This is a genomic window from Ruegeria sp. CDSB136, from assembly GCF_059610965.1.
Genome location: NZ_JBXWOP010000008.1, coordinates 56,142 through 112,856, shown reverse-complemented (window position 1 = coordinate 112,856; position 56,715 = coordinate 56,142). Strand labels below are relative to the sequence as shown.

54 protein-coding genes and 1 pseudogene (1 of these 55 cut by a window edge) are annotated in these 56,715 nt (G+C 59.5%); 34 read left to right on the top strand and 21 right to left on the bottom strand.

All coding sequences use genetic code 11. From position 1 onward, the window contains the following. Window positions 1–228 precede the first annotated feature (228 nt). From AC2FIR_RS10570 to AC2FIR_RS10560, 3 genes and pseudogenes are all read left to right on the top strand, one after another. A complete protein-coding gene (locus AC2FIR_RS10570) occupies window positions 229–1,383 on the top strand; it encodes an acyl-CoA dehydrogenase family protein (RefSeq protein ID WP_480492377.1) in 1,155 nt (384 codons plus the stop codon). Between the two features lie 144 nt (window positions 1,384–1,527). Next, window positions 1,528–2,376, top strand: a pseudogene (locus AC2FIR_RS10565) (SDR family NAD(P)-dependent oxidoreductase). Window positions 2,377–2,554: 178 nt separating this feature from the next. Then, the gene (locus AC2FIR_RS10560) at window positions 2,555–2,941 is read left to right on the top strand and encodes an acyl-CoA thioesterase (protein WP_170614046.1); all 387 of its coding nucleotides are present in this window, start codon (window positions 2,555–2,557) and stop codon (window positions 2,939–2,941) included. Window positions 2,942–3,237: 296 nt separating this feature from the next. Here AC2FIR_RS10560 and AC2FIR_RS10555 read toward each other — a convergent pair whose 3' ends face one another. Next, window positions 3,238–4,155, bottom strand: a complete 918-nt coding sequence (locus tag AC2FIR_RS10555; RefSeq protein ID WP_496745360.1) for a LysR family transcriptional regulator — start codon at window positions 4,153–4,155, stop codon at window positions 3,238–3,240. Window positions 4,156–4,258: 103 nt separating this feature from the next. On the opposite strand from AC2FIR_RS10555, the gene AC2FIR_RS10550 reads away from it, so the two are divergent. From AC2FIR_RS10550 to AC2FIR_RS10495, 12 genes are all read left to right on the top strand, one after another. Then, window positions 4,259–5,218 carry a tripartite tricarboxylate transporter substrate binding protein gene (locus AC2FIR_RS10550; RefSeq protein WP_496745358.1) on the top strand — a complete coding sequence of 320 codons (960 nt, stop codon included), beginning with the start codon at window positions 4,259–4,261 and terminating at the stop codon, window positions 5,216–5,218. A gap of 73 nt (window positions 5,219–5,291) precedes the next feature. Then, complete coding sequence (locus AC2FIR_RS10545) at window positions 5,292–5,762, top strand: tripartite tricarboxylate transporter TctB family protein (RefSeq protein ID WP_170619342.1); 471 nt, start codon at window positions 5,292–5,294, stop codon at window positions 5,760–5,762. A 5-nt stretch (window positions 5,763–5,767) separates the two neighbouring features. Further along, entirely contained in the window at window positions 5,768–7,282 is a 1,515-nt protein-coding gene (locus tag AC2FIR_RS10540) for a tripartite tricarboxylate transporter permease (protein ID WP_496745356.1), read from the top strand. Next, on the top strand, window positions 7,242–8,375 hold the full coding sequence (locus AC2FIR_RS10535; RefSeq protein WP_496762309.1) for a lyase family protein: 1,134 nt from the start codon (window positions 7,242–7,244) through the stop codon (window positions 8,373–8,375). Before AC2FIR_RS10540 ends, AC2FIR_RS10535 begins: the two co-directional genes overlap by 41 nt. 92 nt (window positions 8,376–8,467) lie before the next feature. Then, the gene (locus tag AC2FIR_RS10530; RefSeq protein ID WP_170619345.1) at window positions 8,468–8,914 is read left to right on the top strand and encodes a DUF2141 domain-containing protein; all 447 of its coding nucleotides are present in this window, start codon (window positions 8,468–8,470) and stop codon (window positions 8,912–8,914) included. 46 nt (window positions 8,915–8,960) lie between these two features. Next, entirely contained in the window at window positions 8,961–9,509 is a 549-nt protein-coding gene (locus AC2FIR_RS10525) for a TetR/AcrR family transcriptional regulator (protein ID WP_496745352.1), read from the top strand. Next, a complete protein-coding gene (locus AC2FIR_RS10520) occupies window positions 9,506–9,751 on the top strand; it encodes a hypothetical protein (protein WP_170808052.1) in 246 nt (81 codons plus the stop codon). Before AC2FIR_RS10525 ends, AC2FIR_RS10520 begins: the two co-directional genes overlap by 4 nt. Window positions 9,752–9,779: 28 nt before the next feature. Further along, entirely contained in the window at window positions 9,780–10,934 is a 1,155-nt protein-coding gene (locus tag AC2FIR_RS10515; protein ID WP_496745349.1) for an aromatic ring-hydroxylating oxygenase subunit alpha, read from the top strand. Then, window positions 10,931–11,995 carry a 2Fe-2S iron-sulfur cluster-binding protein gene (locus AC2FIR_RS10510; RefSeq protein WP_496762306.1) on the top strand — a complete coding sequence of 355 codons (1,065 nt, stop codon included), beginning with the start codon at window positions 10,931–10,933 and terminating at the stop codon, window positions 11,993–11,995. The genes AC2FIR_RS10515 and AC2FIR_RS10510 overlap by 4 nt, the downstream gene beginning before the upstream one ends. Before the next feature lie 382 nt (window positions 11,996–12,377). Then, window positions 12,378–12,791 (top strand): RidA family protein, encoded by a 414-nt coding sequence (locus AC2FIR_RS10505; protein WP_480492366.1) that lies wholly within the window; start codon window positions 12,378–12,380, stop codon window positions 12,789–12,791. Further along, entirely contained in the window at window positions 12,788–13,588 is an 801-nt protein-coding gene (locus AC2FIR_RS10500; protein WP_496745345.1) for a class I SAM-dependent methyltransferase, read from the top strand. Before AC2FIR_RS10505 ends, AC2FIR_RS10500 begins: the two co-directional genes overlap by 4 nt. A gap of 21 nt (window positions 13,589–13,609) precedes the next feature. Further along, entirely contained in the window at window positions 13,610–14,422 is an 813-nt protein-coding gene (locus AC2FIR_RS10495; RefSeq protein ID WP_496745343.1) for a class I SAM-dependent methyltransferase, read from the top strand. A 50-nt stretch (window positions 14,423–14,472) separates the two neighbouring features. Here AC2FIR_RS10495 and AC2FIR_RS10490 read toward each other — a convergent pair whose 3' ends face one another. Further along, a complete protein-coding gene (locus AC2FIR_RS10490; RefSeq protein WP_496745341.1) occupies window positions 14,473–14,661 on the bottom strand; it encodes a hypothetical protein in 189 nt (62 codons plus the stop codon). A gap of 254 nt (window positions 14,662–14,915) precedes the next feature. On the opposite strand from AC2FIR_RS10490, the gene AC2FIR_RS10485 reads away from it, so the two are divergent. The 11 genes from AC2FIR_RS10485 to AC2FIR_RS10435 all read left to right on the top strand — a co-directional run bounded on the left by AC2FIR_RS10485 (window position 14,916) and on the right by AC2FIR_RS10435 (window position 28,719). Beyond that, complete coding sequence (locus AC2FIR_RS10485) at window positions 14,916–15,785, top strand: LysR family transcriptional regulator (protein WP_480909100.1); 870 nt, start codon at window positions 14,916–14,918, stop codon at window positions 15,783–15,785. A 179-nt stretch (window positions 15,786–15,964) separates the two neighbouring features. Beyond that, a complete protein-coding gene (locus AC2FIR_RS10480; protein WP_480909102.1) occupies window positions 15,965–17,167 on the top strand; it encodes a LacI family DNA-binding transcriptional regulator in 1,203 nt (400 codons plus the stop codon). A 16-nt stretch (window positions 17,168–17,183) separates the two neighbouring features. Beyond that, entirely contained in the window at window positions 17,184–18,545 is a 1,362-nt protein-coding gene (locus tag AC2FIR_RS10475; RefSeq protein WP_496745338.1) for an ABC transporter substrate-binding protein, read from the top strand. Between the two features lie 68 nt (window positions 18,546–18,613). Next, a complete protein-coding gene (locus tag AC2FIR_RS10470; protein ID WP_480913266.1) occupies window positions 18,614–19,849 on the top strand; it encodes a carbohydrate ABC transporter permease in 1,236 nt (411 codons plus the stop codon). Further along, the gene (locus AC2FIR_RS10465) at window positions 19,849–21,057 is read left to right on the top strand and encodes a carbohydrate ABC transporter permease (protein WP_480909106.1); all 1,209 of its coding nucleotides are present in this window, start codon (window positions 19,849–19,851) and stop codon (window positions 21,055–21,057) included. The genes AC2FIR_RS10470 and AC2FIR_RS10465 overlap by 1 nt, the downstream gene beginning before the upstream one ends. A 5-nt stretch (window positions 21,058–21,062) precedes the next feature. Next, window positions 21,063–22,310, top strand: coding sequence for an MGH1-like glycoside hydrolase domain-containing protein (locus AC2FIR_RS10460; RefSeq protein ID WP_496745334.1), 1,248 nt, complete (start codon window positions 21,063–21,065; stop codon window positions 22,308–22,310). Next, window positions 22,310–23,362, top strand: a complete 1,053-nt coding sequence (locus AC2FIR_RS10455; RefSeq protein WP_480492416.1) for an ABC transporter ATP-binding protein — start codon at window positions 22,310–22,312, stop codon at window positions 23,360–23,362. Before AC2FIR_RS10460 ends, AC2FIR_RS10455 begins: the two co-directional genes overlap by 1 nt. A gap of 207 nt (window positions 23,363–23,569) precedes the next feature. Then, on the top strand, window positions 23,570–25,210 hold the full coding sequence (locus tag AC2FIR_RS10450; RefSeq protein ID WP_496745332.1) for a thiamine pyrophosphate-dependent enzyme: 1,641 nt from the start codon (window positions 23,570–23,572) through the stop codon (window positions 25,208–25,210). Then, window positions 25,210–26,400, top strand: a complete 1,191-nt coding sequence (locus AC2FIR_RS10445) for a pyridoxal phosphate-dependent aminotransferase (RefSeq protein WP_496745330.1) — start codon at window positions 25,210–25,212, stop codon at window positions 26,398–26,400. The genes AC2FIR_RS10450 and AC2FIR_RS10445 overlap by 1 nt, the downstream gene beginning before the upstream one ends. Then, window positions 26,400–27,743 carry an MmgE/PrpD family protein gene (locus tag AC2FIR_RS10440; protein WP_496745329.1) on the top strand — a complete coding sequence of 448 codons (1,344 nt, stop codon included), beginning with the start codon at window positions 26,400–26,402 and terminating at the stop codon, window positions 27,741–27,743. Before AC2FIR_RS10445 ends, AC2FIR_RS10440 begins: the two co-directional genes overlap by 1 nt. Window positions 27,744–27,813: 70 nt before the next feature. Beyond that, window positions 27,814–28,719 carry a LysR substrate-binding domain-containing protein gene (locus tag AC2FIR_RS10435; RefSeq protein WP_170678742.1) on the top strand — a complete coding sequence of 302 codons (906 nt, stop codon included), beginning with the start codon at window positions 27,814–27,816 and terminating at the stop codon, window positions 28,717–28,719. Between the two features lie 170 nt (window positions 28,720–28,889). Here AC2FIR_RS10435 and hutC read toward each other — a convergent pair whose 3' ends face one another. After that, entirely contained in the window at window positions 28,890–29,591 is a 702-nt protein-coding gene (hutC, locus tag AC2FIR_RS10430) for a histidine utilization transcriptional repressor HutC (RefSeq protein WP_496745327.1), read from the bottom strand. Window positions 29,592–29,668: 77 nt separating this feature from the next. On the opposite strand from hutC, the gene AC2FIR_RS10425 reads away from it, so the two are divergent. Further along, entirely contained in the window at window positions 29,669–30,208 is a 540-nt protein-coding gene (locus AC2FIR_RS10425) for a HutD/Ves family protein (protein ID WP_496745325.1), read from the top strand. Here AC2FIR_RS10425 and AC2FIR_RS10420 read toward each other — a convergent pair. Beyond that, window positions 30,205–31,569, bottom strand: coding sequence for a formimidoylglutamate deiminase (locus tag AC2FIR_RS10420; RefSeq protein ID WP_496762303.1), 1,365 nt, complete (start codon window positions 31,567–31,569; stop codon window positions 30,205–30,207). The genes AC2FIR_RS10425 and AC2FIR_RS10420 overlap by 4 nt on opposite strands. Before the next feature lie 81 nt (window positions 31,570–31,650). Between AC2FIR_RS10420 and hutI the strand changes: the two genes are divergently transcribed. The 4 genes from hutI to hutU are packed head-to-tail and all read left to right on the top strand — an operon-like array spanning window position 31,651 to window position 36,867. After that, on the top strand, window positions 31,651–32,862 hold the full coding sequence (hutI, locus tag AC2FIR_RS10415) for an imidazolonepropionase (RefSeq protein WP_170614030.1): 1,212 nt from the start codon (window positions 31,651–31,653) through the stop codon (window positions 32,860–32,862). Next, window positions 32,859–34,397 (top strand): histidine ammonia-lyase, encoded by a 1,539-nt coding sequence (gene hutH, locus AC2FIR_RS10410; RefSeq protein WP_170614029.1) that lies wholly within the window; start codon window positions 32,859–32,861, stop codon window positions 34,395–34,397. The genes hutI and hutH overlap by 4 nt, the downstream gene beginning before the upstream one ends. Beyond that, window positions 34,394–35,188: an N-formylglutamate deformylase gene (hutG, locus tag AC2FIR_RS10405; protein WP_496745321.1), complete on the top strand. Its 795-nt coding sequence runs from the start codon at window positions 34,394–34,396 to the stop codon at window positions 35,186–35,188. The genes hutH and hutG overlap by 4 nt, the downstream gene beginning before the upstream one ends. Continuing rightward, on the top strand, window positions 35,185–36,867 hold the full coding sequence (gene hutU, locus AC2FIR_RS10400; RefSeq protein ID WP_496745319.1) for a urocanate hydratase: 1,683 nt from the start codon (window positions 35,185–35,187) through the stop codon (window positions 36,865–36,867). Before hutG ends, hutU begins: the two co-directional genes overlap by 4 nt. 170 nt (window positions 36,868–37,037) lie before the next feature. Here hutU and AC2FIR_RS10395 read toward each other — a convergent pair whose 3' ends face one another. Together AC2FIR_RS10395 and AC2FIR_RS10390 are read right to left on the bottom strand one after the other, a co-directional pair. Beyond that, window positions 37,038–38,078, bottom strand: coding sequence for an aromatic ring-hydroxylating dioxygenase subunit alpha (locus tag AC2FIR_RS10395; protein ID WP_170614026.1), 1,041 nt, complete (start codon window positions 38,076–38,078; stop codon window positions 37,038–37,040). A 110-nt stretch (window positions 38,079–38,188) separates the two neighbouring features. Further along, window positions 38,189–39,130: a LysR substrate-binding domain-containing protein gene (locus tag AC2FIR_RS10390; protein WP_496745317.1), complete on the bottom strand. Its 942-nt coding sequence runs from the start codon at window positions 39,128–39,130 to the stop codon at window positions 38,189–38,191. 400 nt (window positions 39,131–39,530) lie between these two features. On the opposite strand from AC2FIR_RS10390, the gene AC2FIR_RS10385 reads away from it, so the two are divergent. Both AC2FIR_RS10385 and AC2FIR_RS10380 read left to right on the top strand, forming a co-directional pair. After that, entirely contained in the window at window positions 39,531–40,547 is a 1,017-nt protein-coding gene (locus tag AC2FIR_RS10385) for a succinylglutamate desuccinylase/aspartoacylase family protein (protein WP_496745316.1), read from the top strand. Window positions 40,548–40,786: 239 nt separating this feature from the next. Further along, window positions 40,787–42,031 (top strand): molybdopterin molybdotransferase MoeA, encoded by a 1,245-nt coding sequence (locus AC2FIR_RS10380; RefSeq protein WP_496745314.1) that lies wholly within the window; start codon window positions 40,787–40,789, stop codon window positions 42,029–42,031. A gap of 121 nt (window positions 42,032–42,152) precedes the next feature. Here the strand turns inward: AC2FIR_RS10380 and AC2FIR_RS10375 are convergent, their stop codons facing one another. Continuing rightward, window positions 42,153–42,362, bottom strand: coding sequence for a hypothetical protein (locus tag AC2FIR_RS10375; protein WP_170619357.1), 210 nt, complete (start codon window positions 42,360–42,362; stop codon window positions 42,153–42,155). Window positions 42,363–42,473: 111 nt separating this feature from the next. Here AC2FIR_RS10375 and AC2FIR_RS10370 point away from each other — a divergent pair, with 111 nt between their 5' ends. Further along, window positions 42,474–43,658 carry an alpha/beta hydrolase gene (locus AC2FIR_RS10370; protein ID WP_496745312.1) on the top strand — a complete coding sequence of 395 codons (1,185 nt, stop codon included), beginning with the start codon at window positions 42,474–42,476 and terminating at the stop codon, window positions 43,656–43,658. A gap of 117 nt (window positions 43,659–43,775) precedes the next feature. Here AC2FIR_RS10370 and AC2FIR_RS10365 read toward each other — a convergent pair whose 3' ends face one another. The 14 genes from AC2FIR_RS10365 to nosZ all read right to left on the bottom strand — a co-directional run. Then, the gene (locus AC2FIR_RS10365) at window positions 43,776–44,033 is read right to left on the bottom strand and encodes a hypothetical protein (RefSeq protein WP_170614021.1); all 258 of its coding nucleotides are present in this window, start codon (window positions 44,031–44,033) and stop codon (window positions 43,776–43,778) included. A gap of 14 nt (window positions 44,034–44,047) precedes the next feature. Further along, window positions 44,048–44,746 (bottom strand): NapC/NirT family cytochrome c, encoded by a 699-nt coding sequence (locus AC2FIR_RS10360; RefSeq protein ID WP_496745310.1) that lies wholly within the window; start codon window positions 44,744–44,746, stop codon window positions 44,048–44,050. 29 nt (window positions 44,747–44,775) lie between these two features. After that, window positions 44,776–45,213, bottom strand: a complete 438-nt coding sequence (locus tag AC2FIR_RS10355; protein ID WP_170614019.1) for a nitrate reductase cytochrome c-type subunit — start codon at window positions 45,211–45,213, stop codon at window positions 44,776–44,778. Window positions 45,214–45,225: 12 nt separating this feature from the next. Further along, window positions 45,226–46,143 (bottom strand): quinol dehydrogenase ferredoxin subunit NapH, encoded by a 918-nt coding sequence (napH, locus tag AC2FIR_RS10350; protein WP_496745309.1) that lies wholly within the window; start codon window positions 46,141–46,143, stop codon window positions 45,226–45,228. Then, the gene (gene napG, locus AC2FIR_RS10345; RefSeq protein WP_496762300.1) at window positions 46,140–46,958 is read right to left on the bottom strand and encodes a ferredoxin-type protein NapG; all 819 of its coding nucleotides are present in this window, start codon (window positions 46,956–46,958) and stop codon (window positions 46,140–46,142) included. The genes napH and napG overlap by 4 nt, the downstream gene beginning before the upstream one ends. 27 nt (window positions 46,959–46,985) lie before the next feature. Beyond that, window positions 46,986–49,478 carry a nitrate reductase catalytic subunit NapA gene (napA, locus tag AC2FIR_RS10340; RefSeq protein WP_496762296.1) on the bottom strand — a complete coding sequence of 831 codons (2,493 nt, stop codon included), beginning with the start codon at window positions 49,476–49,478 and terminating at the stop codon, window positions 46,986–46,988. Then, the gene (locus tag AC2FIR_RS10335; RefSeq protein WP_170614015.1) at window positions 49,475–49,768 is read right to left on the bottom strand and encodes a chaperone NapD; all 294 of its coding nucleotides are present in this window, start codon (window positions 49,766–49,768) and stop codon (window positions 49,475–49,477) included. Before AC2FIR_RS10335 ends, napA begins: the two co-directional genes overlap by 4 nt. After that, window positions 49,765–50,280, bottom strand: coding sequence for a ferredoxin-type protein NapF (gene napF, locus AC2FIR_RS10330; RefSeq protein WP_496745303.1), 516 nt, complete (start codon window positions 50,278–50,280; stop codon window positions 49,765–49,767). The genes AC2FIR_RS10335 and napF overlap by 4 nt, the downstream gene beginning before the upstream one ends. Before the next feature lie 253 nt (window positions 50,281–50,533). Continuing rightward, window positions 50,534–51,436 (bottom strand): FAD:protein FMN transferase, encoded by a 903-nt coding sequence (locus AC2FIR_RS10325; protein WP_496745301.1) that lies wholly within the window; start codon window positions 51,434–51,436, stop codon window positions 50,534–50,536. Then, window positions 51,433–51,948, bottom strand: a complete 516-nt coding sequence (locus AC2FIR_RS10320; RefSeq protein ID WP_496745299.1) for a nitrous oxide reductase accessory protein NosL — start codon at window positions 51,946–51,948, stop codon at window positions 51,433–51,435. Before AC2FIR_RS10320 ends, AC2FIR_RS10325 begins: the two co-directional genes overlap by 4 nt. Then, entirely contained in the window at window positions 51,945–52,766 is an 822-nt protein-coding gene (locus tag AC2FIR_RS10315; RefSeq protein WP_496745297.1) for an ABC transporter permease, read from the bottom strand. The genes AC2FIR_RS10320 and AC2FIR_RS10315 overlap by 4 nt, the downstream gene beginning before the upstream one ends. After that, on the bottom strand, window positions 52,763–53,656 hold the full coding sequence (locus AC2FIR_RS10310) for an ABC transporter ATP-binding protein (protein WP_496745295.1): 894 nt from the start codon (window positions 53,654–53,656) through the stop codon (window positions 52,763–52,765). Before AC2FIR_RS10310 ends, AC2FIR_RS10315 begins: the two co-directional genes overlap by 4 nt. Next, window positions 53,646–54,902, bottom strand: coding sequence for a nitrous oxide reductase family maturation protein NosD (locus AC2FIR_RS10305; RefSeq protein WP_496745293.1), 1,257 nt, complete (start codon window positions 54,900–54,902; stop codon window positions 53,646–53,648). Before AC2FIR_RS10305 ends, AC2FIR_RS10310 begins: the two co-directional genes overlap by 11 nt. 1 nt (window position 54,903) lies before the next feature. Continuing rightward, window positions 54,904–56,715, bottom strand: the 3' portion of a protein-coding gene (gene nosZ, locus AC2FIR_RS10300; RefSeq protein WP_170614008.1) for a TAT-dependent nitrous-oxide reductase. 96 nt of this gene lie beyond the right edge of the window; only the last 1,812 of its 1,908 coding nucleotides appear in the window; its start codon lies off the right edge, out of view — the gene reads right to left on this strand; it ends in the stop codon at window positions 54,904–54,906.

Sequence of the window (56,715 nt, the reverse complement as noted above, 5' to 3'; positions counted from 1 at the left end):
CACACAAAGACACGAAGAATCCCGACGTACTTGCGAACGTTGAGCAGAGACCGAGATGAACCTTTGCAAGGGCCTTCCCCGGCCATGAGACTTTCAAATCACTGGACACCCGGGAGATCAAGCGGGTCAAAAGATCGGTATGAATGGCTCGACACGGTCAAACTGGGCGCGACCGGTGCATTATCCGAACAGCCGGTTGAGAAAGTACTGAATGGCTAGGAGGCCGAGATGGCGCTGATTTCACCCTTTATGACACCCGAGCGCGAACACTTCCGGGACAATTTCCAGCGATTTGTCGAAAGCGAGATTCACCCCCACATCGAAAAGTGGGAGGCCGACAAAGCCGTTCCCGCCGAACTGGATGAAAAAGTGGCCGAATTCGGTGTGTTCGGCTTTGGGGTGCCCGTAGAATACGGTGGGATGGGAATGGATGATGCCTTTCTGCGTGCCGACTTCAACGAAATGATCTTTGGCTGCGGTGCATCGGGGGTGGCGGCGGCCGTGGGCGGGCGCGCGATTTCAATTGCGCCGATGGCGCGGTTTGCATCAGATGACTTCCGCACCACCGTTCTGCCCGAAATTATCGCGGGCAGGATGTCGTCTTCGCTGGCGATCACTGAGCCCAGTGGCGGATCAGATGTGGCCAACATGCGCACGACCGCCACGCGATCAGGTAACGGGTGGGTTTTGAATGGTGAAAAGTGCTTTATCACCGGCGGCATGGCCTCGAAGTGGTTTGTCGTCGGCGCACGGACGGGCGATGCGGGTCTGGGCGGTATCTCTCTGTTTCTGATCGAAGCCGGCACACCAGGCTTTACCCGCACTAGAGGCGAAGAAAAGATGGGTTGGCATTGTTCCGAACAGGCCTCTTTGTTCTTCAAGGATTGCCACGTTCCCGCCGACGCGCTGATCGGTCCTGAAAACCGGGGCTTCCTTGCGATCATGGAAAACTTCAATCATGAACGGCTTGCTTTGATCGCCGGTTCGCTGGGCATGATGAAGCTGTGTTTCAACGCCTCCCTGGACTGGGCGCGCGAACGTAGGACCTTTGGCAAACGCCTGATCGATCATCAGGTCATCGCCCATAAGTTTGCCGAAATCTCGGCCCGGATAGACATGAATCAGGCCTATCTGGATCAGATTTGCTACACCATCAACGCGGGCCAAATGCCTGCCGCCGAAATCGCAAAGGCGAAGGTACAGGCGACGAAATCGCTGGAATTTGTGGCGTCTGAATCGATGCAGATCTTTGGTGGCGCAGGTTACATGCTCGGCAATCCGGTCGAGCGCGTTTATCGCGAAGTCAAGATCATGGCCATCGGCGGCGGTTCGGAAGAGATCATGCGCGATCTGGCTGTACGCCAAATGGGCCTAACCACATAACCGTCAGCCGGCGCGAAAGTGTATTGCACAGGTTGGATCGGGTGGCACTCAACTGGGCGGGTCGACCGGTACGGCGCTAACCGACGCGATAAACTACCCGCGACCACATCGACAAAAGAAGTGCCGACCCTCAGGATACACGCGATGGTTTTTTTGCGACGAAGCGAAGCAAGGGAGAGGCGGGGTAGCATGGGCAGGACGTATCAGGACAGGTATGGCAATTGGGCGATGGTCACAGGTGCCAGTTCCGGAATTGGCGCCGAATTTGCGAACCAGCTTGCGGCTGCCGGGATGAACCTCATCCTCGTGGCGCGCCGCGCCGACGTGCTGGACGCTATGGCCAGCGATCTCAGCGCTCGCCACGGAGTGGAAGTACGCTGTGTCGCCGCTGATCTCGGAACGTAGGCCGGCATCGACGCGGTGTGTACCATCCCCGAAGAAATCGGTCTGTTGGTTCATTCTGCCGGTGTCGAGGTGAACGGCGCGTTTGAAACGACCGATGCGGATCAGGGAATGGCATTGCTGCGGCTGAATGTTCTGTCGACCTTTCGCCTGACCCACCACTTTTGCCAAGGAATGCTAAAGCGCGGACGGGGCGGGATCGTTCTGGTCTCAAGCCTGTCGGGCCACATGCCGAACCCCTATTTTTCAAACTATGCAGGCAGCAAGGCTTACGTGTTGAACTTCGGCGCATCCCTGCGGGCCGAGCTTCGGCCGAAGGGCATTGACGTTCATGTCCTGTCGCCCGGACCGACCGATACCCCGATGGCTGCCGGTACCGGGTTGGATTGGAGCAAGGTTCCATCAAGCGTTATGAATGCAGACGCAGTTGTCACCGAAGCGCTCGGCAATCTGGGTGGCAAGTTCCTGACGGCTCCGGGGCTGATGAACAAAATGACCATATGGATGGCCAAACACAGCCCGACGGCCATGTTCGGTCGCATAAATGAGAAAGTGCTGAAAAACGCCCTACCGCCGGAAAAGCTCGGGTGAAGAACTGCGGCGATCACAGCTATGGCGACGTAAGGGAACGTCTTATAAGGGAACCCAGGGAACGTCATAACGGCCTGCAACGCGCGACTGAACAGTGCAATCCACCTCTGGCGCTCATGGCAGGACAAGAACTTCCGGACATGATGACCGTGTCCTGAACCGAAGAAGGGCACAAAAGATGAGCAGTGAAACTCCGAGAGGTGAACTGACCTTGCGCACGGCAGCAATGCCGGCGGACGTCAACGTTAACGGCGATATCTTTGGCGGCTGGGTTCTCAGCCAGATGGATATCGCTGGTGGAATTGTTGCAGCTACACGTGCGCAAGGCCGCGTTGCCACAATCGCTGTTGACGCGATGAAGTTCATACGTCCGGTGAAAGTCGGTGACGTGTTATGCATCTACGGAGAGGTGTCGCGTGTGGGCCGAACCTCAATGGCCATATCCATCGAAGCCTGGGTTTTGCGCGGCCTCATCGGCGTCCGTGAAAAGGTGACCGAAGCGATCTTCACCTTTGTTGCGATCGACGAGAATGGAGTTCCGCGTCCGGTTCCAAGCGCTGAATAGGGGCTGTCACTGGCGTTTGCGGTATCCAACTTTGTCGGGAAAGTTAGAATTTGACCGTTTTGGAGCGGTTCTGGAGTGCGCTTCCAAAATTCGAACTGCTAGAAACTGTACTAAGGCTTTCATGCCGGCACAATTCACATGCCAGCCGGTCAGGAGAGTTCCTGCCTGAGTTCGCTAGATCGATAACAACTACTAAAAACGCGAGGATTTCTACCGCGCACCTCGATTGGAGCGCGATTTCCAATCAGGCAAGCCAGTCAGGTCCACATTAGTCGCCTGAACGGTAAGTCGGTGGATCAGGACACCTCGCTGCGCATGGTGTCGCTGGAACGGCATACGCGTTTTACGTGCTCCACCAACTTGTCCTGGAACTGCTTGGCCGCCGATCCCGACTGTTGATACTTCGGAAGCAACATTCCAAATGTCATCCATTTTTCCGGCTCGATCGGGATTGATACCAAGCGATCCCCGAACGACGCCGCCACCATCTCATCGGCGATCGTGATACCTGCACCTTCGGCCACCAAGGCACAAGCAAGTTGGGACGAGGACACTTCATGGGTCACTTCGGGCGCAACACCAGCCGAGTTGAAAGCGTCGTCCAACTGATCCCGAAGCAACAAGCCCTGCATCAGGCGGATGATCGTTTCACTGGCAAGCTGCTCTGCGGTTATCGATGCCTCATTGGCCAACGGATGATCCCGGGGCAGGATTGCCAGGGCTCGCACGCGGACAAGCGGCACCGTTCTGATGTCCGGATGGCTGACCGGCAGGGCTGCTATTCCGATATCGTACTCTCGCCCGGCCAGCCATTTGCTCGCGTCCCGGCGCGCGCGGACGTCCAAGATCACACTCACTTCGGGGTTTTCCCGGGTGAATTGCGCGACAGCGGGTGCCGACAGAAATTGGGCAATCCGAGGCATCGTCACAACCCGAAGGCTTTCGGTGCGACCAGCGCGGATTTCGGCTGCAATGCGAGGAACCTCATCCAGGTTATCCAGAATGCGCCCGGCTTCGCGGTAAAACGCGATCCCCTCGGTGGTTGGGGACAGGCTGCGCCCGCTGCGGTCAAACAGCCTAAGCTTCAGTTCTGCTTCCAAACCGCTGATCAGTCTGCTGATGGCAGGCTGACTTAGATGCATGATGTCCGAGGCCGCCGCAATGGAGCCTTCGGAAAAAGCATGGCGGAAGGCGCGGAGAGCTTTGATGTTCATCGACAGGACTCTTTCATTATTTGCATTATTTAATGCTACATTTGCAAAAATCGCAATCAAATGGCCTGCTAGAAAGGCTGCGTCACTTTTTGGAGGAGCCCACATGAAACGCAGAGCATTCCTTGCTGCCGTCACAGCGGCGACCGCGCTGGTCGCAACGGCAACCGCCAGCTTCGCCGCCGACTGGCCGAAACGCCCGATCAATATCGTGGTACCCTATCAGGCCGGGGGCGGCACCGATGCCTATGCGCGTGCCATTTCCGCCGCTGCAGAAGGCGTATTGGACGTTCCGGTGGTCGTCGTGAACAAACCCGGTTCCGGTGGCCTCAATGGCGCCAACGCCGTGGTCGGGGCCAAGCCTGATGGCTATACGATGATGATGACCTCGGGCGGGTCTTTCCTGCTGTCGACCATGACACGCGACACAGACATTGATGCACTGGATAGCTTTGACTTCGTCGCTCAGGTCGGCCAGCTGCAGACCTCGCTGATGGTACCCACAGACAGCACCTATCAAAGCGTAGAGGACGTTATTGAAGCGGCAAAGGCAAACCCTGGGTCATTGCGTTGGGCCCATTCCGGGCGCGGCGGGTTCCATCACGTGGGCGGTCTCGGGTTCCTGGCCAACAACGGAATCGAGGCGCAGGATGTGCCGTTCAAGGGCGGCGGCCCGACCCGAGCTGCGCTGATTGGCGGACAGGCCGACTTCGGTTTCCTCGGGGTGCAGCAATTGCGCGGTTTTGAAGAGCAGCTTCGCGCACTGGCCGTCAACAGCGCCGAGCGGGACGATATCATGTCCGATGTTCCGTCCTTTGGCGAACTGGGCGTTCCCTTTGCCGCGGTATCGTCGCCGGTGATCGTTTTCGCGCCCAAGGGAACGCCGGCCGAAGTGGTTTCCGCCATGGAAACGGCGCTGGCCGAGATCACGGCAAAGCCGGAATTTGCAGAGCTTCTGGCAAAGCGCGGCACCGGTCCGGTCTTTGCGACAGGCGCGGATGCCAAGGCTACGCTGACCGCGATGAAAGCGGATGCCGTGCCGCTGGTTGCGACTCTGAATAACTGAGGTGGGCAACGGCCGGGGCGGACTCAGCTTCGGCCCGGCCGCTCCACCCGAGATGTTTCTGAAGGAGAACACCATGCGGGACGTGATCGAGGGATTTGTACTCGCGCTGTTGTCATTGGTCGCGATCTGGGGGGCCTGGCAGGTTCCGGCTGCAAGCCCCGGAGACACATGGGCCGGGATCGTGCCCTTTGCCGCATCGGTTGCCTTGCTCGCCCTCTCGGGCCTGGTACTGATGAACGGGCTGCGCCTGGTGCAGGCACGACAGGCCGCTGTTGAAGAAGGCGACACGGGCACGCTGAACATCCTGATCCTGTTTGCCATTGCTCTGATTTATCAGCAGTCATTCCGCTGGTTCGGCTACGTCCTGCCCACAGCCATCACCGCGCCGGTGGTTCTGTATATCTTCGGTGTCCGCAGTCGGATCGGGCTGGCCATATCCGTGATCGTCTGCCCGCTCATCTTCCACATCATCTTTTTCGAGTTGCTCGGCGTCTTCCCGCCTTATGGCGAGGTGTTCGATCTGCTCGACTGGTTCCGAGGGTAGACACAATGGAGATCTTTCCCGCCCTTCTGTCGGTCATCACCGATCCGACACTCCTGTTAGCCATTGTTCTGGCTGCTGCCGTCGGCATGATCGTCGGTGCCACCCCCGGCCTGACCGCCTCGGCGGCCATCGCAATGCTGCTGCCCATTACCTTCTACATGCCGCCTCTGTTTGCATTGGCGTTTCTCTATGTGATTGGCAAATCGGGGCGTTATGGAGGTTCGGTTGCCGCGATTCTGTTCAATACGCCCGGAACGGCGGCAAGTGCAGCGACGCAGATCGACGGCTATCCGCTGGCCCGTGCAGGCAAGGCAGGTAAGGCGATGAAGGTTGCGACGATCTCGTCGGTTATCGGCGATTTCATGGGGGACATCCTGCTTGTGGCGGGTGTCGGTTTCATCGCCGCCATCGCGCTGAAACTCGGCCCGCCCGAAACTTTCGCCATCTACTTCGCGGCCTTCGTGGTGATCGGGTCCGTGATCGGAAAATCCATCACCAAGGGCCTGATCTCGGCCCTGCTCGGCATCCTTGTGGCCATGGTCGGTCTCGACCCGATTTCCAGCGAAGAACGGTACACGTTTGGTTCGTTTGATCTGTCGAATGGTATCGGACTGGTGCCTCTTATGATCGGCGTCTTCGTTCTGGGCGAGGTTTTTGCCCAACTGGAAGAGCGCAAGAAGACCAAAGGTGAAGTCAGTGGAAACAAAAGCGACCCTACCGGGCACAGCCTGACCTTTGAAGAATATAAACCCTGTATCCCGCACGCCATTCGGGGCGGATTCATCGGCGCGGGGATCGGGGTTCTTCCCGGGCTCGGCTCGGCCATAGCGGCCTTCATTTCTTACGGCGAAGGCAAGCGCCGCGCCAGGAACCCCGAGCAATGGGGCAAGGGTGCGCTGGAAGGCGTCGCCGCGCCCGAGGCCGCCAACAACGCGGTGTCCGGGCCGTCGATGGCGCCGCTGCTGACGCTTGGCATCCCGGGTTCGACCATCGGGGCCATCCTGCTGGGCGTTTTCCTGATCCACGGCGTTCAGGTCGGACCCACCCTGTTTCTCACGGACAAGGAACTGGTCTATCAGCTTTTTGCCTGCGGGATGCTGGGAATCTTTGCCTACGGGATCATCGGCTACTTTGGGGCCACGCAAGTTGCGCGCCTGATCCTGAAGGTTCCGGTCAACGTGCTCTATCCGCTGATCTTTCTGACCGCTTTTGTCGCCGCCTATTCCGCCCGAGGTTCGATGTTCGACGTGACTGTCATGACTGTGGCCGGGTTTGTGGGCTGGCTGATGCGCAAATTCGACTTCAACGTGGCGGCCTTCGTCATCTCTTTCGTCCTGGCGAAGGGGGCCGAGGAAACCTTCCGCCAGGCGCTGCTGATGTCCGATGGCGGCGCGCTCATCTTTGTCGAACGCCCCATCGCCGCCGGATTCCTGCTGCTCGGCCTTTTGGCTATGGGGTTCCGCATTCGGTCAATCATGAATGAACGGCGTATCGCCGACGGTGGACTGGGCGATGCTTGATTACCGGATCTACCGCAACTGCTTTTCCTCCGCTGAAATGCGCAGGATCTGGTCCGAGCCCGCCACCATCGCTGCGTGGTTGAAGGTCGAACAGATCCTTTCGCGCTGTCAGGCCGATCTGAACCTGATCCCGACCGAGGCGGCCTTGGCGATCGAAGCCGTGGGTATCTCTGATCTGGATACCGAAGCACTGGCTGCGGAAATGGATCTGGTCGGGCGCCCCATCGTGGGGCTGGTGAAACAGATTCGGTCATTGGTGCGCGCGCATGCAGATCACGTTCACCACAGGGCGACCACACAGGACATTATGGACACCGCCATGGTCATGCAGATGAAGCTTGGCCTTGCAGAAATCGAGATTGGCATCAACCGGCTGCTCAAACTGCTGGACGGACATATCCGCGACCACCCTTCGACCTGGCTGATGGGGCGCACCAACGGTCAGCATGCGGTTCCCATGAAGCTGGCCACCAAACTGGCGGTGTGGCGGTCAGAACTGGCGCGCCGCAACAAGGCGATGGAACAGGCTTCGGGTCGTGGCCTCAATGTGCAAATCGGCGGCCCGGTTGGTGACCTTCGAGGCTACGAGAACGGAGAGGGAGAGAGGGTCAAGACAGCGGTTGCGGAAAGCCTGGGGCTGGGCAGTGTCGCGCCCCACTGGCAAAACGCCCGCGACGGGATCGCGGATGTGGTGACTGCACTGGGATCACTCTGCGCCACGCTCTGCAAGATCGCCCACAATATCAACCTTCTGTCCTCATCCGACATTGCCGAGATCTCTGAAGTACATGCCAACGGCAAAGGCGCGTCCTCATCCATGCACCATAAACGCAACCAGCGGGCTTCTGAATTCATGGAGGCGGTGTCGCGCCTCGGCCGGCAGAAAGCGGAACAGATCGGGGAATTCACCCTTCACCAACACGAAAGGTCCGGCGGCGCTTGGATTGGAGAGTGGGTTATCGTGCCCGCAGTGTTCCTGCTGACATCAGGGGCACTACACTGGGCGCAGGCGTTGTTTGAAAACCTGACCTTTCATCCCGAACGAATGGCAGAGCACTGCACAGCGTCGGCCGAGGCCGCCCGGATTCGTTGATGCTTGGCGTTCCAAAAAAATATTCTGTCATCATTGACAATAAACGGGGGCCACCCTAATTACTGTCAACGTTGACAACTTTTGGTGACCCGATGCAACCTTTCAAACTTGTCTCAGTGGCGGCCCTTGCTGCTGCCACCGCAGTCGCAGCCATTGCGCAATCGTCCGAAACCGCACCGCTTTCGGTGACTGTCGACGGGCTGCGGAATGGCAATGGCGCAGTGATCGTGGCGGCCTTCGATCAGGCCGCTGGTTTTGAGACGATGGACGTGGCCACGGCGATCGCGATGGCCCAGGTCCCTGCTGCCGGTGCAACGGTCTCGGTCACGTTTCACAACCTTCCGGCTGGCACCTATGCCTTCGCCGCGATGCACGACGAGGACCTGGACAGCGATCTGGACATGAAAGGCGAAGTGCCGACCGAAGGATATGCGTTTTCCGGCATGGGACGACGGGGCTTGCCGCCAAAATTCGAGGATGCGGCTGTCACCACTGGCGCGACGGCCAAATCAACATTGCAGCTGAAGTACTGGAACTGACGTGGCCGGGCGCCCTTCAAACCGAGACGAACGCTGTGCACAGGTGATGAACGCACTGGTGCGTTGCGTGGCACGTTTCGGGCTTGAAGGCGCATCGCTTGCGCAAATCGCCGACGATGCGGGGCTGACCCGGCCACTGATCCGACACCATCTGGGCAATCGGGACGAAGTGATCATGGCGTTGCAGGACTATGTCCTGCACAGCTTTGCCGAACAGACCGAAGCGCTGTTGGCCGCGCTTCCGGAAAATGGCGCGGGGCCGGCTCTGGTCGAATTTTTGTTTTCCGAAACGATGGAATCGACCCCGGACATGGTGTTGGCGTTTGCGGCACTGACAGCGCGTGCCGCAGAAGATGTGGACCTGCGCGCCGCCTGCCGAGACTCTCTTCTGGCGTTCGAGGCCGCGATTGCAGGTATTTTGAGCAAGGACCATCCACAAGCCGACCATCACGCGATCGCTGTCGCGGCCCATGGCATCGTTGCGCTATATCTGAACGTGGCGTCTCTGGCGCCGTTGAACATGCCGCAGGAGTGGCCGCAAGCCGCACAATCCCTCGCGGGCAACCTGCTGGAAGGATTGGAAAACCGCTCATGATCCAGATGCGTCCACTCAACTACATCGCTTTCGCCGTGCTGATGATTGCAACAGTGCTTGGCTATCAATCGCTCTGGGGGCTGCTGTTCCTGTTTTGGACAGTCCAGAGTTACCGCACGGGCTATGCGTTTTTGTTGTCTGAAGTAACGCGGGACGAAGACCCCGTTCTGTACTGGTTGATCCAGGTTGCCTGGGTCGTCTTCGGTATCTTGCTGATAACCGCCGATTTTCTGCCCGGCTAGGGCTCACACCAATCTTGGGAACACCCGAATGACCCGAATGCTTCACCAGTTGCCTGTCGAGGCCTACACCTCGCAAGAATGGTTCGATCGCGAAATGCGCGAGATCTTTTCAAAAACCTGGCGTTATGCCGGGTTCATGGAGGATGTCAGCGAACCCGGCCAGTACATCACCGTTCAGGCCGGGCTAAACAACATTTTCGTGGTAATGGGCCGCGACAGACGCCTGCGCGCGTTTCATAACATTTGCCGTCACCGCGGCACGCAACTGATCCGGGCCGTCGGCAAGACGCAAAAGGCGCTGACATGCCCGTATCACGACTGGACCTATGACCTTGAAGGCAACCTGATCTCGGTGCCCGAAGAACAAGAGGAATTCGGAAAGGTAGATAAATCCTGCCTGGGTCTGAAACCCGCCAGGGTCGACATCTGGAAATCGATGATGTTTGTGCATCCTAACCCGGGCGCGCCCTCCATCGCTGAATGGTTCGGGCCGGTGGAACCGCATATCGGCCCGCACGAACCCGAGGAACTGGTCGAATATGAAGACCTGAACAACAGCTACGAGATCAAGGCCAACTGGAAGGTGGTCGTCGAAAACTACGTCGACGTCTACCACCTGAGCCACCTGCATTCGAACACGCTGCAAATGTACGACCACAAGGCCGCGAAGTACCACTGGGAAGGCCCCCATTACATGTTCTGGGAACCCCCGGTCGAAGACTTTCTGAAGGATCAGGAAAGCAAGCTGATTGCCCCGCGTGTGATCCCCGAGGACATGACTGGCGCATGGGTGCCGATGCTGTTCCCGGGGATTGGGTTGGCTGGCTCCGAGGACGGTTGGAACATCTTCATCATCGAGCCGCTCGGCCCCGAACTGACGCGAGTGTCCAACCGGGGGCGGGTGTCCAACAGTTCCGGCTGGGAGTTTGCCAAGCAGTCGATGAAATCCTCGAATTTCTGGACCAAGTTTGGCCTGAGCGGCAAGTACGAAGCCCATGACGCCATGAGCGAGGATGACCTGATGGTCGCGGGCGACTTCACGGGGGAAGACATCTACGCATGTGAGCAACAGCAGGAATCGCTGAAATCGCCTTATTTCGAAACCGGTCCCGTAGCGGTTGGGGAAAGCCCGGTCGTGCAGCATCAGAAAGTCGTTCTCGAATGGTTGGGGGCCGCCAAATGAGCCAGCGAAGCTTCCACCCGCTGACCGTTCTCGATACCCGCGAGGAAATCGGCGGCCAGGCCAAAACCGTCATGTTCGACGTGCCCGACGCCCTGCGCGAAATCTTCGCCTGGCGGCCTGGTCAGCACCTGTCGTTCCGCTTCATGGTGAACGGAGAGGAGCAAAGGCGCAGCTATTCAATCTCCTCGTCTCCGTTTACGGGTGATCCGCTGCGGATCACCGTAAAGCGTGTCCGGAACGGCCTCGTCAGCAACCACGTCAATGACACTGTGAACAAGGGCGATGTGATCGATGTTATGCCACCTTTCGGCGGGTTTTGCCTGGATCCCGGAGCGACAGCGCGCCGCACCCATTACTTTTTTGGCGCCGGTTCGGGCATCACCCCGCTTTACGCAATGCTTAGTTCAGTCATGGCGGCCGAGCCCAATTCCTTCGCGCATCTGGCTTATGGTAACAACAACGAGCACTCTGTCCTGTTTTTGGACGAGCTGAACGCCCTGTGGGAAGCCAACCCGGATCGGATGACCATTCACCATGTCTTTTCCAAACCCGGTTTCTGGTCCTCGGCCGAGTATTGGCGCAGAGGTATCATCGACGAACCCGCGATCGAGGCGCTGATTGCCGAAAACCCGCCCTATGCACAGGACGCGCATTATTACGTCTGCGGACCCGGCGGCATGAACAAGGCCGTGAAAGCATCGCTGATGTCGCTCGATGTTCCTGCCAATCGCATCCACATGGAAAGCTATGGCGGCGCGGCAGAGATCGACACCACTGTCGAACGTTTGGCTGCCAAGGCAGAGATCACGTTGGGCGGCGTCAGGCATTCGGTCGACGTGGCCAGCGGCCAAACGGTTCTCGAAGCGGCAAAATCCGCAGGTCTGAAACCGCCCTTTTCCTGCCAGTCCGGGGTCTGCGGTGCCTGCCGTGCCAAGCTGACAAAAGGCGATGTCCACATGCGCGCCCGCATGGCGCTGGAAGACTCGGATATTGCACAAGGGGCGATCCTGACGTGCCAGTCGCTGCCGCAGACGGACACCCTGTCGCTCAGCTATGACTGATCGCATTAAGAGCAAAAGGTGAGTCGTTCTGCGCGGCCCGTTGCACCATCTACCAGACTTCACCTGCGGCACGAATGGCCTGTGCCGGGGCGGGCAGAGCCGTCGATGGAGCGGCCTGCCCATTATGGCGGTGTGTCTTCCTTTGTGCCAAAAGCCCTCCCTTGTCAGGCCAGGTGGCCAAGGCCAAACGATAAGAGAACACTGGCCACGTGAATGCCCTGGCGGCTTGCTTTTTCAAGCCCGGATTTGTGTGAATCGCACTTAGAATGCCTTGCCTCAAGAACGTCAAACAGAACTGTCCCCGCAGGTTGCCGGGTCGATTATTTCTGAGACAAGAAAAAAGAATTCTCTACACTAGCGCATCAATTTGGGGGAACCAGCCATGAAGGGACGGCAACTCGTTTCGAACGGCAACCCGATGGAAGAGATCGTTGGGTTCAGCCGTGCTGTTCGGGTCGGATCGTTCATCGCCGTCGGGGGAACTGCGCCGGTCGATGCAAACGGTAAAACGGTCGGCATCGGCGATGTCTATGCGCAGACCAGACAGTGTTTCGAAATCATCAAGGCGGCCCTCGAAGACGCCGGATCCGGCTTGCAGGACATTGTCCGCACCCGCGTGATCCTGACGGATATCGACAACTGGAAGGAGGCGATCGAGGCGCGGAAACACTATTGCAGGGACTCCCGGCCGGTGGACACGATCATGGCGATTGAACGCTTCGTGAACCCGGAATGGCTGGTCGAAATCGAAGTGGATGCCGTGATCCCCGAAGACACAGGCGGAGCATCGTCATGACCACACCTGCGAAATTCGACAGCTGGGCCGCCGGTGATGCCTACGAACATTACATGGGCCGGTGGAGCCGTCAGATCGCCCGCGATTTCCTGGATTGGCTGGCACCTTCGCCTGACGCCGACTGGATAGATGTCGGATGCGGAACCGGCGCGCTTTCCGCAACTATTCTGGACCACTGTCGCCCGAAATCCGTGCTCGGCGTTGATCCGTCGGACGCCTTCGTCGCCTTCGCCCGCGAAAACTCGGCAGATGATCGTGCTCGGTTTGCCGTCGGCGGTGCGGAAGATCTGCCTGCCGAGACCGGGATGTTCGACATCGCGACGTCTGGTCTGGCCGTCAATTTTTTCCCCGATGCAACTGCGGGTCTGCAGGAAATGATGCGCGTTGTCAGGCCGGGAGGCACTGTTTGCTTCTATGTCTGGGACTATCCGGGCGGCGGCATGGGTTTCATCAGTACTTTCTGGAAAGCTGCGGCATCGATTGATGAAAACGCGGCCAGTTTGGACGAGGCGGCCCGGTTTCCTCAATGCACGCCCGACGGGCTGACCGAGCTTTGCAGGGCTGCGGGCCTGCAATGTGATGTGGCACCCATCCAGCGCGACACCCGATTTTCGGACTTCGAAGCGTTCTGGGACCCGTTCACACGAGGGGCTGGACCGGCACCGGGCTACCTCGCAAAGCTCGCTCCGAAACAACAGGCCGAACTGAAAGGCAGATTAAAGACCGATCTGGGCGAGAACGAGATCGTGCTGCCGGCCCGCGCCTGGGCCGTCAAGGCAACCAATACCCGCGCCTAGTAAACTTCGGACGGCAATCCAATGTCGCAAGACAACACCTTTCATCTTTCGACCTCTGCAGCGGGAACATACGAGAAACAACGCGTCCCGGCCATTTTCGGCCCGATGGCAGAAGCCACGCTGAATGCCATTTCGCTGCCCCCCGCAAAAACCGTGCTCGACGTGGCCTGCGGAACGGGGGTCATGGCCCGCGCCGTGGCCAAGCGGCTGACCACACCCGCTCGTATTGTCGGATGCGATCTGAACCCGGCCATGATCCAGGTTGCCGACGCAAACACGCCGGACGGCCCGCACCGATTTGAATGGATCGAGGCACCGGCACAGTCGATGCCCTTGAAAGATGGGGCAGTCGATCTGGCGTTTTGCCAACATGGTTTGCAGTTTTTTCCTGACAAACCCGCAGCCCTGGCCGAGATCAGAAGGATCGTAAAGCCAGACGCGCTGGTTGTCGTGACATGCTGGAAAGCGATCCCGCCCTTTTTTGCGGTCGTTGCCGATGTGCTGAAAGTCCACATTGGTGACACGGCCGCCACAACGGCTGTTCAACCCTTCACATGGAACGACGCCGATGAGGTTCGCGAATTGATTGGAGCCGCTGGTTTCAACGTCGCCGCACCGAAGACCATTTCCGTCGACCGAAAACTGCGCTGCGACGCGCAAGCCATGCGAGACGAACTGTTATCAACTCCGAACGAAAAGGCGCTTCGCGCGGCGGGAGAGGAAGCCACCAACGTTGTTGCTTCAGAGATACTAAAGGCGGTCACTCACTTTCGCGACGGCGAGTTTCTGATCATGCCGCAAAAGGCGCTTTTGTTCGAAGCGGTCGCCAGATAGCAGACGGCCGAAGTTCGGATCGGTTCCCTCGCACTTGATGATTGTTCGACTCAACTGAAAAAGCCATCTGCATCCGGGCCGAATTCCAGAAAGAATTCATCAGGGACTGCAGGATACTTCGTCTGAAGCTCCGCCAGAAAGGCCAGGCCGTCACCGTCCATATCCAGATCGGCGGGCATGGGGAACACAAGCCGGGCAAACAGCGACGAGAGCAGTGACACAACAGAATCTCGACCCATTTTAGTCTCCGTCAGATATGGGCAACTACCCATTGCAAGGTTGGTGTAGCGCTCCGGTGCCGGTGAAATTTCTTCGGGTATCAGACTTCAATGGTTCCTCAGCTTGGGTGCTGCAATACGAAATTAGAAGTGTTGATTGGTGATCCGATATGGCAGGGGCACTTTCGCGCTACACATAAAATATGGCACGGCCTCATTTTATTGAAAAACGAATTTTTATCGCGGATAATATCGAGCAATCAAATAGGTGGCTCATGGATATTGAACTTGCCCGCACGTTCCTGGCGGTCGTTGAGACGGGCACCTTTTTCGATGCCGCAAACAAGGTGCATGTCACACAATCGACCGTGAGCATGAGGATTCGGACGCTCGAGCAGCAGCTAGGCCAATCCGTTTTTGAACGTGGCAAATCCGGCGCGACCCTGACGCCAGCGGGGCGGCATTTCCTCAAACACGCTCAGGTTCTGGTACGCACCTGGACACAGGCAAAGCTGGATGCAAGCCTTCCGGCGGCGATGACAGCCGCGCTGGCGATCGGTGCGGCGCCGAGCTTATGGGACGGCTATTTGACCGACGCCCTGCCCAAGTTGATGACATTGATGCCCGATGTTGCCATCAAAGCGTCAGCCGCGTCTTCCGCAACCCTGACCCGCGAAATCGAAGAGGGCGGCCTGGACCTTGCAATTATGTACGAGCCGCGAAGCGTGTCAGGGCTATCTGCGGTGCAACTTTTCGAAGATGAGTTTGTACTGGTCACCAGCGGCCCGGATGCCCTGCCAGCCAATCTCGGCAACGCCTACATCCTGATTGATTGGGGCCCGGAATTCCGAGCCGACCATTTGCTGAACTTTCCCGAGCTTGATACGCCACGTCTTCAGCTAGGGATCGGAACCCTCGGCCTTCAATACCTACGCTCAATTCCCGCCGCTGGTTATTTTCCGAAACGCGTGATCGAACCGGAACTTGAAGGCGGGTGGCTTAAGCTGGTCAAGGCGGCCCCCCGGTTCGCATATGCCGCCTACGCGGTTTTCGACGAAAGCGAGGGGGATGGGCTGCCAGCCCAGGCCGCATCAGAGCTTCGTGCTGCCGCGAGTTCGTTGGGTCTTGCATCGCGCAGCGGATAAGATCGCCCTGCGAGCTTGATCGGCCACTTGCGGCTACCGCCACGGACATCGCCCCGATGGTTTCGTATGTGATCAGGCCGGATTTGCGCCGGGGAAGCCTGTGCCTGTCCAGAGCGACGGAGTTGCCAGCAATTCACCATCTATGTTGGCACTTGGATCAGTAGTCGGCGGATCCGGGTTTGGCTCGATCCAAAAATACACACAAAACTGTTGCCGAAACCGGTTTCGGAACCGAACCTGAGCACATGAACGCGAATCCGTCCACTTCCAAGGCAAGAAACAACGGGGCGACGCCCCCGGCGGCGGGTCGCGTCAAAATTGATGAACTGGCCGAACATCTGGGGTTGTCAAAAAGCACCGTTTCCCGCGCGCTGAACGGCTATTCCGATATCGCCGAAACAACACGTAAAAGGGTGGAAAACGCCGCGCGAAAGCTCGGTTACCGTCCATTGAGCCATGCACAGGCAATCCGAACCGGACGTGTTCGCGCCATCGCCATGGTGCTCAACAGTGAAGAGCCGGACGGGCACAATCCGTTCCTTCAGGAATTTCTTGCCGGTGCGTGCGAGGCCGCCAGCGGTTTTGACTGGACCATGACAATCTCGACCGCCAAATCCGAGCAGGACACGTTGAAAGTCCTGAGCCGTTTGGTCGAGGAGCGCAAGGCCGACGGCTTCATCCTGCCTCGGACCGCCGTGAATGATTCTCGTGTTCGTCTTCTGCGCCATCTCGAGGTGCCGCATATTTTGTATGGACGAACCGGTTACGGACGCTCGAACCCGCCCGAAGGTACATCCTGGTTCGACATTTCCGGCGAAAGCGCAATGCGTAACGCAGTCCTGAGGCTGGCCGGGCACGGCCATACGCGGATCGGCTATGTCGGCAGCGATCTCAAATTCAACTACAGTCACCTGCGTCGGGACGGGTTTGTCGAGGGGCTGGGCATCGCAGGTCTGCCCTATGATCTTGAACTTGTGCGCGACGGAGCCCGAACCCGAGAGGAAGGGGCCGTGCAGGGCCGCGCACTGATGCGGCTGAACCGCCCGCCCACAGCGATCGTTTTTGCCACTGATCTTGCTGCATTGGGCTTTTATACCGTGGCCGCTGATCTGAACTTGCAGGTTGGTCGGGATGTCTCGGTCATTGCTTATGACGGCATTCCCGAAAGCCAGCATGCCCACCCGGCATTGACCACCTTCAACGTGGATTCCGGCCAGGCCGGGCACAGGCTTGTGACACTGTTGATCCGTCAGATCAGGGGCGAAACCGCAGATACGCTGCGCGAGTTGGGTGAGGCCACGTTGGTTGAGCGCGCTTCAGACGGGCCACCCTCCTGTTCTGCAGAAGAACTGGCGCAAAAGATTTCCATTCATGTCGAATAATCCGGGGAGGAACCAAATGACTATTCGCATCGCAACCCGTACGGCCAGGCTTTTGCTTGGCACATCCCTTGCGCTGACCTTGTCAGCGCTGTCGGCGCAAGCCGATACCATTCGCTTCTGGACCACGGAAGAACAGCCCGAACGCCTGGCAAAACAGCAGGAAATGGCTGATCAGTTCAAAGCCGATACAGGCACCACCGTCGAGGTGATCCCGGTGACGGAAAGCGATCTGGGCACGCGCGCAACCGCGGCTTTTGCAGCAGGCGACCTGCCGGACGTAATTTATCACACCCTGCAATATGCCCTGCCATGGGCAGAAGCAGGCATTCTGGACACAGAAGCCGCTTCCGAAGTGATCGAAGAACTGGGCGCTGATACATTCGCACCCGGAGCGATCGCGATGGCCGCGTTCAACGATGAAACCGCATCGGTGCCTGTAGACGGCTGGACCCAGATGGTCGTCTATCGCAAGGACCTGTTCGAAGAAAACGGTCTCGAAGCCCCGGATTCCTTTGCCGATATTCAGGCGGCATTGGAAAAACTGCACAATCCGCCCGAGATGTACGGGTTCGTGTCCGCCACCAAAGTTGATGAGAACTTCATGAGCCAGGTTCTGGAGCATGTTTTCCTCGCCAATGGCGTCAGCCCGGTTGGTCCGGATGGCTTCCAACCACTGGACGAAGCCAAAACCACCGAAGTTCTGGATTTCTACAAGGCGATTTCCAAAGCCTCACCTCCGGGAGAGTTGTACTGGAAGCAATCGCGCGAGCTGTATTTTGACGGCAAAGCTGCAATGATCATCTGGTCGCCTTTCATTCTGGACGAGCTGGCCGGTCTGCGCGATAGCGCTCCGCCGACCATCAACGACGACCCGACCTCGCGTGATCTGGCGGGCAAGACAGGTATCGTGACCAAATTGTCCGGCCCTACCAATCCTGACGGCGCGGCCTGGGGTGACGTCCGGTATTTCGGCATCACCAGCGACGCGGACACCGATGCAGCCATGGAATTCGTGAAATACGCCATGGATGACGGTTATACTCAGACGCTGGCAATCGCGCCCGAGGGCAAGTTCCCGGTCCGCCGAGGCAATGCCGAAAATCCGACGGCCTTTGCAGAAGCCTGGGCCGAATTGCCGGTCGGGGTGGATCGCAAGGCACCCTTGGGTGAGCTTTATGATCAGGCGATGATCGACGAAATCGTCGGTGGTCTTGACGTCGCACAACGCTGGGGCGTGACCGAGGGGCAGTTGTCCCTGGCATCAAAAATGATCAACTCGCAGGTCATCAACCGTGTCGTTCGTCAGTATATCGACGATGAAATCGACGCTGCCCAGGCCGTAGCGGCCATGAACGACGAACTGGCCAAAGTTCAGTAGAACCGTCTCTCAATCGGAAACCGCAGCGGCGTGCGCGCCGCTGCACCCAACCCTCTCCGAGGTCTTCCATGTCTTCTTCGGTAACCCCACCGACCGGAACCGGGGCACTTGCCAAACGCGATGCGCGTATGGCCTGGGCTCTGCTGGCTCCGACCGTGATCAGTGTGTCGCTTGTCGTGATCCTGCCGTTGCTGGCAATCATCTGGATCAGCTTCAAGCCATTTTCCCTGTCCGACCTGCGCCCACCCGCGCCGGTTGTCCGTGAAAGTCTGCGCGGATCGGGCGACGATCTGCGGATCGAATACCGCTTGCGCAACTCCAGCCAGGAGATCGCGATCGAAGGCGTGACCCTGGCCGATGTTCTTCCTGACGGGGTGACCGCCGGAGAAGTCGTTGCGCCATGTGCTCTGGACGGGCAGGATTTGTATTGCGATTTCGGCACTTTGCAGGGTGGACAGCGTGAGCGTATCCGCATCCCGGTCACATTCGACGGCGACCCGGATGCGGTCGAGGATGCGGTCGAGGGATCAGAGCCGAAAGTCACCGGCAGCGGGCCGAATGTACTGACCAGCCTTGAATTCAGCCTCGAAAACTTTGCCCGCGTCTTTGACGGGAAAGAATTCTGGGGCGTTCTTTGGGTCACTCTGTTCTATACTGTATTCGGCACAATCGGTGCGCTGGTCATGGGCCTCTTTGCGGCCCTGCTGCTGAACAAAAGCTTCAGGGGGCAGGGCATCATCCGAGGCCTCTACCTGTTCCCTTACGTTGCCCCGGTGATTGCGGTCGCCTTCACATGGGTCACGCTATTCGACCCATTCTCAGGTTCCGCCAACGCGTTGCTGGTGCAGATGGGACTGACCAGCGATCCCATCAACTTCTTCGGTGAACGCCCATTGGCCCTGATCATGGTCACAGTGTTTGAGATCTGGCGCTATTTCCCTCTGTCCTTCCTGTTCATCCTCGCCAGGATGCAATCTATCGACTCCAGCATGTATGAAGCGGCGGATATGGACGGGGCTTCGCCATTCCAGAAATTCTGGTTGCTGAGCATCCCGCAATTGCTGGGTATCCTGTCAGTGCTGTTCCTGCTGCGCTTCATATGGACGTTCAACAAATTCGATGACATCTTCCTGCTGACCGGCGGCAATGCGGGCACTCGCACGCTGACCGTGAATGTCTATGAACAGGCTTTTGCAATATCGAACATCGGCGCCGGTGCGGCGGTGGCGGTGGTGATCCTGGTGTGCCTAATTGCCTTCAGCTTTGTCTTCTTCCGCTTCATTAGCCGTGAGGAGGGTCTGTGATGCGCAAAGGGTATATAACCGGCCCAATTCTGGGCGCGCTTTGGCTGGTTGTCATCGCGACAACAGTTGCCGTCACCATGTCGTTTTCCACCGGGGCGGCATTTCGTCCCCAGATACTGCTCTGCCTGATCTGGGGTGCGCTGGCAGGATGGATCTACATCCGGTTCCCGGCGCACCATGCACCGGCCCGCCTGGGTATATCGGCCATGCTGGGCCTGTCCGGCCTGACCGGGTTTGGCCCCGTTCTGATCGGCCCGGACACGTCGGTGCAGGCAGTCCTGGTTACTGTTCTGGCAATGGCCGCCGTAATTCACGTCTCGTTGGCTGCAATTCTCAGGGAAACCCCGTTCGGAGAGCTGACCCGGCACGAATTCGAGGATGCGGTAATCCGGTTCTGCACCGGCTTCGGGTATATTTTCTTCACGGCAATCGTGGTCATCCCGTTTTACGTCATGGTGATGACCAGCCTTAAATCCCAGCAGGCGTTGCTGCAAAATCCGCTGGATTTCTCGATCGACCTGAGCCAGGGCACCGCGCTTTTCCGCAGTTATACCGAGCTGTTCCGTGACTTCAATTTCGGCACCTATTTGTGGACGTCCTTCTACGTCTCGGTCCTCACGGTATTCATTACGCTGGCCTTCAGCGTCCCCGGGGCCTACGCTGTTGCGCGGTTCCGGTTCAAGGGGCAAAAGGCGTTCTCACGCTCGATCCTGTTGATCTACATGGTCCCGATGATCGTACTGGCGCTGCCGATCTATATCGCATTCTCTCTGACCGGCTTGCGCAATTCGATCCTTGGCATTGTCATGATCTATCCGGTGACAACTATCCCGGTCGCGCTCTACATGTTGCAAGGCTATTTTCGCGGCTTGCCGACCGAGGTCGAGGAAGCCGGTTTGATGGATGGGTTGTCACGCCTGTCGGTGATCTGGAAGATCACCCTTCCGCTCAGCCTGCCGGCTCTGGCGTCGGTCTCGCTTTACGTCTTCATGATCGCCTGGAATGAGTTCCTGCTGGCCTTCATGCTGCTGGACGATCCGTCAAAATTCACCCTGACCCGAGGGGTCACGATGCTGAATTCCTCAGAAATTCCCCGTCAGCACCTGATGGCCGGTGCCGTCATCGCCACTGTCCCGATCATGGCGCTGTTCCTGGGGCTTGAACGTTTCATGACCAAGGGCCTGACTGCGGGGTCCGTCAAAGGATGACACAGATGAACCAACATACGAACCCCGACCGCGAGGCGCGCAATATCCTGATCGCCAATGACCGGGGAGGCTACACCATCCCGACCGAAGGGCTGTATCCGTATCAATGGAACTGGGACAGCGCGATCGCCGCGCTTGGGTTTGCCGAATTTGACATAGATCGCGCCTGGATTGAGCTTGAGACGCTGTTCTCGGGACAATGGGCTGACGGGATGGTCCCGCATATCCTGTTTCACAAACCCGATCCTGGGTATTTCCCCGGTCCGGATGTCTGGGGGTGCAACGGCCCGATCCCGTCGTCGGGCATCATCCAGCCACCCATTGCGGCCACCATGGCGCGCCTTATCTGGGACAAGGACCGGACACTGGGCGAAGCTCGTATTCGCGCGCTGTTCCCTGCCATGCTGGCCTGGCACAGTTGGATCATGAAATGGCGGCTGGACGATCTGGGGGCTGTCTGCACCACCCACCCCTGGGAGGCGGGCCGCGACAACGCCCCGGACTGGGACAAGGCGATGGCACGTATGGACGCCTCGGACGTTGGCGAATATGTCCGCCGGGACACAAGCCACGTCAACAGCGATGACCGACCCACCAAGTTCGACTATGACCGGTACATCAAGCTGGTTCAGATCGGACGCCAAGCCGGATGGGATCAGAAGACCTTGCTCAGCAAGAACCCGTTCCGCGTGGCGGACCCGACAATGACCTTCACCACCTTACGCGCGGCCCGCGATCTGTTGGCCGTAGGCACCGAACTCGGTCTGGAAACCGACGGCTTGAGCAACGACATCGCCCGGCTGGAGGAGGGCGCGCGGTCGCTGTGGAATGCCGATCTGGGGTCTTTTGACTCGCGCGATGCCCATAGCGGCGACTGGGCGAACAGTATCTCGAACGCTTCCTTCATGTGCTGGTTTGCCGGCATCGAGTCGCCCGAAATGCTGGAAAGGCTCAGAAAAGTTCAGAAAACGGTCCCGCACCCTATTCCCAGCCACGACACAGAAAGCCCGAAATTCGATCCCCGCCGATACTGGCGCGGACCAACCTGGGCGATCATGAACATGATGATCGGCATTGGCCTTGCCGAAATGGGCCATGAGGCCGAGGCGGAAGACCTGCGCGCCAAAACCGCCGCGTTGATTTCCAATTTCGGGTTTGCTGAATACTTCGATCCCAATACCGGCAGTCCCGCGGGCGGGAATTCGTTTACATGGACAGCCGCCGTTTGGCTGATCTGGGCAGGGAGGAACTGATGGGCAGCATCAAGCTCAACGCGGTCGAAAAGTGGTTTGGTAACGTTCAGGTCATCAAGGGCATTGACCTTGACATAGACGAAGGTGAGTTCATCGTGTTCGTCGGCCCATCGGGCTGCGGTAAATCCACCCTGTTGCGGATGATCGGCGGCCTTGAAGACACTTCGCGCGGCGCAATTCTGATCAACGACAACGACGTCACCGATCACCCGCCTTCGAAACGCGGGCTAACCATGGTGTTTCAATCCTACGCCCTTTATCCCCATCTGACCGTGGCCGAGAATATGGGGTTTTCGCTGAAGGTTGCCGGTGCCCCAAAAACAGACATCGACGCTCAGGTCAGCAAGGCTGCCGAAGTTCTGAAACTGACGCCATTTCTGGAACGCAGACCAAAGGACCTTTCAGGTGGTCAGCGCCAGCGTGTCGCCATCGGCCGCTCGATTGTGCGCGACCCCACCGCGTTCCTGTTTGACGAACCTCTTTCGAATCTCGACGCCGCGTTGCGCGTCGAAATGCGCTACGAGATCGCCAAGCTGCACCAGAACCTGAAACGAACCATGATCTACGTCACGCACGATCAGGTCGAGGCGATGACGCTGGCAGACCGGATCGTCGTGCTGGAATACGGTCATATCGCTCAGGTCGGCACTCCGCGCGAGTTGTATGAGCGTCCAGCGAACCTGTTCGTAGCCCAATTCATCGGCAGCCCGAAAATGAACATCCTGCCGTGCACGACCGACAATGGTTTTTACCGCCTTTCGGGGGGTGGCAGTGGCACCTATGATCGGGCTGTGGCTGCGACACGGTTGGGTATCCGCCCCGAACACATAACAGTCGTGGCACAAGGTGCAGGTCAGTGTGATGGCGTTATCGAGGTTATTGAGTATCTTGGCGCAGACACATTCCTGATCCTCGATTGTGGTGGCGAAGACAAAGTTACAGTCCGCATCACCGGTGATACCGAATTGCAGCCTGGCGCAACAATTGGGTTGCACCTTGCACCAGAATTCCTGCATTTCTTCGATGCCGCGGATCAGCGCGTTGATGTGTAAATGGGATTATCAAGGCTAAGGTCGACACAAATGCACCCATGACATGGCCCGGAGTAGGCATGCGCCGCCCGTTTGCACGTCGCACGGCCTGGATGTTTTTCCGGGCGCCCCTTCGGGATGAATTTACCTCAATCCCGGCGTGAAGAATTCAGTTTCGATCTTTGCTTCCGACTGAAAAACATGGACTCTGAAACAGGAGGCAATGTGATGCGGACAGGCGGACAGGTTTTGATCGACATGCTGCGGGTCAACGGTGTTGAGGCCATTTTCGGTGTCCCCGGTGAAAGTTATCTTGCGGCCCTGGATGCGCTGCATGATTGCTCGAACACACTAAAGTACTACACGACACGGCAAGAGGGCGGCGCGGCCTTCATGGCGGCGGCGTATTCGGACGCCACAGGCAAGCCCGGGGTCTGTTTCGTGACACGGGGCCCCGGGGTGACCAATGCCTCCATCGGGGTACATACTGCGCAACAGGGCTCGACCCCGCTGATCCTGCTGATCGGTCAGATCCCACGCACTCATCGCGACAAGGAGGCGTTTCAGGAGGTCGATTACCGTCGGTTTCTGGGCCATATGGTGAAATGGGTGGCCGAAATCGACGATCCCGCCCGCATCCCGGAATATGTGAACCGCGCCTTTCGCACCGCCCTTTCGGGACGGCCCGGCCCGGTGGCGCTGTCCCTGCCCGAGGATATGCTGGCCGAACTGACCGACGCCACCGATCTGCCACAGGTCAAACTGACCCCTCCCGCACCCACACCTGCCGATCTTGAACAGGTGTCCGCGCTTCTGGCCGAAGCCGAGCGCCCGCTGCTGCTGTTGGGCGGCACCTGCTGGACCGAAGAGGGGCATGCAGCCGCGATCCGCTTTGTCGAAGACCACGGGCTTCCGGTTGCCGTAGGGTTCCGCCGCCAGGGTCTGTTTCCGCATGACCACCCCAATTTTATCGGGAATCTGGGTTTTGGCGGCAATCCGATGCCAAATGAATACGCGACATCTGCTGATCTGGTGATCGCACTGGGCGCGCGCCTGAATGACGGGACCACACTGAAATTCAGCCTCATCCAATCGCCCCAACCGAATTGCAAGCTTGTCCACATCCTGCCGGGTCCCGAGGATCTGGGGCGGCTCTATCAGGCCGACCTGCCCATTCTGGCCGACCCGAACGAAGCTGCAAAATCCCTGGCCTTACTGCCAGTCGCAAAACGCCACTCGCCTGCCAGCGCGCGTGCCGATTACCAGGCGATGCGCGCCCTGCCTGTCCAACGCGGTCCGGTCGACATGGCCGAAGTGATGCGCGTGCTGAACTCCACTTTGCCTCGGGAAACTACTATGACCACCGGTGCGGGCAACGCGGCCGACTGGCCCAACATCCATTTCGACTACCGTCAGTTTCTGGGCGCTCTGGCCCCGATTTCCGGCGCGATGGGAATGGGCGTTCCGGCGGCGGTCGCCGCCAAGGTGGTGCACCCCTATGCACCAGCCGTCTACATCGCCGGGGATGGAGATTTCCTGATGAACGGGCAAGAGGTAGCGACGGCAATTCAATATGGGTTCGATCCTATTTTCATCATCGTTGACAACAGCATGTACGGCACCATTCGCACCAATCAGGAGCGAAAGCATCCCGGACGTACTTCGGGCACCTCACTGACAAACCCCGATTTCGCGGTCGTCGCGCAAGGCTATGGCGCACATGGCGAGCGGGTGGAGACGACCGCCGATTTCGCACCCGCGCTGGAACGCGCAATGGCATCCGGAAAAGCCGCCGTCATCCATATTCTTGTTGGCCCCGACAGTCTTGGCCCAAATCTGACCCTGACCGATCTGGCGGAGGCATCATAATGCTGTCCCGACTGGTCGACGCGCTGCCCGCATCACCGATCATCGGTGTCTTCAACAAAGCCTTCGAAATGCGGCAGGCCGGGGCCGATCTGATCGACTTTTCCGTGGGCGAACCGGATTTCGACACCCCCGCCCATATTTGCGCGGCCGGGATTGCCGCCATTCGGGCGGGCGACACCCGGTACACCCCGACCGACGGAAACGGAGCCGTCAAGGCGGCCGTGATCGAAAAGTTCCGCCGCGACAACAACCTGACCTTCTCGGCACAAGAAATCATCGTCTGTTCAGGCGCGAAGCCGTTGCTGGCAACCGCCATTCAGGCGGTCCTGAACCCAGGGGACGAGATGATCCTGCCTGTGCCACTCTGGGCCTCTCACTTGGGTATGGTGCAGGCCGTGGGCGGAACGCCGGTTTTGGTCGACACTGCAGACAGCTGCTTCAAACTGACGCCCGAAGTTTTTGAAACGGCAATCACACCCCGGACGCGGCTGATGATGATCTGCTCACCCTCCAATCCGACCGGAGCCGTGTATTCGGCCACCGAGTTGGAGGCGCTGGCCGTGGTCCTCAGACGCCATCCGCAGGTCTATGTGATCTCGGACGATCTGTACGAACACATCATTTTCGATGGCGCGGAATTCGCGACACTGGCTGCTGTCGCGCCGGACCTGCAGCAGCGGATACTGACTGTGAACGGCGTGTCGAAATCCTACGCCATGACGGGCTGGCGCATCGGGTTTGCCGGTGGGCCCGAATGGTGGACCAACGGTATTCGCAGCCTGTTCAGCCAGACCAATGGCGGTCCGTGCTCGATCAGTCAGGCGGCGACGGTGGCGGCTCTGACCGGGCCGCAGGAATTCCTGAAGAACTGGTGCGCCATCTACCAGAAGCGCCGCGATCAGGCTTTGACCGGGCTGGCCGAAATCGAAGGGCTGCAAACACAGAGCCCCGGCGGCGCGTTCTATTTGATGCCCGATTGCGGCGGACTGCTTGGACGCCGGACGCCCGAGGGTAAGATACTGACCAGCTCGACCGAACTGGCGGCCTATTTTCTGGAACACGGGGTCGTCGTGGTCCCCGGGCCCGGATTTTCATGTGATCCGTTCTTTCGCATGTCAATCGCAACGTCTGAAAACAACATATCGGAAGGTTTGAAGCGCATGAAATCCGCCGTGGACTTGCTGAGCTGATGGGACACAGATTCGACCAGTTCGCCGCCAATCTGCGCCATGATGATCTGCCCGAAACCGTCCTGTGGACGCTGCGCCGGTCCTTTGTCGACACGATCGGCGTGGCGGCCGTCGGCGTGACCACCGAGTTGTCGGGCATCGTACGCCGCGTTGCACCGATGATATTCGGGGCGGGCTCATCCGGTTCGGCGAGGATTCTGATGGATGGCCGCTCGGTCAGCCCTGTCGGGGCCGCCATGGCCGGCGCATTCACAGTGGACAGTATCGACGCCCATGACGGTACCACCCCGTGCAAAGGTCATGCGGGTTCAGCCGTGTTCCCGGCGATGATCGCAATGGCACAGGCCAGCGGCAATCAGATCGACGGCAGGCGCTTTGCCGCAATCCTCGCCACCGCATACGAAGTCTCCTACCGTGCCGGGTTGGTGCAACACGCAACCTGCGCTGATTATCACACCTCGGGCGCGTGGACTGCCGTTGGGGTCGCCGCCGCCGGAGCCAAATTGCTGGGTGGTAACGCGGAACAGATCCGGCAGGCCGCAGGGATCGGGGAATACCACGGCCCCCGCAGCCAGATGATGCGCTGCATCGACCATCCCACCATGGTTCGCGATGGCGTCGGTTGGGGCGCGCCCTCGGGGGTGACGGCGGCTTATCTTGCAATGGAAGGGTTCACCGGTGCCCCGGCGCTGACCTGCGAGGGCGAAGACGGCGCGGAATTCTGGGCCGATCTGGGCATCGGCTGGCGGCTGGTCGACCACACGCATTACAAGGCCTATCCTTGCTGCCGCTGGGCCCATCCCTCGCTCGATTCCGTACACGACATGATGCAGAAACACGGCTTCACCCACGAACAGGTGGACAGCGTCGAAATCCGCACCTTCCACTATGCAACACGGCTGGCCGGTCACGAACCGCAAACTCAGGATGAGTTCGCCTATGCAATCGCCTTTCCCGTCGCCGCGATGCTCGTACGCGGTCAGGTGGGCGTCGACGAACTGAGCGCCGAAGCCCTACGCGACCCCGACATCCTGCGCGTAAGCCGCACCATCAAGCTGATAGATGATCCGGAAATGACCCGCATCAGTACCGACAAACGCTGGGCGCAGGTGACAATCATCCTCAGGAACGGTCAGCGGATCGTGGATGAGCCCCGCACACCGCGCGGTGACGCGGACATGGCACTCAGCGACGACCAGATCACCCAAAAGTTCCGCATGCTCGCCGCTCCGGTTCTTGAGGAATCCCGAGCCGAAGAAATCCGCGACCTGTCCGCGCAGTTCGATCAACTGTCGGCACAAGACCTGCGGCATCTGTTTGATCTGTGCACGGCTCCCGTATAAGGGGACAGGGCTGGGAGCAGCGTATCATTTGTTCTAGGGTCCGCACGTTGGCCCTTAACCGGATGTTCAGATGTCACGCAAGATACCGCCATTTGCCGCCATTCGCGCGTTCGAAGCCGTCGTGCGGCTGGGGCGCAACGTCGAAGCCGCGCGCGAGCTCAATATCACCGCGTCGGGCGTGAGCCATCAGATCCGGTCACTCGAAACCTTTGTCGGCGCGACCCTATTGAAGCGCGGAGCACATCAGAGCGTCGAACTGACAGACGAAGGGAAAGCGCTGTTCGGCCCCGTGCGCCAAGCCCTGGACACGCTTGATGCCGCCTTCGCCGAATATACCGGCGACAAGAGCGGGCAAACCGTGTCGGTCCATATGTACCAGTCACTGGCCAACATGTGGCTGATCCCGAACCTGCCCAATCTGCGCGAGGCAGCGCCGAACGTGACCGTCAAAATCATCACCATGCCAGAGGAAATCACCCTTGCAGGCAGTGACGTCGACATGGCGATCGTCTTTGCCGACAAACCCCCGCAGGAGGCACGCTGCGTCAAGCTGTTCGATGAGATCATCCAGCCGGTTTGCGCCCCCGATTATCTGGAGGCCAGAGGCAGCATTCCACTGCCCGAAGAGATGCAGTCCGAGCCGCTGATCAGCAGCCACCACCACGCGAATGAATGGAGCCGTTGGTTTTCAGCAGCTGGTCTGAGCGAGATTTCATGGAAACCGGTCGCCGAGATGGATAATCGCTCGAACGCCCTGCAGGCCGCCAAAAGCGGGCTGGGCTGGGCCATGGACCGCCGCCCCTTTGGTGAGGAAAGCCGGCGCAAGGGCCAGTTGGTCGCTCCCCTTGATCTGAGCCTTCCGACCGGCAATGCCTACTACCTGCTGACCTCGTACCGCGCCGACGGGTCGCGTGCGGTCACTCAGTTCCGCAACTGGCTGCTGCGCATTTGCGCCAGAGAATTCCTGCTCAGGTAAGTAGTTCTGTTTCGCGCTTGAATGAATTCATTGATGGGAAATGCATCTGTGCGTGTTGTTCCGGAAACCTGAGGCGTCGGCATTAGAAGGCTGGTCTCAAGCTGAACAGGTTTCAACTGGGATATACCCGTATTCTTCGACTGCCGGACAATGCCTGAGGGCGGCCGCGGTCAATAGGTTGTGCGCATCTGATAACCTTGGTGGAATGTCATGCGCACGAACGTGACGGGTTTGTTCTGAAACCATGTCGTGCGTTCCAGCTGGAACAGCGGTGTTCCGGACGGGACGGACAAAAAGTCCTGCAACGCGCCTGTGGCGGGGACGGCCGAGAATGCGATTTCCGCATTTGAAAATGGCACTTCAGCCAGCAGCCATTCGTTGGGGCCAACGGTCAGAAAATCTTCGTTCGCAACATGGGGCACGGCGTCGATATTGATCCAACGCTCTTCGAACTGGAAAGGGCGGTTGTCGGCGTGGTGCATACAGGACAGATGAAGGACCTGCGCCGCCTCGGGCAGGCCTAACTTGGCCTGCAGCCAGGCCGGGCAGGCAATGACAGTTCGGCTGACAAGCGCATAACGGTATTCGGCATTCATCTCTTCGATGGTCTGACGAACCACGGTGATGGGCAGTTTTGCCTGTTTGACCGGCATAGTGACCACGCGGGTGCCGCCCTTGCGTTTTCGGGTGACGATCCCCTGATCTGCCAGTTCGCGCAGGGCCCGGTTGACCGTTGCGCGGGCGCAACCGAACTCAGCCGCCAGTTCCAGCTCGGTCGGCAGCAGGCTGCCCTGCGGCCAGATACGCGTCTGGATGCGGTTCAGCACTTCATCGCGGATCGCCTGAAAGCCTATGTTTTTCTGCTCGGTCAAGTTCTGCTCACTATATCATTTTGCTCATATTCATATTATGTCCAGATTAATGACAACATGCAAAGAAATTGACCCGCATGCGTATCAGGCTTGAGGAGACGGCAGCCGCCCCCTGGGCCAATGGCGGTGGCGTGACCCGTGAACTGGCCGTCCAGCGGATCAAAAATCAACTCGCCTGGCGCATAAGCGTTGCCGAGATCGGCCGTGACGGGCCATTCTCGCGCTTTCCGGGTCTGGCGCGGGTGCACACGATCATCGACGGGGCCGGGCTGAATTTGCAAGGCTCGACCGACATTTATAAGGCCCGGCCGTTCAAGCCGCTGTATTTCGATGGGGCGTTGCCGCTGAATGCGCGGCTGCTGGGCGGGCCGTGCCGGGCATTCAATGTGATTTACGATCCGCAGGCTATCACGGCCAGCGTGGATGTTCATATCGGTGCACAACATTTCGATGTGGCACCGTTTAGCTTCGTCTTTGTTGCGAAGGGTATGGCTGTCACATCAGTTGGTGCTCAGTTGATCGCGGGAGAGGCGGAATGGCCGGAAGACGCCTTAACCGTCACTCCGGCCCCTGATGCCATAGTCCTGTCTGTCCGATTTGCACAGGTTCGGGCCTAGAGACCAGACAAAAGCCCGGCCATGGCGGCCCGGTAGCCGGAGATGATCTGGTCCCGTGCCACGTGGCGGCCATTTTGCACGCGATGGCGGCCGGCAGACCACAGATCTGTCACCACATGGTCCTTTGCGGCAAATACTAGCCCGTCCAGAAGCTGGTCCGGGCGCAAGGCACACAAGGCTGGGTTTTGGCCGTCCAAAGCCACGAGGTCGGCGAGCTTGCCCTCGGCAATCTGCCCCGCATCGCGGCCAAGCGCCTGCGCGCCACCCTCTGCCGCGCCGCAATAAAGCGTCCGCCCGACCGAGCCCTCACCTACGACCATCACATTGCGCGACAGATCGCGCAGACGCTGGGAATACTCCAGTGTGCGCAACTCTTCAGTCAGGGATATCAACACGTTGGAATCCGAACCCACGCCAAAGGCGCCGTTTGCAATTAGGTAAGTAGGGCCGTTAAAGGGACCATCGCCCAGATTGGCCTCGGTCACGGGGCAGAGGCCCGCAACGGCACCGCTGCCAGCCATGGCGCAGGTCTCGGCCTCAGTCATATGCGTGGCGTGGATCAGGCACCAGTTGGCATCGACCGGCGCATTGTCCAGCATCCATTCAACCGGGCGCGCACCCAGACCCGCCTGCACTTCAGCAACCTCCTTCGGTTGTTCGGCGATGTGAATGTGGATCGGGCCAGCGCCCTGCGCGGCGATAACCTGCGCCAAATCTGCTGGCGAGGTGGCACGCAGGGAATGCGGTGCGATGCCGACCCGGCAGTCATCTGGCAGATCACCAAGCGCGCCACGGGCTTGCTCCACCAATTTGCAGAAACGGTCCACGTCGTTGCCAAAGCGGCGCTGGCCACTCTCCAGCGGCTTTTCCCCGACGCCCGCATAGGAATAGAGCACCGGCAGATGCGTCAGTCCAATCCCGGTCTCGGCGGCAGCGGCCATGATCCGGTCCGACAACTCGGCAAGGCGGTCATAAGGCGTCCCGTCCGGCTGGTGATGCAGATAGTGGAATTCGCCGACCGCGGCATATCCGGCCTCCTGCATCTCAAGATAAACCAACGCCGCGATGGCCTGAACCTGTTCGGGGCTGAGGTGGCCGGTAAAGCGATACATCAAATCGCGCCAGGTCCAGAAACTGTCGCGACCGGCCAGACGATACTCGGTCATCCCGGCCATGGCGCGCTGGAAGGCGTGACTGTGCAGGTTCGACAAGGCAGGCAGCAGAATGTCGACGCGGGTATCTTCATCACACGCCGCGGAATCCGGGGTCAGGCGCGCAATCCGCCCGCTTTCGACCTCAAGCCGCAGGTTCTCTGCCCAGCCAGTGGGCAGCAGGGCGCGATTTGCGAATATGGCTGTCATGTGTGTCTCCGCTTTATGGATAGACATATGACATAAAGACCTGTACCAGAAAAGAGAGAATTGCAGGGGAGGGGTATTCGAATGCAGGCCCGCGATCATCTGTTCACCGATCTGCACGCAGCGACGATGTTGGAAGCTGCCAATGCCTATGGTCTGATCGAGGATGCCGCGATTGCGGCTGTGGATGGCCGTATCGCCTGGGTCGGTCCGCAGACCGAACTGCCCGCTGAATTTGCAGCGCTGCCCCGGACCTCGTTCGAGGGTCGACTGGTGACACCTGCATTTATTGACTGTCATACGCATGTGGTCTTTGGCGGCCACCGCGCGGTCGAGTTCGAGATGCGGCTGAACGGCGCCAGCTATGAAGAAGTGGCGCGTGCAGGCGGTGGCATCATCTCGACCGTAAAGGCGACGCGCTCTGCCAGTTTGGAGGATCTGGTCACGCAGGCGCTGCCACGAGTGGATGCGATGCTGGCCGAAGGTGTTTCGGTGATCGAGGTCAAATCCGGCTACGGGCTGGATAAAGAAACCGAATTGAACATGCTGCGCGCGGCAAGGGCGCTGCCACGACATCGCCCTGCCCGGGTCGTGACCAGCTTTCTGGGCGCCCATGCAGTTCCGGTTGAATATCAGGACCGCCCCGAAGCGTATATCACCGAAATCTGCATTCCGACCCTGCGTGCCGCCCATGCGGAAGGGTTGGTGGACGCGGTGGATGCCTTCTGCGAAGGGATTGCGTTCCTGCCCGAGCAACTGGTGCCATTGTTCGATGCGGCCACAGAATTGGGACTGCCGATCAAATGCCATACCGAACAGTTGTCCAATCTGGGCGGCACGAAACTTGCCGCATCCTACGGGGCGATCTCAGCCGATCACATTGAATATCTGGACGAGGACGGCGTTCAGGCCATGGCGGCTGCCGGCACGGTCGGCGTCATCTTGCCCGGGGCCTTCTACACCCTGCGCGAAACACAAGCCCCGCCAATCGACCTGCTGCGCAAGCACAAGGTACCGATGGCGCTGGCCACTGATTGCAATCCGGGTTCTGCGCCAATGACCTCGCTTTTGCTGGCGATGAACATGGGTTGCACCCTGTTCCGGATGACGCCCGAAGAGGCGCTGCAGGGTGTCACCACCCATGCGGCCCGCGCACTGCGCCTGGACGATTGCGGCCGTATCGCCCCCGGTTTGCGCGCCGATCTTGCCGTCTGGAATGCAACGCACCCGGCTGAACTGGCCTATCGCATCGGCTTCAACCCGCTTCATTCCCGCATACTCGGAGAACTCAATTGACCACCCTGACACTCACCCCCGGCTCTGTGTCTCTGGCGCAACTGGAACAGGCATACCGGGAAGAATGCGCGGTTCGGCTGGACCCGACCTGCCGCCCCGGTATCGAAGCTGCCCATGCGCGCATTGCCGATGCGGCAGCGGGCGAAGCGGCGGTTTACGGGGTCAATACCGGGTTTGGAAAACTGGCCAGCGTCAAGATCGCGGCCGAAGATACGGCGACCCTGCAGCGCAACCTGATCCTGTCCCATTGCTGTGGGGTGGGGCCGGCCATTCCGCGCGCCCATGCGCGGCTGATGATGGCGCTGAAACTGCTCAGCCTCGGGCGCGGTGCATCCGGTGTGCGGCTGGAACTGATCGACCTGATTGAGGCGATGCTGGACAAGGGCGTGACACCGGTGATCCCAGCGCAGGGGTCCGTGGGCGCGTCAGGTGATCTTGCGCCCTTGTCGCATATGGCAGCGGTGATGATGGGCGCAGGCGAGGCCGAGTTTGGCGGCACCGTGATGCCGGGCGACCAAGCACTGGCCGCAGCCGGTCTGACCCCGGTCGAACTTGGCCCCAAAGAAGGTCTGGCCCTGATCAACGGAACCCAGTTTTCGACCGCGTTTGCTTTGGCCGGTCTTTTTGGTGCGTGGCAGGCCGCTCAAAGCGCGCTGGTGACATCGGCGCTGACCACCGACGCGATTATGGGGTCAACCGCGCCATTGCAGCCCGAGATTCACACATTGCGGGGCCATCGCGGCCAGATTGAGGCCGGAGCCACCATGCGCGCATTGCTGGCCGGATCGGTGATCCGCGACAGTCATCGCGAGGGCGACACGCGGGTGCAGGACCCTTATTGCATCCGCTGCCAGCCGCAGGTCGTGGGTGCCGCGATGGACGTCCTGCGACAGGCCGCCACGACGCTCGAGATCGAGGCCAATGCCGCGACCGACAACCCGCTGGTGCTGGCCGACGCGGGGCTCATCGTCTCGGGTGGCAATTTCCATGCTGAACCCGTGGGGTTTGCCGCCGATATGATCGCGCTGGCGATTGCGGAAATCGGGGCCATTGCGCAGCGCCGTATCGCCCTGATCGTCGATCCGGTGCTCAGCTTTGACCTGCCGCCCTTCCTGACCCCCAATCCTGGGCTGAACTCGGGGCTTATGATTGCCGAGGTCACCACCGCCGCCCTGATGAGCGAGAACAAGCATCTGGCCAACCCCTGCGTGACCGACTCTACCCCGACCTCGGCCAATCAGGAGGATCACGTGTCCATGGCCGCTCATGGTGCACGACGTCTGGGGCAGATGGTGACCAATCTGGAACGCATTCTGGGGGTCGAACTGCTTTGCGCCACGCAAGGGATCGAGTTCCGCGCGCCGCTGCCCACCAGTGAAACCCTGCAGGGCGTGATGGCGCGTCTGCGCGCGGTGGTTCCTCCCCTTGGCGATGACCGCTATACCGCCCCGGATATCGAAGCCGCCTCGGTTCTGATTGCCAGTGGTGAGATTGCCAATGGCACAGAGATAGAAATGCCCGGGCTTGGCGCATGACCCATCCGGTGGAAATCATCCGGGGCGACAGCCCCCTTGTGCTTGGGTTGCCCCATACGGGCACCTACGTGCCGCCTGACATCAAGGCCAGGCTGAACGACCGCGGCCGGGAACTGGCCGATACGGACTGGCATATTGACCGACTTTACGACGGGCTTCTTCCGGGGGCCACCACGGTGCGGGCCACATTCCACCGTTATGTGATTGATGCCAACCGTGATCCGTCGGGCGTGTCTCTCTACCCCGGGCAGAACACCACGACGCTGGTGCCGCTGACGGATTTCGACGGGAATGACATCTGGGACCAGCCACCTTCCGAGGCAGAGATCACCGAGTGCCGCGAAACGTTCCATGCGCCGTATCACGCAGCGCTCGAGGCCGAACTGGCGCGGGTGAAGGCAATTCATGGAATTGCGGTTCTGTATGACTGTCATTCGATCCGCAGCCACATTCCATTCCTGTTTGACGGTGTCCTGCCGGACATGAATCTGGGTACCAATGGCGGGACAACCTGCGCGCCCCAGATCGAGGCCATTGCCCATGAGTTTGCCGCCTCGTCCCCTTACAGCACCGTATTGAACGGGCGGTTCAAGGGCGGGTGGACAACCCGGCACTACGGCCGCCTCGACGAAGGCCTGCACTCCATTCAGATGGAACTGGCCCAATCCACCTACCTGACCACAGAATGCCCGCCCTGGTCCTATGACGACCGCAAGGCCACCCGCCTGCGCCGCTGGCTTTCCGACATTCTGGACGCCATCCAAGACACTGCACTGGAGCTTGCCCCATGACCGACCCCCGCAAGAACACCCGCGATATCTTTCCGCCAACCGGCCCTGAGCTGAACGCCAAAAGCTGGATGACCGAAGCCCCCCTGCGGATGATGATGAACAACCTGCACCCGGACGTTGCTGAAAACCCGCATGAACTGGTGGTCTATGGCGGCATCGGGCGCGCAGCGCGGACGTGGAAAGATTTTGACACCATCGTCGCCAGCCTCATGGATCTGGAAGAGGATGAAACGCTGGTGGTGCAGTCCGGCAAGCCGGTGGCCATCGTGCGCACCCATGCCGATGCTCCACGTGTGCTGATCGCCAACTCGAACCTTGTGCCGCACTGGGCCAACTGGGATCACTTCAACGAGCTCGATAAGAAGGGCCTGATGATGTACGGCCAGATGACCGCCGGCTCGTGGATCTATATCGGCACGCAGGGCATTGTTCAGGGCACTTACGAAACCTTCGCCGAGGCCGGACGTCAGCATTATGGCGGCGATCTGAAAGGCAAGTGGATCCTGACCGGCGGCCTGGGCGGCATGGGTGGCGCACAGCCTCTGGCCGCCGTCTTCACCGGAGCCTGCTGTCTAGCGGTCGAGTGCAATCCCGACAGCATCGATTTCCGCCTACGCACCAAATACCTGGACGAAAAGGCCGAGACGCTGGACGAGGCGCTTGAGATGATCGACCGCTGGACCAAAGCGGGAGAGGCGAAATCCGTCGGCCTCCTCGGCAATGCCGCCGAAATATTCCCCGAAATCTATGCCCGGATGCAGGCCGGCGGCATGCGTCCCGATATCGTCACCGATCAGACTTCGGCGCATGACCCGGTCAACGGTTATCTGCCCCTGGGCTGGACCATGGCACAGTGGAAAGACAAGCGCGAAACCGATCCCAAGGCGGTCGAAAAAGCGGCACGGGCCTCGATGAAACAACATGTGGCCGCCATGGTCGATTTCTGGAACGCAGGCGTTCCGACATTGGATTATGGCAACAACATTCGGCAGGTGGCACAGGATGAGGGTTTGGAAAACGCCTTTGCCTTCCCCGGATTTGTCCCGGCCTATATCCGTCCGCTGTTCTGCCGTGGTATTGGCCCGTTCCGCTGGTGTGCGCTGTCGGGCGACCCCGAGGATATCTACAAGACCGACGCCAAGATGAAGGAACTGTTCCCCGAGAACACCCATCTGCACAATTGGCTCGACATGGCGCAGGAGCGTATCGCCTTCCAGGGCTTGCCCGCGCGCATCTGTTGGATCGGGCTGGGCGACCGTCACCGCGCCGGGCTGGCCTTCAACGAAATGGTCAGGAACGGCGAGTTGAAAGCACCTGTCGTCATTGGTCGCGACCATCTGGACAGCGGTTCGGTCGCATCACCCAACCGCGAGACAGAGGCAATGCTGGATGACTCGGACGCCGTCAGTGACTGGCCGCTGCTGAACGCGCTGGTCAATACTGCCTCAGGCGCCACATGGGTGTCGCTGCACCACGGTGGCGGGGTCGGAATGGGGTTCAGCCAGCACGCAGGCGTCGTGATTTGCGCCGACGGCACGGATGCGGCCGCAAAACGGCTTGAGCGCGTCCTGTGGAACGACCCGGCCTCGGGTGTCTGGCGGCACGCGGACGCCGGCTATGACATCGCAAAAGACTGCGCCCGGGAACATGGCCTGCGCTTGCCCGGCATCCTGGGGTGAATGTAAGTGGCGGAGGGGTTGCCCCTCCGCATCTGTACGGAAGATTGCGACTACCACGGAACCCCGCGAGGCCGGTGCCTGGCGGCATCTGAGTTCAGGTTCCAACTCCTTGGTGATCGCGCGTTCCCTTATCTTGGGCGACCCGATATTAACGGGTATTCCCGGTCGCCTCAGCCCTCCATCTTGGCATCGACCATCGCCTCTTCGGCGATCATTGCTTCCAGTTGGCGACGGAACCGCAGTTGGCCTCCGTCGATGCTCAGGTCGATATGGGGGCTTTCCTTTTCGTCCATGCCGATCTGAACCTCTTCGAGAACGGCCAGGTCTTCTTCGAATGCGTGGCGGACATCCTCACTCATCATCCTGGAAAGCTCAGCGTCGTCCGGGCGGATGTTGCGCAGTTGGAACCAGTAATACCGGGTCTCGGTTTCCGAGGTCGGCGTCATGAAGTTGTAGCTGTCCATGATGAAGGTCCGCGCATGCAGCGGTCCGTCCGGCCCCCCAGTACCAGCAGGGGTGAAGACGGCCTTAATCAGCGCATGGCTGGGATAGTGCACTTCATAGTGCTGAAGCCGGTCGCAATTGCCTTCGAACTCGACCACCTTCTTGTAAAACGGGGCAGGTTCCACATCCATCATCCACCGATGCACGACGATGCCGTTGTCCTTTTTTGTAACCGACAGCGGCGTGTCCTTCGTGGCATCCTGCGCGAAAGAGCTTTGGTGCACCCACGCGACATGGGTTGGATCCAGCAGGTTGTCGGTCATGTACAGATAGTTGCACCTGATCTCCATCGCCGCACCACGGTTTATGCCCCAGTCGGGGTCGTCGTAATGCTCGATCTCGAAGATCTCGGAAGGCTCGGCCATGGCCGGATTGCCCATCCAGATCCAGACCAGTTCGTATTTTTCGTGCACGGGATAGGAATGCACCTTAGCCGAGGATGGGATGCGCCCTTTGCCGGGGGCCGAGACACACTGACCGACGCAGTCGAACGTCAGCCCGTGATAGCCGCATTCCACATCGTCGCCTTTCATGCGGCCTTTTGACAGCGGCAGTTTTCGGTGCGGGCAGGCGTCCTCCAGCGCGACAACTTCACCGGCCCGGGTCCGATAGACACAGATTTTCTTGCCCAGAACCCGGATTTGCCGCAGCTCATGAGTGATCTCGGAACTCCAGGCCACAACGTACCAGGCATTTTTCAGAAACACGGTTCACCTCCCGCAGAATAGTTTGTTCGAGCTTTAGGAACTTATGTGCGGTGAATGCGGGCTTGTATAGTTTTGCTGCCTGTCTTGTTGTTCAGGAAAACTGAATCATTTTACCGATCTCTTGAGAAGTTTCCGAGCGATCTTGAGACGTCGCGTCCTGCCTGCAGAACCCAGTCCAGAAAGCTGCGTACCGTTCGTTCATCCAGCGCGCCTTCACCCCAGCAGACCAGATAGGGTCTGGGCAATGGTATTTCCTGTTCGGACAGGCGACACAGATAGCCCATCTGCAAGTCCCGTTGAACAAAAGATGTTTGTGCCAACGCCACGCCACGTCCCTGAATGGCGGCATCCAAAGCCAGGCTGGACAGCGAAAAGACGGCATCCTTCTGTCGTGGTGAGGCGTCGATATTGTTCGCTGCAAACCAGTCTTCCCAGTCCGGGACTTCTTCGAAGCCGGGCCCCCAGTCTGTGCACAGCAGGGGCGCGCGCGACAGTCCTTCCGGCGTCACAAGCTCGGGGTTGTTGCGCGCGAACTCCGGCGAGCATACGGGAAACAGGGTGTCCGTGAACAGTTCCTTTTGGAACGGGAAATCCCGCCCCTGATCACCATACGTAAGTCTGAACGAGACGCTCAGCAAATGGCGGTCCGGTTCCTGATGGGTGGAATCCAGCCGGATTGAAACGCCGGGATGCTGTTGCTGAAAATCGCCGAGGATCGGGTAGAGCCATTTGGACAGCAAAGATGGCAAGGCGCTTATGGACAGGCTCGTCTCACGCTCCATCCGCGCAAGGTAATGCTGCGCCCGATGCAGTGCTTCGAACCCTTCGGACAGGAACTGGTGGTAAACTTGTGCATCCTGGCGCAGAAAAACGCTGCGGCCCCGCCGGGCAATCAGCGCGCGACCGGTTTGTTCTTCCAGCACCTTGAGCTGCTGACTGACCGCACCGGGTGTGACGTTCAGTTCCCGCGCGGTATCGGCGACGGAATTGGTACGCCCAAACACCTCGAATGTTTGCAAAGCCCGGAGGGAGGGGAGGGGGGTTCGACGCATATGTACCGCTTGAAGAAGTTTAGAAAAACTGCATTGTGATGCAGGCTACCCAACTTGGCGCCAGAAGAAAACAGATCCAGTTCAGGTGTGCTTTCAGAAAAGCGCTTCATTAGCCGACAGCTTTTCATCGATGGTCCTTTTTGACAAAAATCGACACCAACCCGGTCGTTCAAGTGGCCGCAGATTGATTTTGGCGAGCAACTGCATTCAAGAGAGATTCTGGTCGGATGGATGCCCACAAGGACCGGTGATTGGGCAAATCAAAGATTCGATGATCACTGATGGCCAATGCAAGATCAGATCAACGAAGGCTTTGAACTTAACCATAAAGATGAGAGCATGCGCGCAGTGGTCGAATTCCGAGCCGCTGACAAACGTGATATTTTAAGAAGGTGCCTCGATGGTTCAGAATTGCCCGGTCCGATGCTCGCTTGATCTTGTAAGTCCGGGCAAGCGGACCGGTTTCATCGACGTGACCCTGTCCAGCAATGCGCTTGCTTTCAGCACCATTCGCGTTCCCATTGGCGTGTTGTGCGGTGGGGCCGGACCTACGGTGCTACTTACGGCGGGCAACCACGGGGACGAGTACGAAGGGCAGCTTATCCTTCACCGGATGCTGAGAGAGCTCGAGCCGGAGCAGCTGAACGGGCGCATCATTGTGCTGCCGGCATTGAATGCGCCTGCCGTGCGTGCGCGTACCCGTGTGTCGCCACTGGATCAGGGAAATATGAACCGGGCGTTCCCCGGGACACATGCTCCCGGACCGACGGCTGCTATTGCCCGGTTCGTGTCACAGGAGTTGATCCCGCAATCCGACATCATTCTGGATTTTCACTCAGGGGGAACTGCGACGCGCTACATTGACTGCGCGTTCGTTTGCCTGGGGAATGATGCGGCGCTGAATGCAGACAATATTGATCTTGCGCGCCAATTTGGTGCCGATTTTACAATGGTAAGCCGAACGTCCGACGAGGGTGCAGATTTCGACTCGGAAGCCTATCGTCAGGGCAAAAAATTCCTTTCCTGCGAGCTTGGGGGGATGGGCACGATGACCACCCGCTCTTTCCAGATTGGCTGGTCGGGCTGCTGCCGTGTTCTGTCTAACCTAGGGCTTTTCGCAGCCGATGAGGTCATGACGGAACCCGCGGATGCTGCCATGACCCGTTTTGTTGATGTGGGTGCAGACTGCTCGCATGTCACCAGCAATTTTGAGGGGTTGATTGACCTTCACGTGCAGCTTGGTGGCGAGGTCGGCAAAGGACAGGTCGTTGCGACCTTGTATGACATACACAACATCGGGCACCCACCTGCGTCATTGACGACTCAGCAGAACGGAGTCGTTTGCGTCACGCGTCGAAACCCTTTGGTCTCACCCGGTGATCACCTGCTGATGATTTGCGGGGACTACGCAATTTAGCCAATAGGCTGCGTGGGCCGGCCGAGATTCTGCCGCAGACCGACAATCACAGCATGGGCATGGGGGACGTGTTCAGGCAAGTGGCGACGAACTGTGACCTATGTCAAGGACAGCGCTCGGGTCTCGGTGTCCATTGGGCGCGGTTTGTTGGCCGGGTTGCGACCCGTCCGATCATGAACAGTGTTGACGCTGATTTGCCGGGGTTGTCCTTGCATTCGGCTGAACCCGGAGAAACACAGATGGCTGATGGATGCGCCTGCGACCGGCACGCCCACATGTACGTGTCCGTGGCTGACGCCCTGACACGGGGGCTGGCCGCCGCCAATCCGATTGTCGAAACAAAGCCCGTACCGCTGACTGAGGCGATTGGCCGGGTTCTGGCCGAGGATTGCCTCAGCAAAACTGACATGCCCGCCTTCGACAACTCTGCCATGGATGGCTACGCGATCCGCACTCGCGATCTGGGCGCGGGGCCGGTCTTTGATCTGCCCGTCGCCGGGCGCGTGGCCGCCGGGGACAGCGGCGCGCATCAGGCACCCGCAGGAAGCGCCTTGCGTATCTTTACCGGTGCGCCGGTGCCAAATGACTTCGATGCCATTCTGATGCAGGAGGATTGCGAGCTAACAAAAGGCGGTATCCGCTTCTCAAGTCGCCCGACCGCCGAACAGCATATCCGCCGCGCGGGTGAGGACCTGAAAGCGGGGGCACTGATCCTGCGTCACGGCTGCGAGATCGGCGCGCGCGAGGTCGCGGCGCTGGCCTCAGCCGGGTTTGGCCAGGTCAAGGTATACCGCAAGCTCAAGATCACCATCTTCTCGACCGGCAGCGAATTACGCCAGCCCGGAGAAGACCTTGGCCCCGGCCAGATTTACAACTCGAACCGTAATATGCTGCGGGCGCTGCTGGACAAGCGCTGGATCGACCTGACGGACATCGGCCCGGTCGAGGATGACCCGGTTTTGCTGGAACAGGTCTTGCGGCAGGCATGCGACACATCCGATCTGATCGTCACAACCGGCGGCGTGTCTGTTGGCGACGAGGATCACATGCCGCGCCTGTTTTCCAAAATCGGCGGTCAGACGGATGTGATGAAAGTGGCCATGAAACCGGGCAAGCCGATCATGTTCGGACGTCACGGCGATGCGCTTTATATCGGGTTGCCGGGCAATCCGGTTTCCGCCTACGTTACCTGGCAAATCATCGGGTCGCCGATGATGGCACGGCGCGCCGGTTTGCATCCAAGCCCGCTTGTCGCCGAACAGGCGGTGCTGGCGGAACCGCTGCAGCGTCATCCCGGGCGGCAGGAATTTCGCCCGGTGCAGATCCGGGGCACAGCTCCGGACGGCAGGCCGCGCCTGCACCTGATGGCACCGTCCTACAGCGGGCGCGTGGCGTTGCTGGCGCAGGCGGACGGGTTGGCCATTATCCCTGCGGATGTCGAAACCCTACCAGAGGGGTACGCGCTGGAACTGTTGCGGTTCTGAACGCTCGGTGCCCGAGCTGAAGGTTATGTCCCTATTGTGTGTTAAAAAGCGGTGGCTTGATCCTTTGGTGGGCAAAAAATCAAGCATTCTCTGTACTTTCCACTAGTGGCTGTGAGCTTCATCAACCAAGACCTTGGGCAAGCTTCTTCAGCTCACATTGTGGGGCCACCAATCGTTCTGCCAGCGCGACATTGTCCTCCATCAGCGCGCGGCAAATCTCTTCCTCCAATTGGTTTGCAAGTCGCAGCAACAAAGGCGCGACTTCGTTGACACCGTTGTTGTTGCCAGAGGCTCCGGTTTGACCCAGTTTGTTCGTTGATACTTGTGGCATAGCGCGAATTCCCGATTGGCTCTCCGGGACAGGGTATCCGCATGAACTTGGTGATGCCGTTGACTTATCGTTGATGTATCGTTGATCTTGCAGGCAGTGTGGGAGGAGCACATGCGGCGATGGGTATTGAATCTCAAGGATGGCAAATTGTCATCGGGACAGGATCAATCGACACTATCGCCAAAAGCTACCGAAGTGCTGGAGTACATGATTTCCAGGGCCGGTATGGTTTTGTCTCGCGAAGAAATACTTCAAGCCGTATGGCATGGCTTGTTTGTGAACCCGGATCTTGTGCGCGAGTACATTTTTGAGATCCGAAATTCGCTCGGGGATGACGCAAAAAATCCAAGTTATATTGAGACTGTAGGCCGGCGCGGATTTCGGCTGATTGGACCAGTTTCCGTCCAACACGGTGAAGATCAGGCTGCACACTCTGCTCTTTCCCAGGCGCAACCCAACCCATTGCCTTTGGTGAAATATTGTCGTTCCAAGGACGGGACCTCCATCGCGCATACTGTTTCCGGCGAAGGGTATCCGATGTTGATTTCCGGAAGCTGGATGACCCACCTGGAACAAGACTGGCAAAACCCTGCTTACGGCGATTACATTCGACACCTTTCGGATAAATTTACGGTCATTCGCTATGACCAACGGGGGAATGGTCTGTCCGAGTGGGCGGATGTCGACATCAGTTTTGAGCGCATGGTCGACGACATGGAAGTCGTGATCGATGCCTACGATTTTGAACAAGTAGCGATCCTGGGTTTGTCACAAGGCGCATCTGTTTCGTTGGCATATGCGCTGAGGCATCCGGAACGAATTTCGCATCTTGTACTAAGTGGAGGGTATTCAAGGGGGCGCAAACATCGCGGCAACGAAGCCGAGATTGAAGAAAGCGAAGCTCTTGTCAATTTAATCCGCAACAGCTGGGGAAACGAAAACCCCGCAATTCGGCAGATCCTGACAACGATGTTCATGCCGGACGCTACAAAAGTAGAAATGCAGTGGTTCAACGATTTCCAAAAGCTCTGCGGACCAGCCGAGAATATTGCTCAGTTTCGCGCTTTGTTTGACGACATTGACGTGAGCAACCTGTTAACAGAGATTTCATTGCCGACCTTGGTTCTTCACAGCGACAGGGATGCAGTGGCACCGCTTTCGGAAGGGAAAATACTGGCTTCCCAGATTCCGGATGCTTCATTCGTGCAACTGGATAGCCCCAACCACTTACTTTTTTCGTCAGAACCAGATTTCGAAAGAATGATTGCCAGCATCGACAGCTTTGTTCGGTCCTAATGCTTATTCTTGATGAGTTGTCGTTCCTTTTCCGACAGTTGCACAACAGGCCTGCCAAGAAACACCGCTTCAGCCCGGCGCTCTGAGAAATTCAGACGCCGGGCCGCTTGGCTCGGATCAGGCGGTTGCGCCCTTTATGCGGATGGCACTGCCCACCGCGCCCGCGCAAACGCCGACCGCGATGGCAATCATCAGTTCCAACACTTCGACATGGGCAAACTGCCATTTGGCAAAAACCAGTGTTTCCAGCACGCCGACCACACCGCCCATGACCGCGCCCAGCCACAGCTTGCGGGTCATCATGCCAAGCGCCAAACCCAGAATGCCGGGCAGGCTGAGGATGTTGCCACCGATGGTTCCAAGTAATTCAAGCATGTGTCGAGCTCCTCTCAGTCTGCCCGTTTGGCCAGAAACGACCGGATTTCGTCACTGCCTGCCGAGGCGTGCTGCTGCAGGTTCTGCGGCGCCTCGTCCAGTTCGGCAGTGATGTCCTGATAGGTTTCCAGATAGTTGGGCGGCAGACTGTGGGCGATGCCCTGGTGGCAGTCGATGCATGTCATGCCGGTGTCGATGGCGCGCTGATGCTCGGACGCGGCGCGGGTTTCCTGAAGGGTGAAGTCCATATACTCGAAATTGTGACAGTTGCGGCATTCGCGGCTGTCGGATTCCTTCATTTTCTTCCACACCGCCGAAGCCATGCTCAGACGATGGTCTTCATATTTTTCCGGGGTGCTGATGGTGCCGGCCAGCTCGTGATAAACGTCCTTGACCGCCATGATCTTGGCTTTGATCTTGTGGTTCCATTCGTGCGGCACGTGGCAGTCGGAACAGATCGCGCGCACGCCCGAGTGGTTGTTGTAGTGGATTGTCTCGCGGTATTCACCCAGATTGGTTTCCATCGTGTGGCACGAGGTGCAGAATTCCTCGGTATTGGTCAGTTCCAGCGTCCAGTGGAAACCGCCCCAGAACAAGATACCGGCCAGAAAACCGGCCAATATCAGAAAGCCCGAGCTGAACATCACAGCCGGGGTCCAGATCGCGTTCCAGAGGCGGCCAATCCAGCCGCGATTTTCGGGGGAGTCTGCCATATCGGTGCTCCTTTCAAAGATGCGTTGGATCAGTTGCCGGAAGAAGGTTCGAATTCATTGTCGACCAGCGCCGGAGTGTCGGCCTGCGGCACGTGGCACTGATTGCAGAAATACCGTGTACCCGCGATCCGGTCCAGTTCACGGCCTTCGCGGTCCAGGTAGTGGGTCATCGAAAGGGTCGGTGCGTTGCGCTCGCCCGCTTTGGTCCAGTCGTGACAGGACAGGCACTGATTTGTGCGCAAGTCGATCTGGTATTGTTCAATCGAATGCGGGATCAGCGGTGGCTGCTGGCGATAATTCCGCTGCATGCGTCCTTCGACATTGCGATGGACCTGATCGAGGACCACTGGTTCATCCACTTCGGCTCCGCGTAGCGAATTCACCTGAGCGGACTGCGCCAGAGCAAACCCACTCAGGAGCAAAACGGGGATCAGGGCAATTCCGCCTGTCAGGATTGGTCTATTCATCATGGCACTCCCTTAGATAGGTCTGGCGGCGCGCGGCTTGGGCGCGGCGGCTGGATCGGCAGGCGCGACGAGGGCCTCGTCGAACCGGTGAGTAAATTTGAAGACATCAACCGCACACACATCAATGCAGCGGCCACAATTGGAGCAGTCAGGCGACAAGATCAGTGGGCTGGATCCCGGCTTGCCCTTCAGCGCGGGCGAGATCACCTGGTTTTCCGGGCAGACCGCATAGCAGTCCATGCAATCATCACAGGCAGCGCGGTTGCTGGCGCTGACGCGCAGTAGGCTTTTTGTGCCGATCAGGCCGTAGAAAGCCCCGACCGGGCAGATATGACCGCACCAGCCATGGCGTGCGACCAGCAGGTCAAACACAAAGATCGCGGCGATCATGGCCCAGACAAATCCCATGCCGAAGATCAGGCCCCGGTGCAGCATGGTGATCGGATTCACGATCTCCCACGCAATCACGCCGGTCAGGCCCGAGACGATCAGGACTGTCGCCAGAACCCACAGACGGGTGCCGCGCTTTGGCTGCCAGCCTTTCGGCAGGTCCAAACGCCGATGCAGCCAACTGGCGGCATCAGTCACCGGGTTGATTGGACAAACCCAGGAACAATAGACCCGGCCACCGATCAGCGCGTAAGTGACAAGCACGATCAACCCGCCGATCAGCGCGGTCAGTTCGGGCCAGTGGCCTGCCACCATGCTTTGCAGCAGGATCAGCGGATCGGTCAGCGGCAGAACACCCAATGTCAACGATCCGGCCAGGTTGCCCTGAACGATCCAGATGCCAAACCACGGCCCCAGTAGGAAAAGCATCAGAAAGAACACCTGGCTTGCCCGGCGCAACAGCAAAAAGCGATGCGCGCCGATCCAGCCCTTGGCCTCGATCGCCTCTTGGCCCACAGGTATCTGGGTGCTGGCGCTCATTGTCCCACTCCCGGCAGGTTGTATTCGGGCGCAAACCCTCCGGGTGTGACCAGATTGTCGGTACCTGGTCCCGGCAGGCGGTCGGGCAGGTCAATGATGCCCTCGACCAGCGGAGCGCCCTTAGCGGCCTTTTCTTCCCAGCCCTTGCGGTAGTGATCCGCCGCGCTGCCGCGCGCCAGACGGGCTGGAAGCACCTTTATCGCGGCTTCCGGCAAAACGCAGCTTTTCTCGCATACGCCGCAGCCGGTGCAGCGGTCCGCATGAACCGTCGGCGCAAAGATCGCGTGGCTGCCCGAGCGGGTATTGTGTGACGGCTCAAGCGTGATGGCCTCATCAATGACGGGGCAGACGCGATAACAGACATCACAGCGCAGGCCGAGGTAGTTCAGGCAATTCTCCTGATCCACCAGCACCGCAACGCCCATCTTGGCATCGTCGATGTTGTCCAGCGACGGGTCCAGCGCGCCGGTGGGGCAGGCGGCGACGCATGGAATGTCGTCGCACATCTCGCACGGCACGTCGCGGGCGGTGAAAAAAGGCGTCCCGGTAGCGCCGGAATCCGAGCCCAGTTCCGCCAGTTTCAGCGTATCGTAAGGGCAGTCCCGCACGCATAACCCGCAGCGGATGCAGGCCGACAGGAAATCCTCTTCGGGCAGCGCACCGGGCGGGCGCAGGGCCTCGGCCGGCAGGCTGCGCGCATCGCGCGCCAGCCAGGCCAGCAGCGATCCTGCAACCACACAGCCGCCTGCCGCGCGCGCCGTTCCGTGCAGGAAACGACGCCGTTGCGGCGAAAGAGGTGTGCCGGCAAGGGACATGGGGACTACCTTCGCGATCCGTGCCGGTTACGCGCGCTCGACCTTGCAGGCGCATTTCTTGAAGTCGGTCTCTTTCGAAAGCGGGCAGGTCGCGTCCAGCGTCAGCTTGTTGGTCAGCTGGCCCTCGTCGAACCATGGCATGAAAACCAGGCCACGCGGAACCTTGTTGCGCCCGCGGGTCTCGACCCGGCTTGTGACTTCGCCGCGACGGGTGGACAGAACGATCTCCTGACCACGGCGCAGACCCCGATCCTTGGCATCCTGCGAATGCATGTAGACCACGGCCGCCGGATAGGCGCGGTGCAGTTCGGGCACCCGGCGGGTCATCGAGCCGGAATGCCAGTGCTCCAGCACGCGACCGGTGCACAGCCACAGGTCGTATTCCGCATCCGGCTCCTCTGGGGCGGGTTCATACGGCGCAAAGATGATACTCGCCTTACCGTCAGGCTTGCCATAGAATTTCACGCCTGCGCCTTCGGGCACGTACGGGTCATAGCCTTCGCGGAAACGATAGAGCGTTTCCTTGCCGTCCACGACCGGCCAGCGCATTCCGCGCGCCTGATGGTACATTTCGAATGGTGCCAGATCGTGGGCATGGCCACGTCCGAAATCGGCATATTCCTCGAACAGACCCTTCTGGACGTAGTATCCGAAATGCTCGGCATCATCGTTGTCGAAACCTTCGGCAGTTTCCGACAGCGGGTACTGGTCGATCTTCCCGTTGGCATACAGCACGTCATACATGGTCTTGCCGCGATGTTCCGGCATGGCAGCCAGCAGTTCCTCGCCCCAGACCTCCTCGACGGTGAAGCGTTTCGCGAATTCCATCAGCTGCCACAGGTCGGACTTGGCCTCACCCGGGGCCTTGACCTGCTGCCGCCAGAACTGGGTACGGCGCTCGGCGTTGCCATAGGCGCCTTCCTTCTCGACCCACATGGCGGTGGGAAGGATCAGGTCGGCGGACAGGGCGGTGACGGTGGGGTAGGGGTCCGACACGGTAATGAAGTTTTCCGGGTTGCGATAGCCGGGGTACCCTTCTTCGTTGATATTCGGCGCGGCCTGCATGTTGTTGTTGCACTGCACCCAATAGGCGTTCAGATCGCCATCCTTCAGCTTGCGATTCTGAAGGACAGCGTGGAAGCCCGGTTTGGGCGGGATGGTGCCCGCAGGCACGTTCCATGCGGTCTCACAGATCTCGCGGTGCTTGTCATTTGTCACCACCATGTCGGCGGGCAGACGGTGGGCGAAGGTGCCGACCTCGCGCGCCGTACCACAGGCCGAGGGCTGACCGGTCAGCGAGAAGGGCGAGTTGCCGGGTTCGGAAATCTTACCAACCAGCAGGTGCACGTTGTACATCAGCGAGTTCACCCACGACCCGCGGGTATGCTGGTTGAACCCCATGGTCCACAGGCTCATGACCTTGCGGTTCGGATCGGCATATTGCTGGGCCAGCTTCTCAAGCTTTTCGGCGGGCACACCGGACAGTTCCTCGGTGTATTCCAGCGTGTATTCCGACACCGCTTCGGCATATTCCTCGAAGCTGATCGGTTCCATCTTGCCGACATTGGGGTTCGCTGCCTCTTGCTGCAGCGGGTGGTTGTCGCGCAGACCATAGCCGATATCGGTGGCAGTCTTGGTGATGTTGACGTGGTTCTTGACGAATTCCTCGTTCACCGCGCCGTTCTGGATGATGTAGTTGGCGATATAATTCAGGATCGCCAGGTCGGTCTGCGGGTTGAACACCATGCCGTTGTCGGCCAGCTCGAACGAGCGGTGTTCGAAGGTCGACAGAACATGTACCTCGCACCCCGGCTTGGTCAGGCGCGTATCGGTCAGGCGCGACCACAGGATCGGGTGCATCTCGGCCATGTTCGACCCCCACAGCACGAAGGTATCCGCGTGCTCCAGATCGTCATAGCAGCCCATCGGTTCGTCGATGCCGAAGGTGCGCATGAAACCCACAACGGCCGAGGCCATGCAGTGCCGCGCATTCGGGTCGATGTTGTTCGACCGGAACCCGGCCTTCATCAGCTTGGCGGCAGCATAACCTTCCCAGACCGTCCACTGACCGGAACCGAACATGCCGACACTGGTCGGACCTTTCTTGGCCAGCGCTTCTTTCCACTTGGCGGCCATCACGTCGAAGGCTTCGTCCCAGCTGACCGGCTCGAATTCGCCGTTCTTGTCATATTCGCCGTTTGACTTGCGCAGCAGCGGAGTTGTCAGGCGGTCATTGCCGTACATGATCTTGGACAGGAAATAGCCCTTGATGCAGTTCAGGCCCCGGTTCACCGGCGCGTCCGGGTCACCTTGCGTGGCCACGACGCGGCCATCCTTGGTGCCGATCAGAACCGAACAGCCTGTGCCGCAAAACCGGCAGGCCGCCTTGTCCCAGCGAATGTCCGGCGTTGCCACCTGGGCATTGGCCTGTCCGGCGGCCATTGGAATACCTGCGGCCGAAGCAGTGGCTGCCGCGGCTGAAGCTTTTAGAAAAGTCCGGCGAGATTCAGTGATGGTCATTGCATGGGCCTCCTGCTGGTCGGTTGGCTTGGGGCATCAGGACGCGGATAACTTTCCGCGAGATCCTCGAAATGGTGATAGGTCAGCGTCAAAGAGATCACTCCGGGGATCTGGTGCAGATCCATGATGATCTCGGACGCCATACGTGCGGGCGTATCTTCCACGACAACGACAAAGCGGCCGTCGTCGGTTGCGGCGTGAACCTCGACCCCCGGCGTGTCTTCCATGACCTGGCGCGCTGTGCCGGTGCTGTCCGGGGCAACGTGAACAAGGCAACCGCAGATATTCATTGCAGTGTCTCCGGGTGTAAGGTTGCAGGGCGTTCAAATCTGACCGCGTCGGCGGGGCAGGACGTGGCGCAGCCGCCGCATCCGGTGCAGGTCTCGGTATTCAGAACCGGTTCCGCCTTGCCGCCAGGCATCAGCTTGAACCGGATCGAGCCTTCATCGCAGCTGTCCTGGCAAAGGCGGCAACTGATCCCGTTCAGTGACAGGCAGGCGCTGGCGACGATGGATGCGCGCCAGGGCCAGTCGGCCATGCGATCAGCGATCAGGGCGCCCGTTTGGCAGGCTTCCACGCAATCGCCGCAGAACGTGCACGCCCCGTCCGTCATCCGCAGCGTCGGGTATCCCCCCGCGCTGAGCGTAATGACATCTTCGGGGCAGGCGTCCAGACAATCACCGCAGGCGGTGCACAGGTCCAGAAACCTGCTTTCCACCGTGCCCGGAGGCCTGATGGCACCGGGGTCTTCGCGGAGCATGCGCCCACTGAGAAAAGCGCGTCTGCTGGTTGGCTGACTCATGCGTTGCTGACCTGCGTTTCTGGGGGCAGGTGATCCTGCCCGGATTCGCTTGCTAGCGCATTTTCACAAGACAGGAGTTGATCCAGATCATGTTTTTTTGGAACCGTTTCTCCGGCTTGCAAAAACAAGGCAGACACGCCCAAGAGCGGTTGCCGAAGTATCTGCTTGTTTGCCAGCGAAACATCCACTCTCACAGTGGTACAACACCTTCGGCCCTTTGCCAAAACTTTTGTGCCACAATCAAAAGTTGTGATCAGATCATCATCTCGATCCGACTGCCGGGAAAGCGGGCCAGCACGGTATCAACCCGCGTCTTTGGGATCAGGCAAAGGGCAGTGGAAAGACCATCCGCAATCGCCGCTCGGGGGGCAGAGACCGAGACGGCTCGGTGCAAGGGCTTGCTGCCGTCAGGGCTCAGGATGTGGCCCTGACCGCGCATCAGCATCGTGCCTCCGGGTGCAGAAGTGGCAACCGCCCGGTCGCTGATCCCGATCCGTTTCAGAACCGCACCGTCTGGCCCGGCCAGCCCGACACGCCAGTGGCGGCCATCCGCGTTGGCGCCTATGGCTGCGATCTCGCCCATGTCCACCAAAACGTTCCCAAGGCCCATGGACCGCAACAGATCGGCAATACGATCTGTTATCGCCCCCTGCGCTATTCCGTTCAGGGTCAGAGCCGACACACCGGGTTGTGGCAGAAGAATATGATCCGCCGTCACTGTGACATGGTGCCAGCCGACCACCTGCCGGGCCGAGCGGATCACGCTTTCATCGGCACCAGAGGCCAAGGCAAGCCACAGAGGCTGAACACTCGGATCAAACACCCCATCCGATGCGTCATGCAGTGCCGAACACAGGCTGAGCACGTTCAGCAACTCCGGCGCAGGGGCGGTCAGCATCCCGTCGCGGTTCAACCTGCTCAACTCGGAATCCGGGCGATAGAGGCTGAAAATGTTCTCAAGCCTGTGCAGTTCCGCCTCGATGGCAGAGATCACAGGACGGGCCTCGTCATCGGTCAGACCGGACAATTGCAGGCTGGCACGCGCGCCCAGTGCGGTGCCGCGCCAATGGGCGACTGGGGCAGCCTTTGCTCCGGCGGGCAAGGCCATGCAAGCCGCGGAAATCGACAGGAATCGGCGACGGGACAAAACGGTCATACGGGGGTCTCCAGATTCAGGTCCAGATCGACGGGCCCCAGAACCTCGTCAGCCGGGATGTCGGACAGGGGCAGGGCGGTGCCGCCATACCGATTGATAAAGTCATCGGCGTCGGCGGAATCACCAAAAGGAACAACCTCGCGTGCGCCCATGCCGCCGGCGACGTTGGCCCCGACCACAAATGTCGCGCCGTCGGCGGCGATCCAGTTGGAGATACCGGGTTCCCGCCAGTTTGTCGCGATGCCCATGTCACTGACATAGACGGCGGTGATCTTGGCATCGCGTTCAGGGCTTTTCAGATAGGCCACCATGTCGCGCACCTGCGAAAAGAATAGCGGCGCAGGGTAGCCATCCAGATGAATCTGGCCCTTGGGTCCACCATGTTCGGCGATGTTCATCTGGCAGAAGAAACTCAGCGCATCCGGGGTCAGATCGACCGGCTCGGGGGCGACAGCGATCTCTTCCTTGCAGGCGGCCAGAGCAATCAGCGCAATCAGGTACAGGCGTTTCACGGCTCGACCCTCCGGAATGCCGCACGGGCAAGGGCAAAACCGATCACCGGCCAGAGCAGCAGCGACACGGGTGCGGCCCAGACGGGCAGGGCCTGCGCTGCACCGGTCATACCGGACGCCATGGCAACGCCTTCGGTCGCGGCGATGTTCCACAGACGGAATGCGTCGGCCGGGTTGGCCACCATCACCCATGGAAAGACGGATTGGGTGAAGGTGCCGCCCTTGTCCATGACGACGGCCCCCAACAGGCCCAGATCATAAAGGACGACAAATACCAGCCATAGCCCGGCCGACAGACCTGCCGCCGCCGTGGACCCCTTTGCCAGGGCGGACAGCAGGTATCCCAGCGCCAGAAAGACAGCGCCCAGAAGGATGGATGTAAGGATGAGGCGCGCCAGCGCCATCAGGCTTTCCGGGCCTGCGCCACCAAAGAAGGCTGCGACCGCGCCGGCGGTTCCGAAACCGACGGTCATGGCAAAGGCCAGGGCGGCCAGATGGGCGGTGAACTTGCCCAACAGGATTTCTCCGCGCCCGGCCGGGTAGGACAGCAACAGCGACAGGCTGCCCCGGTCCACATCCCCCGCGATAGCGTCGAACGAGATCATCAGCGCCAGCAGTGGCGCCAGATAGACCGAAAGCGTGGTCATCGACGCAACCGAGACGGTCAGCATGTCAACGCCCAGCGTGCCGGTCGGGGCGCTGCCTGCAAATGTAAGGGCCAGCGCGAACAGCACCATGATCAATGTTGCCACCAGCAGCCAGCGGTTGCGGCGCAAGATCAGCATCTCGGTGCGGGTGATGGCGAGGAAGCGGGTCATAGCCTCTCCTCCTGTGCATAATGGCGATAGAGGTCTTCCAGCTTGGGTGGGGTCATTTCCACATCCGCCACCGCGTCGCCCAGCCCGGCGATGCGGCGCAGGGCCTCCATCTTGTCATCAGGTGTACAGAGCAACTCAACGGATGCTCCGTTGATCCGGTTGCCGCCCAGTTCGGCGGCAAGCGCTTCGGGGTTGGCGCTGGCGCGGACCCGCAGGCGTATCGGAAGTCCCGCCAGGGCGGACAGGTTGGTCAGCGTATCGTCGGCCACCATCCGGCCCTTGCGCATGATGGCAATGCGGTCGGTACGCGCCTCGACCTCGGTCAGCGCGTGGGACGCAATAAGGACCGCTGTGCCTTGCGCTGCCAGTTCATCAATGATGGCGTAGAGATCCTGCCGAGAAATCGGGTCCAATCCCGAGGTCGGTTCGTCCAAGAGGGCCACTTTCGGCCTGCCCAGAAGAACCTGAGCCAGACCCAGGCGCTGCCGCATCCCTTTGGAATAGGTGCCGATCCGACGGTCGAGTGAATCGCTCAGGCCGACGCGCTCCAGCAGACCGGGCACATCGGCTTTGGCTCCGGATAGCTTTGCAAACAGCGTCAGTTGTTCGCGGCCGGTCAGGGCCGGGTGGAAGGAGACCGCTTCGGGCAGATAGGCCGTCTCGCGCCGCGCTTGTGCGCTGCCGGGGGTGGCGTCTCCGATCCGGATGGCCCCGCCATGGATAGGTGTCAGGCCGAGGATGGATTTGATCAGGGTCGACTTGCCCGCGCCGTTATGGCCCAGTAACGCGACGCGCTGACCGGGGGCAAGAGACAGGTTGATATCGTCAAGAACGCGGGTTTTTCCCCGGTCCTTAAGTACATGGTCGATTGACAGGGCCTTATCCGTCATGAGGCACCTTTTTCATTGCTGGGGGTTCAGGGGCTTGCATCAAAGGATTGCTGTCCATCACGCCGCCCGGCAGCAGGGCCGGGAATGCAGATTGGGACCAACGCACCAACTGCACGGCAGGCGAGCCGAGCAGCAATTTGGCTGAGGGTTGGGTCCACAGCACATGGTCCATCGAGTCATTGGGGCGATAGGGGGCGTCGGCGATACCGTTGCCATCCACATCATACGCGGCGAAATCGGACCAATAATTGCCGCGCCCTTCTTCTGACCACTCGACCCATTTGGTCGAAACGTATTTCACCTGTGTCCGGTTACCGACAAAGGCGTTGCCGACGATCCGATTGCGCTCGGACCCGGCGGTAAAGTGGATGCCGATGCCGCAACCCTGGAACCAGTTGTCGGTAAATTCGTTTTTGTTCGAGTTATAGAGGAAGGTGCATTTTTCCTTGGCACCTTTCACCACGTTTCCGGTGATAACGCTCTTGTTAGCGTAGTTCAGCATCACGCCATGTTCCCGGTCACCGATCGAGACATTGTTGGCGACGGTCACATTGGTCGTGAACATCACCGCATAGCCCAGGTCGTTCCCGATTGAGACGTTGTCGCTGACCACCGAATTGTCGGCATACATGTAGTGCACGGCAAAACGAAGATCGCGGAACAAATTGCCCGTGAAGGTGTTCTTCTTGGACGAGTTCACAAAGATCCCATCGCGGCCATATCGGATGTCGTTGTCTTCCACCCGTGCACCCGGCGCGTTCCAGACATAGACGCCGTTGCCACGGTCATTCATCCGCTGGTCCAAACGGCCCTCGATCCGGTTGCCACGCACGATGCTGTCCTTGGCCCCGTGAATGTCGACGCCATAAAGGTTGCCCAGCAATACGTTATCCTCGACCACTGGCGCTTTGGCCGTTTTGGTCAGCTGGATGCCACTGTCGATCCCGTCATGGCTTGAGCCAGAGCCGACCACCGTCAGCCCGCGTACCGTTACGCCCGGCCCGGTCACGGTAATGACGCTGCCGTCGCCTTGCCCGTCGATGGTGGCCTGGCCCTGCCCGTCGAGGGTAACGGGCCGGTCCAGAACCAGCGTTTCAAAGTAAACGCCTGGGCTCAGGCGGAGGGTGTCTCCATCCGCCGCCTGTGCCAGTGTTTCGTTGATGGCCCCCGCCCGGTTGGGCACATCCCAGTCCGCCGCCCAAAGGGGCGAGCCGAGCAGGAGCGGTATGAGCAGGGACCAACGCACGTTATGCGCTCCGCGGCTCAACAAACATCCGGCCGCGCATCTCCATGTGCAGCGCGTGGCAGAACCACTGGCAATAGTACCAGTGCACGCCCGGACGGTCGGCAATGAATGTGACCGAGGCGGTGGCCTGAGGTGCGATTTCCATCGCGACGCCGAAGTTCGACAGGCACAGACCGTGAGTCACATCATCCACGTCATCCAGGTTGGTGACATAAATGGTGACTTCATCACCCTGCTTGACCGTGAACTTCTCCATGCTGAAGACAGGCGCGGTCGAGGTCATGTAGACGCGGACCTTGTTGCCGTCACGGATGGGTTCTTCGGCCCCTTCCTCCAGATCGACACCGTCTGCCGCGGCCTGCTGGCGCGCTTCTTCCCACATCGGGTCGTTGCGGTCCCAGACATTGACCGGGTTCACCTTCGACCGGTGAACGATGATCGAGTCGTGCGGTTCCGCAAAGGTCGGGCCGTCGTGGACCACTTTCATCTTGTCGCCCGAGATGTCGATCAGCTGCTCGTTCTCGGGCTTCAGCGGACCCACGTTCAGGAAGCGGTCTTTCGAGAACTTATTCATCGAAATCAGCCACTTGCCGTCCGCCTCGGCCGTTTCGCCCATCGAGGTCGAGTTGTGGCCGGGCTGATAATGCACATCCACCTTGTCGACAATCGGATCGACGTCCGCACCTGCATAGGCTTCGATGGCCTTGGCGATATCCCATTTCACCACCTGACTGTCCAGGAACAGGGTTGTATAGGCATTGCCCTTGCCGTCGAACGCGGTGTGAAGCGGGCCAAGGCCCAACTGCGGTTCAGCAACGATGGCAGAACGCGGATCGGCATTGTCAGCAAACAGCGCGTCGACTTTCTCCACATCGATCACGGACACGGTCGGCGACAGCTTACCGTTGATCATGATGTGTTTCTTGTCGGGCGCGGCGTTCACACCGTGCGGCGAGTTCGGGATCGGGATATAGCGGGTCAGGTTGCCGCCAGCCTCTTTGCGGCCGTCCACGACCTTGACGCCGTTCAGTTCCTGATAGTTCCCGGCGGCCACGGCCTCTTCGATGCCCTTGAGGTTGAACACGACCACATGGTCCAGCTCGTTCTCGGTCATCTCGGCCAGGTTCATACCCATTTCCGAGTTGTACGAGGTCGAGAAGGCGTATTTGCCCTGATAGTCGCAGTCAGTGTTGTCGAGGTTGCCCGACACCATCACCTGCCAGGCGATCTCCATCGTGTCACCGTCGATGGCGGTGAAGATGTTCACGTATTGCGACGGATCGTCGAGGATCTGACCATCATTCACCAGCGGCGCTTCATGCTCACCATTGGCAAAGACGTAGCCGGTGCGCGGGTATTTCTGCGGACGCAGGCCGTGGATGTCGTGCGCGTTCGGGATCTCGATGATCTTGTCGCATTTCATCACGTCACAGCGCACGCGGGCGACACGGGTGTTGGCCTTGTCATTCATGAACAGATAGCGGCCGTCATAGGTGCCATCGGTGAAGGACATGTGCGGGTGGTGCAGGTCGCCGTTGTCGTAAGTCACCTTGCCGTTTGCGGCCAGGAATTCCTTGGTTTCGGGCAGCAGGCCCTCGGTCAGGATTTTCAGCGACTCGTTGGTCTGACCCCAGCCCGTGGCCGAGCAGCGGTTGAACACCGGAACCCGCATCAGTTCGCGCATGGACGGCACGCCCATAATGCGCAGTTCACCGGTCTGGCCCGAAGACCAGAAGCCGTAATACTCGTCCAGTTCGCCCGGTTCCAGCGCGGCATTGGCGGCAGCACTGGCTTGCTTGGCCGTCATCAGGGT

Coding starts and splice junctions, on each gene's coding strand:
- AC2FIR_RS10360 (WP_496745310.1), bottom strand. CDS start 44,746: ATGGCAGACTCCCCCGAAAATCGCGGCTGGATTGGCCGCCTCTGGAAC.
- AC2FIR_RS10325 (WP_496745301.1), bottom strand. CDS start 51,436: ATGACCGTTTTGTCCCGTCGCCGATTCCTGTCGATTTCCGCGGCTTGC.
- AC2FIR_RS10315 (WP_496745297.1), bottom strand. CDS start 52,766: ATGACCCGCTTCCTCGCCATCACCCGCACCGAGATGCTGATCTTGCGC.
- AC2FIR_RS10540 (WP_496745356.1), top strand. CDS start 5,768: ATGGAGATCTTTCCCGCCCTTCTGTCGGTCATCACCGATCCGACACTC.
- AC2FIR_RS10495 (WP_496745343.1), top strand. CDS start 13,610: ATGTCGCAAGACAACACCTTTCATCTTTCGACCTCTGCAGCGGGAACA.
- hutI (WP_170614030.1), top strand. CDS start 31,651: ATGCAGGCCCGCGATCATCTGTTCACCGATCTGCACGCAGCGACGATG.
- AC2FIR_RS10505 (WP_480492366.1), top strand. CDS start 12,378: ATGAAGGGACGGCAACTCGTTTCGAACGGCAACCCGATGGAAGAGATC.
- AC2FIR_RS10490 (WP_496745341.1), bottom strand. CDS start 14,661: ATGGGTCGAGATTCTGTTGTGTCACTGCTCTCGTCGCTGTTTGCCCGG.
- AC2FIR_RS10475 (WP_496745338.1), top strand. CDS start 17,184: ATGACTATTCGCATCGCAACCCGTACGGCCAGGCTTTTGCTTGGCACA.
- AC2FIR_RS10375 (WP_170619357.1), bottom strand. CDS start 42,362: ATGCCACAAGTATCAACGAACAAACTGGGTCAAACCGGAGCCTCTGGC.
- hutU (WP_496745319.1), top strand. CDS start 35,185: ATGACCGACCCCCGCAAGAACACCCGCGATATCTTTCCGCCAACCGGC.
- AC2FIR_RS10310 (WP_496745295.1), bottom strand. CDS start 53,656: ATGACGGATAAGGCCCTGTCAATCGACCATGTACTTAAGGACCGGGGA.
- AC2FIR_RS10560 (WP_170614046.1), top strand. CDS start 2,555: ATGAGCAGTGAAACTCCGAGAGGTGAACTGACCTTGCGCACGGCAGCA.
- AC2FIR_RS10555 (WP_496745360.1), bottom strand. CDS start 4,155: ATGAACATCAAAGCTCTCCGCGCCTTCCGCCATGCTTTTTCCGAAGGC.
- AC2FIR_RS10510 (WP_496762306.1), top strand. CDS start 10,931: ATGAGCCAGCGAAGCTTCCACCCGCTGACCGTTCTCGATACCCGCGAG.
- AC2FIR_RS10550 (WP_496745358.1), top strand. CDS start 4,259: ATGAAACGCAGAGCATTCCTTGCTGCCGTCACAGCGGCGACCGCGCTG.
- AC2FIR_RS10570 (WP_480492377.1), top strand. CDS start 229: ATGGCGCTGATTTCACCCTTTATGACACCCGAGCGCGAACACTTCCGG.
- AC2FIR_RS10435 (WP_170678742.1), top strand. CDS start 27,814: ATGTCACGCAAGATACCGCCATTTGCCGCCATTCGCGCGTTCGAAGCC.
- AC2FIR_RS10525 (WP_496745352.1), top strand. CDS start 8,961: ATGAACGCACTGGTGCGTTGCGTGGCACGTTTCGGGCTTGAAGGCGCA.
- AC2FIR_RS10420 (WP_496762303.1), bottom strand. CDS start 31,569: ATGACAGCCATATTCGCAAATCGCGCCCTGCTGCCCACTGGCTGGGCA.
- napA (WP_496762296.1), bottom strand. CDS start 49,478: ATGACCATCACTGAATCTCGCCGGACTTTTCTAAAAGCTTCAGCCGCG.
- AC2FIR_RS10335 (WP_170614015.1), bottom strand. CDS start 49,768: ATGAATATCTGCGGTTGCCTTGTTCACGTTGCCCCGGACAGCACCGGC.
- napH (WP_496745309.1), bottom strand. CDS start 46,143: ATGAGCGCCAGCACCCAGATACCTGTGGGCCAAGAGGCGATCGAGGCC.
- AC2FIR_RS10365 (WP_170614021.1), bottom strand. CDS start 44,033: ATGCTTGAATTACTTGGAACCATCGGTGGCAACATCCTCAGCCTGCCC.
- napF (WP_496745303.1), bottom strand. CDS start 50,280: ATGAGTCAGCCAACCAGCAGACGCGCTTTTCTCAGTGGGCGCATGCTC.
- AC2FIR_RS10355 (WP_170614019.1), bottom strand. CDS start 45,213: ATGAATAGACCAATCCTGACAGGCGGAATTGCCCTGATCCCCGTTTTG.
- AC2FIR_RS10520 (WP_170808052.1), top strand. CDS start 9,506: ATGATCCAGATGCGTCCACTCAACTACATCGCTTTCGCCGTGCTGATG.
- AC2FIR_RS10450 (WP_496745332.1), top strand. CDS start 23,570: ATGCGGACAGGCGGACAGGTTTTGATCGACATGCTGCGGGTCAACGGT.
- AC2FIR_RS10530 (WP_170619345.1), top strand. CDS start 8,468: ATGCAACCTTTCAAACTTGTCTCAGTGGCGGCCCTTGCTGCTGCCACC.
- AC2FIR_RS10390 (WP_496745317.1), bottom strand. CDS start 39,130: ATGCGTCGAACCCCCCTCCCCTCCCTCCGGGCTTTGCAAACATTCGAG.
- AC2FIR_RS10485 (WP_480909100.1), top strand. CDS start 14,916: ATGGATATTGAACTTGCCCGCACGTTCCTGGCGGTCGTTGAGACGGGC.
- AC2FIR_RS10425 (WP_496745325.1), top strand. CDS start 29,669: ATGCGTATCAGGCTTGAGGAGACGGCAGCCGCCCCCTGGGCCAATGGC.
- AC2FIR_RS10370 (WP_496745312.1), top strand. CDS start 42,474: ATGCGGCGATGGGTATTGAATCTCAAGGATGGCAAATTGTCATCGGGA.
- AC2FIR_RS10465 (WP_480909106.1), top strand. CDS start 19,849: ATGCGCAAAGGGTATATAACCGGCCCAATTCTGGGCGCGCTTTGGCTG.
- AC2FIR_RS10460 (WP_496745334.1), top strand. CDS start 21,063: ATGAACCAACATACGAACCCCGACCGCGAGGCGCGCAATATCCTGATC.
- hutG (WP_496745321.1), top strand. CDS start 34,394: ATGACCCATCCGGTGGAAATCATCCGGGGCGACAGCCCCCTTGTGCTT.
- AC2FIR_RS10385 (WP_496745316.1), top strand. CDS start 39,531: ATGGTTCAGAATTGCCCGGTCCGATGCTCGCTTGATCTTGTAAGTCCG.
- AC2FIR_RS10500 (WP_496745345.1), top strand. CDS start 12,788: ATGACCACACCTGCGAAATTCGACAGCTGGGCCGCCGGTGATGCCTAC.
- AC2FIR_RS10440 (WP_496745329.1), top strand. CDS start 26,400: ATGGGACACAGATTCGACCAGTTCGCCGCCAATCTGCGCCATGATGAT.
- AC2FIR_RS10380 (WP_496745314.1), top strand. CDS start 40,787: ATGGCTGATGGATGCGCCTGCGACCGGCACGCCCACATGTACGTGTCC.
- AC2FIR_RS10445 (WP_496745330.1), top strand. CDS start 25,210: ATGCTGTCCCGACTGGTCGACGCGCTGCCCGCATCACCGATCATCGGT.
- AC2FIR_RS10470 (WP_480913266.1), top strand. CDS start 18,614: ATGTCTTCTTCGGTAACCCCACCGACCGGAACCGGGGCACTTGCCAAA.
- AC2FIR_RS10545 (WP_170619342.1), top strand. CDS start 5,292: ATGCGGGACGTGATCGAGGGATTTGTACTCGCGCTGTTGTCATTGGTC.
- napG (WP_496762300.1), bottom strand. CDS start 46,958: ATGTCCCTTGCCGGCACACCTCTTTCGCCGCAACGGCGTCGTTTCCTG.
- AC2FIR_RS10535 (WP_496762309.1), top strand. CDS start 7,242: ATGAACGGCGTATCGCCGACGGTGGACTGGGCGATGCTTGATTACCGG.
- AC2FIR_RS10515 (WP_496745349.1), top strand. CDS start 9,780: ATGACCCGAATGCTTCACCAGTTGCCTGTCGAGGCCTACACCTCGCAA.
- AC2FIR_RS10455 (WP_480492416.1), top strand. CDS start 22,310: ATGGGCAGCATCAAGCTCAACGCGGTCGAAAAGTGGTTTGGTAACGTT.